The sequence below is a fragment of the Pseudomonas sp. 8_5_2 genome, from assembly GCF_059295255.1.
Genome location: NZ_CM181238.1, coordinates 4,102,451 through 4,158,839 on the forward strand (window position 1 = coordinate 4,102,451; position 56,389 = coordinate 4,158,839).

The 56,389-nt window shown below is 63.3% G+C and carries 50 protein-coding genes (2 of these 50 cut by a window edge); 22 read left to right on the forward strand and 28 right to left on the reverse strand.

Annotated elements, in window-relative coordinates; all coding sequences use genetic code 11:
• On the reverse strand, positions 1 to 1,094 hold the 5' portion of the coding sequence (locus tag AC5O5R_RS18875; protein WP_172218494.1) for a glutamine synthetase family protein. Its footprint begins 253 nt before the window's first position; 1,094 of the gene's 1,347 nt are visible here — the first part of the coding sequence; its start codon is at positions 1,092 to 1,094; its stop codon lies off the left edge, out of view.
• Between the two features lie 27 nt (positions 1,095 to 1,121).
• Positions 1,122 to 1,676, reverse strand: coding sequence for a helix-turn-helix domain-containing protein (locus AC5O5R_RS18880; protein ID WP_172218496.1), 555 nt, complete (start codon positions 1,674 to 1,676; stop codon positions 1,122 to 1,124).
• A gap of 458 nt (positions 1,677 to 2,134) precedes the next feature.
• Between AC5O5R_RS18880 and dusA the strand changes: the two genes are divergently transcribed.
• The 3 genes from dusA (at position 2,135) to AC5O5R_RS18895 (ending at position 6,269) form a co-directional block, all read left to right on the forward strand.
• The gene (dusA, locus tag AC5O5R_RS18885; protein WP_172218498.1) at positions 2,135 to 3,136 is read left to right on the forward strand and encodes a tRNA dihydrouridine(20/20a) synthase DusA; all 1,002 of its coding nucleotides are present in this window, start codon (positions 2,135 to 2,137) and stop codon (positions 3,134 to 3,136) included.
• 170 nt (positions 3,137 to 3,306) lie between these two features.
• Complete coding sequence (tal, locus tag AC5O5R_RS18890) at positions 3,307 to 4,233, forward strand: transaldolase (RefSeq protein ID WP_172218500.1); 927 nt, start codon at positions 3,307 to 3,309, stop codon at positions 4,231 to 4,233.
• 185 nt (positions 4,234 to 4,418) lie between these two features.
• Positions 4,419 to 6,269, forward strand: coding sequence for an alkaline phosphatase D family protein (locus AC5O5R_RS18895; RefSeq protein WP_172218501.1), 1,851 nt, complete (start codon positions 4,419 to 4,421; stop codon positions 6,267 to 6,269).
• Between the two features lie 57 nt (positions 6,270 to 6,326).
• Here the strand turns inward: AC5O5R_RS18895 and rssC are convergent, their stop codons facing one another.
• Positions 6,327 to 6,809, reverse strand: coding sequence for an anti-sigma factor antagonist RssC (rssC, locus tag AC5O5R_RS18900; protein WP_009686305.1), 483 nt, complete (start codon positions 6,807 to 6,809; stop codon positions 6,327 to 6,329).
• Positions 6,806 to 7,987 (reverse strand): two-component system response regulator RssB, encoded by a 1,182-nt coding sequence (gene rssB, locus AC5O5R_RS18905; protein WP_172218540.1) that lies wholly within the window; start codon positions 7,985 to 7,987, stop codon positions 6,806 to 6,808. Before rssB ends, rssC begins: the two co-directional genes overlap by 4 nt.
• 270 nt (positions 7,988 to 8,257) lie before the next feature.
• Between rssB and AC5O5R_RS18910 the strand changes: the two genes are divergently transcribed.
• Positions 8,258 to 8,557 carry a PilZ domain-containing protein gene (locus AC5O5R_RS18910; RefSeq protein WP_172218503.1) on the forward strand — a complete coding sequence of 100 codons (300 nt, stop codon included), beginning with the start codon at positions 8,258 to 8,260 and terminating at the stop codon, positions 8,555 to 8,557.
• Between the two features lie 29 nt (positions 8,558 to 8,586).
• On the opposite strand, the gene AC5O5R_RS18915 is transcribed toward AC5O5R_RS18910, so the two are convergent.
• Complete coding sequence (locus AC5O5R_RS18915) at positions 8,587 to 9,294, reverse strand: MlaA family lipoprotein (protein ID WP_172218504.1); 708 nt, start codon at positions 9,292 to 9,294, stop codon at positions 8,587 to 8,589.
• 201 nt (positions 9,295 to 9,495) lie between these two features.
• Between AC5O5R_RS18915 and pcrP the strand changes: the two genes are divergently transcribed.
• Both pcrP and AC5O5R_RS18925 read left to right on the forward strand, forming a co-directional pair.
• Positions 9,496 to 10,059, forward strand: coding sequence for an HAD superfamily inactivated hydrolase PcrP (pcrP, locus tag AC5O5R_RS18920; protein WP_172218506.1), 564 nt, complete (start codon positions 9,496 to 9,498; stop codon positions 10,057 to 10,059).
• Positions 10,060 to 10,181: 122 nt separating this feature from the next.
• Positions 10,182 to 10,445 (forward strand): DUF4404 family protein, encoded by a 264-nt coding sequence (locus AC5O5R_RS18925; RefSeq protein WP_172218508.1) that lies wholly within the window; start codon positions 10,182 to 10,184, stop codon positions 10,443 to 10,445.
• Between the two features lie 103 nt (positions 10,446 to 10,548).
• On the opposite strand, the gene queF is transcribed toward AC5O5R_RS18925, so the two are convergent.
• The gene (gene queF, locus AC5O5R_RS18930) at positions 10,549 to 11,379 is read right to left on the reverse strand and encodes an NADPH-dependent 7-cyano-7-deazaguanine reductase QueF (protein WP_172218510.1); all 831 of its coding nucleotides are present in this window, start codon (positions 11,377 to 11,379) and stop codon (positions 10,549 to 10,551) included.
• 68 nt (positions 11,380 to 11,447) lie between these two features.
• Positions 11,448 to 11,954 carry a cupredoxin domain-containing protein gene (locus AC5O5R_RS18935; protein ID WP_172218512.1) on the reverse strand — a complete coding sequence of 169 codons (507 nt, stop codon included), beginning with the start codon at positions 11,952 to 11,954 and terminating at the stop codon, positions 11,448 to 11,450.
• A gap of 174 nt (positions 11,955 to 12,128) precedes the next feature.
• Here AC5O5R_RS18935 and cinR point away from each other — a divergent pair, with 174 nt between their 5' ends.
• The gene (cinR, locus tag AC5O5R_RS18940) at positions 12,129 to 12,809 is read left to right on the forward strand and encodes a two-component system response regulator CinR (RefSeq protein WP_172218514.1); all 681 of its coding nucleotides are present in this window, start codon (positions 12,129 to 12,131) and stop codon (positions 12,807 to 12,809) included.
• Positions 12,806 to 14,155, forward strand: a complete 1,350-nt coding sequence (locus AC5O5R_RS18945; RefSeq protein ID WP_172218516.1) for a heavy metal sensor histidine kinase — start codon at positions 12,806 to 12,808, stop codon at positions 14,153 to 14,155. Before cinR ends, AC5O5R_RS18945 begins: the two co-directional genes overlap by 4 nt.
• 140 nt (positions 14,156 to 14,295) lie before the next feature.
• Here AC5O5R_RS18945 and AC5O5R_RS18950 read toward each other — a convergent pair whose 3' ends face one another.
• From AC5O5R_RS18950 to AC5O5R_RS18960, 3 genes are read right to left on the reverse strand one after another with little or no spacing between them, the layout of a single operon-like run.
• Entirely contained in the window at positions 14,296 to 15,537 is a 1,242-nt protein-coding gene (locus tag AC5O5R_RS18950) for a lipoprotein-releasing ABC transporter permease subunit (RefSeq protein ID WP_172218518.1), read from the reverse strand.
• A 60-nt stretch (positions 15,538 to 15,597) separates the two neighbouring features.
• Complete coding sequence (lolD, locus tag AC5O5R_RS18955) at positions 15,598 to 16,281, reverse strand: lipoprotein-releasing ABC transporter ATP-binding protein LolD (protein WP_172218520.1); 684 nt, start codon at positions 16,279 to 16,281, stop codon at positions 15,598 to 15,600.
• 7 nt (positions 16,282 to 16,288) lie between these two features.
• A complete protein-coding gene (locus AC5O5R_RS18960; RefSeq protein ID WP_172218522.1) occupies positions 16,289 to 17,539 on the reverse strand; it encodes a lipoprotein-releasing ABC transporter permease subunit in 1,251 nt (416 codons plus the stop codon).
• Between the two features lie 93 nt (positions 17,540 to 17,632).
• Here AC5O5R_RS18960 and AC5O5R_RS18965 point away from each other — a divergent pair, with 93 nt between their 5' ends.
• Positions 17,633 to 18,217 carry a PilZ domain-containing protein gene (locus AC5O5R_RS18965; protein WP_172218524.1) on the forward strand — a complete coding sequence of 195 codons (585 nt, stop codon included), beginning with the start codon at positions 17,633 to 17,635 and terminating at the stop codon, positions 18,215 to 18,217.
• Positions 18,218 to 18,248: 31 nt separating this feature from the next.
• Positions 18,249 to 18,965, forward strand: a complete 717-nt coding sequence (locus AC5O5R_RS18970) for a glycerophosphodiester phosphodiesterase (protein ID WP_172218526.1) — start codon at positions 18,249 to 18,251, stop codon at positions 18,963 to 18,965.
• Positions 18,966 to 19,013: 48 nt separating this feature from the next.
• On the opposite strand, the gene sthA is transcribed toward AC5O5R_RS18970, so the two are convergent.
• The 3 genes from sthA to AC5O5R_RS18985 all read right to left on the reverse strand — a co-directional run bounded on the left by sthA (position 19,014) and on the right by AC5O5R_RS18985 (position 23,284).
• The gene (gene sthA, locus AC5O5R_RS18975; RefSeq protein ID WP_172218528.1) at positions 19,014 to 20,408 is read right to left on the reverse strand and encodes a Si-specific NAD(P)(+) transhydrogenase; all 1,395 of its coding nucleotides are present in this window, start codon (positions 20,406 to 20,408) and stop codon (positions 19,014 to 19,016) included.
• A 204-nt stretch (positions 20,409 to 20,612) separates the two neighbouring features.
• Complete coding sequence (locus tag AC5O5R_RS18980) at positions 20,613 to 21,611, reverse strand: FAD:protein FMN transferase (RefSeq protein WP_172218530.1); 999 nt, start codon at positions 21,609 to 21,611, stop codon at positions 20,613 to 20,615.
• 209 nt (positions 21,612 to 21,820) lie between these two features.
• Entirely contained in the window at positions 21,821 to 23,284 is a 1,464-nt protein-coding gene (locus tag AC5O5R_RS18985) for a glyceraldehyde-3-phosphate dehydrogenase (RefSeq protein ID WP_172218532.1), read from the reverse strand.
• A gap of 167 nt (positions 23,285 to 23,451) precedes the next feature.
• On the opposite strand from AC5O5R_RS18985, the gene mfd reads away from it, so the two are divergent.
• From mfd to AC5O5R_RS19000, 3 genes are read left to right on the forward strand one after another with little or no spacing between them, the layout of a single operon-like run.
• The gene (gene mfd, locus AC5O5R_RS18990; RefSeq protein WP_172218534.1) at positions 23,452 to 26,901 is read left to right on the forward strand and encodes a transcription-repair coupling factor; all 3,450 of its coding nucleotides are present in this window, start codon (positions 23,452 to 23,454) and stop codon (positions 26,899 to 26,901) included.
• Between the two features lie 9 nt (positions 26,902 to 26,910).
• Positions 26,911 to 27,483 carry a peptidoglycan binding protein CsiV gene (locus AC5O5R_RS18995; RefSeq protein ID WP_172285878.1) on the forward strand — a complete coding sequence of 191 codons (573 nt, stop codon included), beginning with the start codon at positions 26,911 to 26,913 and terminating at the stop codon, positions 27,481 to 27,483.
• Positions 27,484 to 27,487: 4 nt separating this feature from the next.
• Positions 27,488 to 30,805, forward strand: coding sequence for a DEAD/DEAH box helicase (locus tag AC5O5R_RS19000; protein ID WP_172225611.1), 3,318 nt, complete (start codon positions 27,488 to 27,490; stop codon positions 30,803 to 30,805).
• Between the two features lie 134 nt (positions 30,806 to 30,939).
• Here AC5O5R_RS19000 and nagZ read toward each other — a convergent pair whose 3' ends face one another.
• Both nagZ and AC5O5R_RS19010 read right to left on the reverse strand, forming a co-directional pair.
• Positions 30,940 to 31,938: a beta-N-acetylhexosaminidase gene (gene nagZ, locus AC5O5R_RS19005; protein WP_172225642.1), complete on the reverse strand. Its 999-nt coding sequence runs from the start codon at positions 31,936 to 31,938 to the stop codon at positions 30,940 to 30,942.
• A gap of 83 nt (positions 31,939 to 32,021) precedes the next feature.
• Positions 32,022 to 32,729: a TetR/AcrR family transcriptional regulator gene (locus tag AC5O5R_RS19010; RefSeq protein WP_172225614.1), complete on the reverse strand. Its 708-nt coding sequence runs from the start codon at positions 32,727 to 32,729 to the stop codon at positions 32,022 to 32,024.
• Positions 32,730 to 32,944: 215 nt separating this feature from the next.
• Between AC5O5R_RS19010 and lexA the strand changes: the two genes are divergently transcribed.
• Positions 32,945 to 33,553 carry a transcriptional repressor LexA gene (gene lexA / locus AC5O5R_RS19015; protein WP_172225617.1) on the forward strand — a complete coding sequence of 203 codons (609 nt, stop codon included), beginning with the start codon at positions 32,945 to 32,947 and terminating at the stop codon, positions 33,551 to 33,553.
• Between the two features lie 13 nt (positions 33,554 to 33,566).
• The gene (gene sulA, locus AC5O5R_RS19020) at positions 33,567 to 34,043 is read left to right on the forward strand and encodes an SOS-induced cell division inhibitor SulA (RefSeq protein WP_172225620.1); all 477 of its coding nucleotides are present in this window, start codon (positions 33,567 to 33,569) and stop codon (positions 34,041 to 34,043) included.
• Between the two features lie 50 nt (positions 34,044 to 34,093).
• Here sulA and AC5O5R_RS19025 read toward each other — a convergent pair whose 3' ends face one another.
• From AC5O5R_RS19025 to AC5O5R_RS19055, 7 genes are all read right to left on the reverse strand, one after another.
• A complete protein-coding gene (locus AC5O5R_RS19025) occupies positions 34,094 to 34,327 on the reverse strand; it encodes a hypothetical protein (protein ID WP_003248777.1) in 234 nt (77 codons plus the stop codon).
• A gap of 50 nt (positions 34,328 to 34,377) precedes the next feature.
• Positions 34,378 to 34,893, reverse strand: a complete 516-nt coding sequence (locus AC5O5R_RS19030; protein WP_172225623.1) for a DUF6586 family protein — start codon at positions 34,891 to 34,893, stop codon at positions 34,378 to 34,380.
• Between the two features lie 286 nt (positions 34,894 to 35,179).
• Positions 35,180 to 37,789 carry a type I DNA topoisomerase gene (gene topA, locus AC5O5R_RS19035; protein WP_172225626.1) on the reverse strand — a complete coding sequence of 870 codons (2,610 nt, stop codon included), beginning with the start codon at positions 37,787 to 37,789 and terminating at the stop codon, positions 35,180 to 35,182.
• Between the two features lie 100 nt (positions 37,790 to 37,889).
• A complete protein-coding gene (locus AC5O5R_RS19040) occupies positions 37,890 to 38,141 on the reverse strand; it encodes a DUF1653 domain-containing protein (RefSeq protein WP_172225629.1) in 252 nt (83 codons plus the stop codon).
• Between the two features lie 76 nt (positions 38,142 to 38,217).
• The gene (gene fadA, locus AC5O5R_RS19045) at positions 38,218 to 39,393 is read right to left on the reverse strand and encodes an acetyl-CoA C-acyltransferase FadA (protein WP_172225632.1); all 1,176 of its coding nucleotides are present in this window, start codon (positions 39,391 to 39,393) and stop codon (positions 38,218 to 38,220) included.
• 31 nt (positions 39,394 to 39,424) lie between these two features.
• Positions 39,425 to 41,572, reverse strand: a complete 2,148-nt coding sequence (gene fadB, locus AC5O5R_RS19050) for a fatty acid oxidation complex subunit alpha FadB (RefSeq protein WP_172225634.1) — start codon at positions 41,570 to 41,572, stop codon at positions 39,425 to 39,427.
• 487 nt (positions 41,573 to 42,059) lie between these two features.
• Positions 42,060 to 42,497: a hypothetical protein gene (locus AC5O5R_RS19055; RefSeq protein WP_172225636.1), complete on the reverse strand. Its 438-nt coding sequence runs from the start codon at positions 42,495 to 42,497 to the stop codon at positions 42,060 to 42,062.
• A gap of 110 nt (positions 42,498 to 42,607) precedes the next feature.
• On the opposite strand from AC5O5R_RS19055, the gene AC5O5R_RS19060 reads away from it, so the two are divergent.
• Positions 42,608 to 43,048: a universal stress protein gene (locus AC5O5R_RS19060; RefSeq protein WP_172225638.1), complete on the forward strand. Its 441-nt coding sequence runs from the start codon at positions 42,608 to 42,610 to the stop codon at positions 43,046 to 43,048.
• A 124-nt stretch (positions 43,049 to 43,172) separates the two neighbouring features.
• Here the strand turns inward: AC5O5R_RS19060 and AC5O5R_RS19065 are convergent, their stop codons facing one another.
• A complete protein-coding gene (locus tag AC5O5R_RS19065) occupies positions 43,173 to 45,101 on the reverse strand; it encodes an ATP-binding cassette domain-containing protein (RefSeq protein WP_172285874.1) in 1,929 nt (642 codons plus the stop codon).
• Between the two features lie 221 nt (positions 45,102 to 45,322).
• On the opposite strand from AC5O5R_RS19065, the gene AC5O5R_RS19070 reads away from it, so the two are divergent.
• A complete protein-coding gene (locus AC5O5R_RS19070; protein WP_172224938.1) occupies positions 45,323 to 47,248 on the forward strand; it encodes a transglycosylase SLT domain-containing protein in 1,926 nt (641 codons plus the stop codon).
• Positions 47,249 to 47,377: 129 nt separating this feature from the next.
• Here the strand turns inward: AC5O5R_RS19070 and AC5O5R_RS19075 are convergent, their stop codons facing one another.
• Entirely contained in the window at positions 47,378 to 48,181 is an 804-nt protein-coding gene (locus AC5O5R_RS19075; protein WP_172224935.1) for an MOSC domain-containing protein, read from the reverse strand.
• A 55-nt stretch (positions 48,182 to 48,236) separates the two neighbouring features.
• On the reverse strand, positions 48,237 to 49,172 hold the full coding sequence (locus AC5O5R_RS19080) for a chemotaxis protein CheV (protein ID WP_172224933.1): 936 nt from the start codon (positions 49,170 to 49,172) through the stop codon (positions 48,237 to 48,239).
• Between the two features lie 351 nt (positions 49,173 to 49,523).
• Between AC5O5R_RS19080 and AC5O5R_RS19085 the strand changes: the two genes are divergently transcribed.
• The 3 genes from AC5O5R_RS19085 (at position 49,524) to AC5O5R_RS19095 (ending at position 51,955) form a co-directional block, all read left to right on the forward strand.
• Positions 49,524 to 50,033 (forward strand): histidine kinase, encoded by a 510-nt coding sequence (locus AC5O5R_RS19085; RefSeq protein WP_172224930.1) that lies wholly within the window; start codon positions 49,524 to 49,526, stop codon positions 50,031 to 50,033.
• A gap of 376 nt (positions 50,034 to 50,409) precedes the next feature.
• Complete coding sequence (locus AC5O5R_RS19090; protein ID WP_172224960.1) at positions 50,410 to 51,306, forward strand: sensor histidine kinase; 897 nt, start codon at positions 50,410 to 50,412, stop codon at positions 51,304 to 51,306.
• Positions 51,296 to 51,955 carry a response regulator gene (locus AC5O5R_RS19095; protein ID WP_172224927.1) on the forward strand — a complete coding sequence of 220 codons (660 nt, stop codon included), beginning with the start codon at positions 51,296 to 51,298 and terminating at the stop codon, positions 51,953 to 51,955. Before AC5O5R_RS19090 ends, AC5O5R_RS19095 begins: the two co-directional genes overlap by 11 nt.
• Here AC5O5R_RS19095 and yegS read toward each other — a convergent pair.
• Complete coding sequence (gene yegS / locus AC5O5R_RS19100; RefSeq protein WP_172224924.1) at positions 51,939 to 52,826, reverse strand: lipid kinase YegS; 888 nt, start codon at positions 52,824 to 52,826, stop codon at positions 51,939 to 51,941. The two genes, AC5O5R_RS19095 and yegS, sit on opposite strands and share 17 nt — an antisense overlap.
• A 360-nt stretch (positions 52,827 to 53,186) precedes the next feature.
• Between yegS and AC5O5R_RS19105 the strand changes: the two genes are divergently transcribed.
• Entirely contained in the window at positions 53,187 to 54,434 is a 1,248-nt protein-coding gene (locus AC5O5R_RS19105) for a glycosyltransferase family 4 protein (RefSeq protein WP_172224921.1), read from the forward strand.
• Here the strand turns inward: AC5O5R_RS19105 and AC5O5R_RS19110 are convergent.
• Positions 54,423 to 55,649 (reverse strand): molybdopterin molybdotransferase MoeA, encoded by a 1,227-nt coding sequence (locus tag AC5O5R_RS19110; protein ID WP_172224918.1) that lies wholly within the window; start codon positions 55,647 to 55,649, stop codon positions 54,423 to 54,425. The genes AC5O5R_RS19105 and AC5O5R_RS19110 overlap by 12 nt on opposite strands.
• Positions 55,633 to 56,172 (reverse strand): molybdenum cofactor biosynthesis protein B, encoded by a 540-nt coding sequence (gene moaB / locus AC5O5R_RS19115; protein ID WP_172224915.1) that lies wholly within the window; start codon positions 56,170 to 56,172, stop codon positions 55,633 to 55,635. Before moaB ends, AC5O5R_RS19110 begins: the two co-directional genes overlap by 17 nt.
• A gap of 185 nt (positions 56,173 to 56,357) precedes the next feature.
• Here moaB and AC5O5R_RS19120 point away from each other — a divergent pair, with 185 nt between their 5' ends.
• On the forward strand, positions 56,358 to 56,389 hold the beginning of the coding sequence (locus tag AC5O5R_RS19120; RefSeq protein WP_172224912.1) for a YgdI/YgdR family lipoprotein. It continues 190 nt past the right edge of the window; the window shows 32 of its 222 coding nt (coding positions 1-32); the start codon lies at positions 56,358 to 56,360; its stop codon lies beyond the right edge, outside the window.

The following is a 56,389-nucleotide window of genomic DNA, read 5'->3' on the forward strand; positions in this document are numbered from 1 at the left end:
GCCAGCACCAGGTACGGGTTGGCATCGGCGCCAGCGAGGCGGTGCTCGATGCGCAGGTTGCGCGGGTCGGACTCGGGTATGCGAATGCACGCATCGCGGTCTTCGAAGCCCCAGCTGGCCTTGCTCGCCGCGTTGACCATGGCGCCATAACGGCGGTAGGCGTTGTGGTTGGGGGCGAAGATCGGCATGCAGTGGGGCAGCAGTTCCAGGCACCCGGCCACCGCATGGCGCAGCTTGCGCTGTTCGGCGCCGGCCAGAATGTTGTTGCCGGCGTCGTCGTACAGGCTTACGTGTACATGCATGCCGCTGCCCGGTGCGTGCAGGTACGGCTTGCTCATGAAGCTGGCACGGTAGCCGTGCTTCAGGGCGATGCCACGGGTACTGCGGCAGAACAGCGCCGACCAGTCCGCCGCACTGAGGGCATCGTCGCTGTGGGAGAAATTGATCTCGAACTGGCCTGGGCCCAGCTCCGCCGTGATGACGTTGGCCGGCACGCCCTGCTCGTTGGCGCCATCGACCATTTCGTGCAGCACCGACGAGAACCGCGACAAGCGCTCGATGTGCATGTTCGGCTGGTCGTCCGGGTCTTCGCTCGCGGTGTCGCGTGGGTATTGCGGCTGGCCGTTGGCGAGCTTGCGGTCGAACAGGTAGAACTCCAGCTCGAAAGCCACTACCGGGCGGATACCACGCCTGGCCAGGCGCTGGATGACGCGGGCCAGCACTTCACGGGGCTCGAACTCGATAGGTTTGGCGGTGCCGTCGGAGGTGATAAGCATCTGGGCGATCATTTCCTGCTCCCAGCGCACCGGCTTCAGGGTACCCGGCACCAGGCGCCGTGTAGCATCCGGGTCGCCGTCGGCGAAGCAGTAGTCACCAATCGGGTACAGGCCACCCTGGGTACCCAGCAGCACACAGTTCTGCGGCAACTTCAGTGGCGTGCCGGCGGCGACTTTTTCCAGCATGTCCATGGGGTAGCGCTTGCCGTAGAAGTGCCCGGGGATATCCAGCGCAATCAGGTCGACATAACGTATGGCCGGGTACTGCGCCCGGAACGAGCGCACTTCAGTCAGCAGATCCGGAAAGATGACACTCATCTTCTTGTCCTTGTGAGGTGAACGAATTCAGTTGAAGACCCAGAGCACACGGGTGGGTTTGTCCGTCAGGTTGGCGTAGCGAAACTGCGCATGCGGGTGCAGCTGGAAGCAGTCGTTGGCTTGCAGGGTCACGGCATCGCCCTGGTCCAGCCACACCGTGAGCTCGCCTTCAAGCACGAAACAGCCCTGCTCGGAACGGTCACTGAGGTACGGCTCGCCACTGCTGGCGCCTGGCTCGAGATGGCTGTCGAGCATGGAGAAGGCGCCGGCGATGGTGGGCGACGCCAGCACATCGGTGATGCCCGATTCCAGATACAGCGTGCGCCGCTCGTGGGGGCGCGTGACCCAGCTGACGCTGCGGGGCTTGCTGAGGTTGTAGAAGTACGCGGTGGACACACCGAGCGCTTCGCTGATGGCGGTGAGGTCTGCAACCGTAGGGCGCGAGACACCGCGTTCAACCTGGGAGAGAAAGCCGACCGAGCGGTTGATCCGCTCGGCCAGCTCGCCCAGGGTCAGGTTCTTGAATTTGCGCAGGTCGTGAACAAGGATTGCGAGGGCTTCAAGCTCTTCGTGCATCTTCATGATTCGGACTGCCGTGAAATTTTTAGAGTTATTTTTCATGAAAAAATACACTAAAATTTTCACGAGTCAAGTGAGGGGGGACTGATTACCCAAGTACCAGTCAGTCAAGCACGTTGGGCTGATAGGTGATCGACATGGCAGTTTCAGCGCCTGTGAGATCGAGCGCCGCCCGCGCGGCGCTTCGCGGGTGAATCGGATCGCCGCACCGCCGCTCCCACATTTGTTGCAACGTACCAAACCTGTCAGGCCATGGTTGTCAGCCTTGTTGGCTTGACTGGATTTCTCGGTTGGCCACTCTGCAGCATCACCTGTCTCAAGCCATACACTGAACGATCAGGTATGGCACAGCCAGCCATCACCGGCCCAGACGCATGGCAGGCCAAGTTGGTAGACTATGCGCATTCCCCAAATCCACCCGGCTGCGCAGTACCCGGCCGGGTATCAGATATGTGCCCCAGATGCCCCAAGAATCCGCTGTAATTCAAGGCGCGGAACCGTCCCGCCGGTTTTCCGTTGCACCGATGATGGACTGGACAGACCGCCATTGCCGGTTCTTCCTGCGCCTGCTCTCCAAACACACCCTGCTCTACACCGAAATGGTCACCACCGGTGCCCTGCTGCACAACGACGCCCACCGTTTCCTGCGCCACGATATATCCGAGCACCCGCTGGCCCTGCAGCTGGGCGGTAGCGTCCCGGCCGACCTGGCCGCTTGTGCGCGCCTTGCGCAAGAAGCCGGCTACGACGAGGTCAACCTTAATGTCGGCTGCCCGAGTGACCGGGTGCAGAACAACATGATCGGCGCTTGCCTGATGGCTCACCCAGGCCTCGTTGCCGATTGCGTGAAAGCCATGCGGGATGCGGTGTCGACGCCGGTCACGGTCAAGCATCGCATCGGCATCAATGGCCGCGACAGCTATGCCGAGCTGTGCGACTTCGTTGGCCAGGTACGCGAGGCCGGTTGCCGGAGCTTTACCGTGCATGCGCGCATCGCGATCCTGGAGGGGCTGTCGCCAAAGGAGAACCGCGAGGTGCCGCCACTGCGTTATGACGTGGCGGCGCAGCTGAAAGCTGACTTTCCGGACCTGGAGCTGGTGCTCAACGGCGGTATCAAGACCTTGGCCGAATGCCAGGCGCACCTTGAAACCTTCGACGGCGTGATGCTGGGGCGCGAGGCATACCACAACCCTTACCTGCTGGCCGAAGTGGACCAGCAGCTGTTCGGCAGCGGGGCGGCGGTGGTCAGCCGCAGCGAGGTGCTGGCGCAGTTGCGGCCTTACATCGTTGCGCACATGGAAAGCGGTGGCGCGATGCATCACGTTACCCGGCATATCCTCGGGCTGGCCCAGGGGTTCAAGGGCGCGCGGCGGTTCCGCCAGCTGCTGTCGGCGGACATCCACAAGGCGGCGCAGCCGCTGGCGGTGTTTGACGAGGCGGTGGAGTTGTTGCAGGGGCGGTAATCACGCTTGCCAGGCGACGCGGTGGATGGACGGCGGAACCTCGTGGCAGCTTGTGACTCGAATGTTCACCTCTCGCAACGGCCGTCGCCGGCCAGCCCTGTTCCGCAGGCCCTTGAGCGGCCGTCGGGGCTCGGGTAATGTCGAGTAAATGCACAGGACAGAGCACGCCCATGACTTCCAAGCTGGAACAACTGAAGCAGTTCACCACCGTGGTCGCCGACACCGGGGACCTGGATGCCATCACCCGGCTGAAGCCGGTGGATGCCACCACCAACCCGTCGCTGCTGCTGAAGGCCGCCGCCATCCCCGGCTACGCCGACCTGCTCAAGCAGGTGAAAAGCGATGCCAAGGGTGATGTCGACCTGGCCTGCGACAAGTTTGCGGTAGCCGTGGGCTCGGGCATTCTCAAGGTCATCCCGGGGCGTATTTCCACCGAGGTGGATGCCCGCCTGTCGTTCGATGAGCCTGCCCTGCTGGCCAAGGCGCGCAAGCTGATCGAGCTGTACGAAGCGGCCGGCGTTGGCCGCGACCGCGTACTGATCAAGCTGGCGTCCACCTGGGAAGGCATCCGCGCCGCCGAGAAACTGGAAAAGGAAGGCATCCAGACCAACCTCACGCTGCTGTTCTCCTTCGCCCAGGCGCAGGCCTGCGCGGATGCCGGGGTATTCCTGATTTCGCCCTTCGTCGGCCGTATCTACGACTGGTACAAGAAAAGCACCGGCAAGGAATACGTGGGCGCCGAGGACCCAGGCGTGCAGTCGGTCACGCGTATCTACAACTACTACAAGGCCAATGGCTACGACACCGTGGTCATGGGCGCCAGCTTCCGCAATATTGGCCAGATCGAGCAACTGGCAGGCTGTGATCGCCTGACCATCAGCCCCGAGCTGCTGCAGCAACTGAGCGATGACCAGGGTGAATTGCCACGGGTGCTCAAGCCGGGCAATGCCGGCGAGGCGAGACAGCAGCTGAACGAAAGCCAGTTCCGCTGGGCGATGAACGAAGATGCCATGGGCACCGACAAGCTGGCCGAGGGTATCCGCCAGTTTGCGCGGGACCAGGAGAAGCTGGAGAAGTTGATGGCTGAAAAAACCTGATACATTTCGGGTTTGCCTGGCGGGCGGGAAATGTTCAGCATTTTCCGCCCGTTTTGTTTCGCCGGCCTTAGTCGTGTTTTGAATCCCGGGCCTCTTCGCGGGCGAACCCGCTCCCACAGGCCTGAGAAAGCCCCTGCAGGGCGTATCTACCCGCGAAGAGGCCCGATAAGCCACCCGAGCTTTCGATGACTCCCTCTGCCCCACTCCCCCTTGTACTCGCCGGCCCGGTCTTGCGCCGCCTGGAACCCCAACGCCTGGCCATCTGGCTGGTCGCCAGCCAGCCGCTGCAACCGGCATTCACCTGCTCGGCAGGCGAGGCCCGGGTCGATTGCCAGATCGTCCCGGTCGGCCGGCACGCCTTCATCCACCTGCTGGATATCCACTTCGCGCGGCCGCTGCCCTGCAACCAGCTGCTCGATTATGACCTGTTGCTCAACGGCCAAGGCATCGCCAGCTGGGCGCCGCACATGCTCTACCCCGGCACTCAGCGCCCCAGCCTGGTGCTGCGCGAGCGACTTGACCAGCTGCTGCACGGCTCTTGCCGCAAGCCGCACCACCCCGCCACCGACGGCCTGCTGTGCGCCGATCGCCTGCTGCAGACTTGTGCAAAACCCGAAGACCGCCCGGCCGTGCTGCTGATGACCGGCGACCAGGTATACGCCGACGATGTCGCCGGCCCCATGCTGCGCGCCATCCACAGCCTGATCGGGCGCCTGGGCCTGTTCGACGAAGCACTGGAGGGGGCAGTGGTGCCCGACAGCCAGGCGCTGTACCAGCACCCCGCCAGCTACTATCACCGCGCCGACCTGCTGCCGGCGCAGGCCGTCAACGACAACCTGCGCGAGCGCTTTTTTGGTGGCAAGCGCAAGCCGATCTTCTCGTCCAGCAACGCCGACAACCACCTGGTGACCTTCGCCGAAGTGATGGCCATGTACCTGCTGGTGTGGTCGCCTGTGCCTTGGCAGCTGGTGGACCTGCAGATGCCCATCGGCCTCAACGACCAGCGCCAGGCCCGATATCAGCAGGAACTGCCGCTGATCCAGGGCTTTGCCGACAACCTCGACCAGGTGGCACGGGTGATGGCTCACCTGCCCAGCCTGATGATCTTCGACGACCATGACATCACCGACGACTGGAACCTCTCGGCACAGTGGGAGGAAACCGCCTACGGCCACCCGTTCTCTCGGCGGATCATCGGCAATGCCCTGCTCGGCTACCTGCTTTGTCAGGCCTGGGGCAATGACCCCGACGGCTGCAAGCCACTAGTCGAACAGTGCCAGACGCTGAACAGCCAGTCTCAGGACGCACTGATCGGCGAGCTGCTCCGTTTTCAGGGCTGGCAGTTCAGCCTGCCCACTGAGCCGCCGCTGCTGGTGCTGGACACCCGCACCCGCCGCTGGCGCAGCGAAAGCAGCCTGGCCAAGCCGTCCGGGCTGTTGGACTGGGAGGCGCTGAGCGAGCTGCAGCAAGCGCTGCTGGACCATCCGTCGGCGATCATCGTGTCGCCCGCACCGATTTTTGGGGTAAAACTCATCGAAACGGTGCAGAAAGCGTTCAGCTGGCTGGGCTACCCGCTGCTGGTGGATGCCGAAAACTGGATGGCGCACCGGGGAGCGGCGCAGGTAATCCTCAATATCTTCCGCCACTCTCGTACGCCAGGGCACTACGTGGTGTTGTCCGGGGATGTGCACTATTCGTTCGTCTACGAGGTGCTGATCCGTCATCGCCAGCGCAGCCCGCACTTGTGGCAGGTGACCAGTAGCGGGATCAAGAACGAATTCCCGCGCCGGCTGCTGGATGTACTGGATCGGCTCAACCGCTGGCTCTATTCACCGCGCTCGCCGCTGAACTGGTTTACCAAGCGGCGCGAAATGCAGGTGCTGCCGCGTACGCCCAGCCACAGCAAGGCCGGGGAGCGGTTGTGGAATGGTGCGGGGTTGGGGCAGGTGTTCTTCGACGAACAGGGGCGACCGGCACGGGTTTACCAGCTGGACGCGGGGGGACGTGAGGCGACCGAGTTTGTTGCTCGGGACTAGCCAGGCGCGGAAAATCAGATTGCCTGTGCCCGCAACAATGCAGGCACAGGCTAGCGATCAGCTCCGTTCCAGCGCATTGACCAGGTCATGGAAGGCTTCACGGTTGGAATCGTTCAGGCCCATGAGAATCTTGTGCGCTTCGAGCACCTTGGACCGCACGACATCTTCGTTCTGGTCCTGAGACGGCAGATCGGTCAGGCATTCCGGGCACGGTATCGGGCGATCAACGATATTGAACACCTGGTCGAAGCCCATCGACTGCAGCAACCGGGAAATGTCCGGGTTGGTGGTGACAACCGTAGGCAGCAGCCCTACCTTCTGCCGCGACAGGATCGACAGCTTGGCCAGCAGGCCCAAAGTAGTGCTATCGATACTCTCGGTTTCGGTCAGGTCGATGACAATCGCCGAGAAATTCAGCGCAGTGAATATCTTCTCGATCGTCGCATCCAGCGCCGAACACAGGGTCAGGCGCACTTCACCGACAAACTTCAGTACGAAGGTACCACTCTGTTCGGCGAACTGGATTCTACCGGTACTCATTGAAGGTTCCTGCTCAACACCAATAGGGCGATATCATCCGGCATCTCCCCAAGCGTAGCCAATCCGAATCGTTGACGCAGCCCATCCAGGCTGCCACCTGCTGCCCTGACGATTTCCGGCAAGGCGGCTTCTTTATCTTTGAGCGTGGCACCCGGCAAAAGGTCCAGAATGCCATCGGACATCAGGCTGAGGCTGAACTGCGGCGGCAGCTCCACCACCAGGTCCTGGTAGGTGGCCTCATCGAACAACCCTACCGGCAGGCCGCGGCCTTCAAGGTAGCGGGTGTGCTCGGGGGTGTGCAGCACCGGCAACGGCAGGTGGCCGCCAACGGCGTAGGTCAATAGACCAGACTCTTCGTCGATCACCCCGCCGACCATGGTGACGTGCTTGCCCAGCTTGCTGTTGATCAGGCCGCGGTTGATGTGGCTGAGCACTTCCGACGGCTTGAACTCGCGCATCTTGCTGCGCTTGAGATCAAACATGAGGCGCGTGGTCATGAATTTCAACAGCACGGTGACAAAGGCCGACGACGCGCCATGCCCGGAAACATCGGCGAGATAGAAAGCAATGCGCCGCTCGTCCACGCGGAAGTAATCGACAAAATCACCGGATAGATACAACGACGGGATGATCTGGTGCTCGAAGGCGAAATCACCTGCCATCCAGGGGCTTTCGGGCAGCATGTTGATCTGCACCTGGCGACCGGCGGTCTGGTCCTCCTGCAACAGGTGCAGGCTGGCTTCCAGTTCACGGTTGGCAGTTTCGAGCTTGTCGCGGTAGCGCTGGTTTTCCAGCACCAGGCGCGAACGGTCGAGGGCGCGGCGTACCGAATGCTCGAGCACGGCCAGGTCTTCCAGCGGCTTGATCAGGTAATCGGCGGCGCCCAGGCGCAACGCTTCCACCGCATCACTCATGACGCCGGCACCAGACACCACGATCACCGGCAACTGCGGCGCACGCTCGCTGACCTGGCGGATCAGTTCGAGGCCGCCCATCTGCGGCATGCGCAGATCGCAGATCACGAGGTCAGGCTGGTGTTCGTCGAAGACCTGAAGGCCCTGCTGGCCGTTACCGGCCTGGAGGACGCTGAAGCCACTGTCTTCAAGATACGCGGCGAGGCTCGCACGGACCACGTCGTCGTCATCGATGATCAGCAGCGTTGCACTGGTTTTCTGCATGTGGGCGAACGGCGCCGATTTGGGTTGGTGCAGCGGTGTCGGCAAGGCAGACGGCCAGCTACGGGAATTCTCTAGGGTCACACTCTACTTGAGTTGTAGGACAAGAACACCTGCCCGGCAACTGTGAGAGCGACCTTGTAAGGCGCAGACGGTACTCCCATCCGCCAGGCGTTTCAAGCATGCAAGGGTCGACCTCGCCGCTCTTTACAGGGCAAATCACCGGGAGTTATAAGAAAGTCGACCAGCGCAACCCGATGAGAAGGATGCAGCATGCCCAACACGCCCTCCCGCCATAGCGAGAAACGCGATTTCATCCGCATGCGCATCGACACCGAGGTCAGCCTGTTGCACGAAGGCCAGGTGATCGCAGCGGTGTGCCTGGACCTGTCCAGCGGTGGCATGCAGGTGCAGGCGCCGCTGCGTTTTCAGATAGGGGATCAGGTAGAGGTGCGGATCGATTCCGACCACCCGGCACTCAAGGGGCTGCATGCCAGCACCGAGGTGGTGTGGATTGCCGACCAGCCGGGCGGGCAGCAGAAATTCGGCTTGCGCATCCTGGCGATGCATTAAGCCTGGGGCCGCAGCCCCCAGGCGCATGATCAGAAGTCGTCTTCGACCTCGCCATCCTTGACCTTGAACTCGCGGTTCTGCAGGTAGGCATTGCGAATGAAGATGTACTTGTCACCCTGAATCAGCTTCTCGGCCGACAACAGGCTGGCGCGGGTGTCGATCACGTCCAGTGCAAAGATCGAGTTGCGGGTCGGCACATGGTCGATGTAGCGGTAAGGTCTGGTGTAGCTGTCCGGGTACTTCGCCACGCCGTCACGCACCGTACTTGGGCCCAGCAGCGGGATGACCACGTACGGGCCGCTTGGCACACCCCAGTAGCCCAAGGTCTGTCCAAAGTCTTCGTCACTACGCTGCAGGCCCATCTTGGTGCCCACATCGAAGAAGCCGCCCAGGCCGAACGTGGTGTTGACGATCAGCCGCGCAGTGTCAACGCCCGCCGCATGGGGTTTGAGCTGCAGCACGTTGTTGGCCAGGTTGGTGACGTCACCGAGGTTGCGGAAGATGTTGTGGATGCCATCTTCGAGGAACTGCGGGGTAACCGCCTGGTAGCCCTTGGCCAATGGCTTGAGGGCATACGTGTCGACGGTGTCGTTGAAGCGGAAGATCGGGCGGTTGACCGCTTCCCAGGGATCTTCCTCGGTGGCTGCCTGGGTGGCTGCCACGGGCGCCAGCAGCATGCTGGCGCAGACACAGGCCTGGGTGACTCGTTCGATCACACTGGCACCGATCCTACGCATAGGTGTTTCTCCATCGAATTTCTAGGCCGCAAGCGCAACGGGTCGCGCTGCTGGTAAGGCCGCAGTATAGAGGCTTGCGGGCTGATAAACAGCTTTACACAACTTTGCTCAATATTTTGTGAACAACTGTTGCACCCGGCCCGCTGTCACAGAGCGGTAACAATCACCGAATAGCCTGCGGACTATTTGGGGGACGTTGCCATGGACGCTGCACCCGCCTTCACCGCTGTGCTGTTCGGCTTGCGCGGCTGCCTGGTGCAGGCCGCCAATGGCAACCCCTCGCCTGCCCCCGGCGCCCTGGCCGCCCTCGCCGGCCTGCGTCAGCGCCAGGTACCGTGCATCTGGCTGGATGACCTCACTACCAGCCAGAGCAAGCGGCTGGCCCACGTACTGCCCGACTGGCTGCCTGGGCACTCGGTCAACGGCGTGCGCTGGCCCGCGCCGAACGCCTGCTGGCAGGCCCTTATGAGCCTGGACAGCGAACGCCTCGACGGCTGCGTACTGGTCAGCGGCGACCCGCAGCTGCTGCAGTCGGGCCTTAACGCAGGGTTGTGGACAGTGGGCCTGGCCGCCTGCAGCCCATTCTGTGACCGCAGCTCGCAGCAATGGCGAACCATGACCACACAGGAACAAGACCTGGCCCGCGGCAAGGCGACGCTACAGCTGTTCGGCCTGGGCGTGCACTCGGTGATCGACCACCTGGAAGCCCTGGACACCTGCCTGCAGGACATCGCCCTGCGCCGGCGCAAAGGTGAAAAACCCTGATACAGCACTGTTGACGCGGATCATGCAAAGCAGCGGCAGGTGGATTACGCTGAAGACAAGCCAGAACCTTTGCCGCTTCGCTGAGGTCCATGGCTAGCCAAGCCATTGATGGAGAACAGCCAATGCCTGCCCGCGAATTGCAAGAGCGCCTGAACAGCTTGCGCGAGCAACTGGACCGCAACGTACCGCTTTCGGAAGAAGAGCTGGCCGCGCTGCACGAAGAAGCGCGCCAGATCGAAGCGCAACTGAAACTTGAAAAAGCCACCCCGGACAACAACCTGGTAGACGGGGTGAACCTGGCGGTGGAACGCTTCGAAGCCGATCACCCCGACCTCACCGCCACCCTGCGCAGCATTGCCAACTCGCTGCACAGCATGGGCATTTAAAGCAGCCCAACTTACTCTGTGGGAGCGGGTTCACCCGCGAATGCCGCGGTGGTGCCACCGACGAATTCGCGGGTGAACCCGCTCCCACAGGGTCTACTGAACGTTACTGGCGAACCAGGCGTTTGTTTTGCGGGCTGATCGCACCTGTGCTGCGATACGGGTTGATATCCAGCCCGCCACGGCGCACATAACGCGCGTACACGGTCAGGTGCTCCGGCTGCAGCAGGTTCTTCAAGTCCAGGTAGATCCGCTCCACGCACTGCTCATGGAAATCGGCATGCTGACGGAAGCTGATCAGGTAGGTCAGCAGGCTGGCGTGGTCCAGCGCCCTGCCCTTGTACTCGACCACCACGCTCCCCCAGTCCGGCTGGCCGGTAACCGGGCAGTTGGATTTCAACAGATGGCTGTGTAACACCTCTTCCACCACCCGCTCCGGGTCGCAGCGCAGCAACTCAGGCTGCGGCTGTTCGTAGTTGCTGATGGCAACGTCCAGTTCATCGATGCTCAGCCCCGGCAATGCCTCGACCCCCTGGGCCTCGACCTCGGCCAACGTGCGCACCTTCACACCCACCGGCTTGCCAGCGGCGGCAGACAGGTCTTTCTCCAGGCAGGCCTGCAACTCGCCCAGCGAGGCGAACACCGTCTGGTTCAGCGAATTGAGGTACAGCTTGAACGACTTGGACTCGATGATGTTCGGCGAGTCGGCCGGGATGGCGAACTCGCCGATCGCTACCACCGGCTTGCCCGACGGCAGCAGCCAGCTCAGTTCGAAGCAGTTCCAGTAATCCACACCCTGCCAGGGCAAGGTCTGGGCACTGACGCCCAGTTCGGCCCACTTGGCAGCACGCGGTATAGGGAACAGCTGCTCCGGGGAGTAGGTGGCAATGTATTCGCTGGATTTGCCCAGCGGGGAGTGTTCGGCAGCGGGATGCATGGAAACTGACCTGAAGGTTCGAAATTGCCCTTAGTCTACCGGTTTTGCCCGCTGCCTTGCAGGGCAAGTCACTCGATGGTCATGGCCCCGACCATGCCGGCCTGGTAATGCCCCGGCACGTTGCAGGCAAACTCGATGGGCGCTGACTTGCGGAAGGTCCAGGTCAGCTCGGCGCGCTGGCCAGGCATCACCAGCACGGTGTTGCCGCCCGCGTGGGCATGGCCACCGCCGTGGTTCATCTGGCCGTGATCCATGCCGTCGTTGTTCATGCCGGCAGTGAACAGCTTGCCTTGCATGGCAATCATTTCCTTCTGGTGCTCGGCGTGCATGGCCTTGTCGCCCAGGTTGAATTCGTGGGGCAGCTTGCCCTCGTTGATCAGCACGAAACGCACCGTTTCACCGGCTTTTACCTGCAAGTTGCCGGGCTCGAAGGCAATGTCCTTGAGCAGCACTTCGACAGTGCGGGTGGCCTTGGCCGCCGGGGCCGGCTCGCCAAAGGCGAAGGTTTGCGCCTCGCTGGCAACAGTCGGCAGGCTGGCCAGGGCCAGGGTGGCGGCGATGAACAGGCGTTTCATGATGACTCCGGGAATAGACAACGGGATGAGGCCACCTTAGTCACGGGCGACTGGCAGCTACCTGACAGGCAGATTACAACTTTGTCAGCTTGGGCGAGGCGCGGGATAGTCACGTATCATTTCAAGCATCAAATCGCCCCCTGTGGGAGCAAACCCTCGGATAGTGGACAGCGCATGAAACTGCTGATCGTCGAAGACCAGGCCCGCACCGGGCAGTACCTGAGCCAGGGCCTGAGCGAAGCTGGCTTTGCCACCGAACTGGCCGCCGATGGCGAAACCGGTCAGTTCCTGGCCCTGAGCGGCGACCACGACCTGCTGATTCTCGACGTGATGCTGCCCGGCCGTGACGGCTGGCAGATCCTCCAGGCCGTGCGCCAGGCCGGCCTGGACACACCCGTGTTGTTCCTAACTGCCCGCGACGCCGTCCAGGATCGGGTGCATGGCCTGGAGCTGGGCGCCGACGATTACCTGGTCAAACCGTTCGCCTTCTCCGAATTGCTGGCGCGGGTACGCAGCCTGCTGCGCCGCGGCGCCAGCCCCAGCCAGGACACCCTCCTGGGCCTGGCCGACCTGCGCCTGGACCTGATCCGGCGCCGCGCAGAGCGTGCCGGGCAGCGCATCGACCTGACCGCCAAGGAATTCGCCCTGCTCGAATTGCTGCTCCGCCGCCAGGGCGAGGTGCTGCCGAAATCGTTGATCGCTTCGCAGGTGTGGGACATGAACTTCGACAGCGACACCAATGTGATCGAGGTTGCCATCCGCCGCCTGCGCCTGAAGATCGACGACCCACACCCCGACAAGCTGATCCACACCGTGCGCGGCATGGGCTACGTGCTCGAAGAGCGCACCGAATGATACGCCGGGTGTCCCTCGGCAGCCGCCTGGCGCTGCTGTTCGCCGCCTGCACCGCCGCCGTCTCGCTGGGCGCCGGTCTGTTGTTCAACCGGGCCAGCGAGCAGCACTTCGTCGAACTGGACCAGCAACTGCTGGACTCGCGTCTGTCGCTGTTTCGCACTCAATTGGCCGGCCTTGCCGCCGTCACCGAGCTGCAGGCCCGCTTGCCTGCCCTGCGCAATGAGCTCAGCCACCAGGCCGACCTGGCGCTGCGCATCAGTGGCAGCGACGGCGCCACCTGGTTCGAAAGCCGCAGCGGTCTGCCGCCGGCGCCAGCCGCCGGGCTTGCCACCTTGCACACCCCTGGTACCGACTACCGCAGCCTGGCCGTACGCCTGGCACAGGATAGCCCGCAGTCACCGCAGCTGACCCTGTACCTCGATATCACCCACCATCAGCACTTCCTGCAAGGCATGCAGCGCCTGATCTGGCTGACCGTCGGCCTGTCGGCGCTGGCCACGGCGCTGCTCGGGGCCTGGGCCGTGCGCAGCGGGCTGCGCCCTTTGCGACAGATGGGCCAGGTGGCTGCCAGCGTGTCGGCCCGCTCGCTCACTACCCGCCTGCCGGTGGCGCAGATGCCCGAAGAGCTTGCCGAGCTGGCGACCAGCATGAATGCCATGCTGCAGCGTCTGGACGACGCCTTCCAGCGGCTTTCGGCATTCTCGGCCGACATCGCCCACGAACTGCGCACGCCGCTGTCCAACCTGCTGACCCACACCCAGGTCACCCTCACCCGCCCGCGCAGCCTCGAGGAATACCGCGAGGCACTGCATGGCAACCTCGAAGAGCTGCAGTGGATGGCACAGATGATCAACGACATGCTGTTCCTGGCCAAGGCCGACCATGGCCTGCTGGTGCCTGGTCAAGCGCCACTGGCATTGCATGAAGAGGTGGATGCACTGCTTGAATATTACGCGCCGCTGGCCGAGGACAGCGATGTGCAGATGCTCCGCGAGGGTGAGGCCCTGCTGCAGGGCGACCGGCATATGCTGCGCCGTGCGCTGTCCAATCTGCTCGACAATGCCTTGCGGTTCACACCGGCCGGTGGGCAGATACGGGTGACGCTGGAGGCGGGGCCGAAGATCAGCGTGGCCAATACCGGGGGGTCCATTGAAGCGGCGGCGTTACCGCGATTGTTCGACCGCTTCTACCGGGTCGACCCTGCGCGACGGGAAGGTAGCAGCGAGCATGCGGGGCTGGGGCTGGCGATCACCCGGTCGATCGTGCAGGCGCATGGCGGGAGCATTCGGGCGGAGTGTGAGGGTGGCTGGACGCGGTTTGTGATCGGGTTCAGCCAGGATCGGTGAATCGGGGCTGCTTCGCAGCCCATCGCGACACAAGGCCGCTCCTACAAGGGGCCGCGTATTTGCAGACTTGCGCGATTCCTGTAGGAGCGGCCTTGTGTCGCGAAAGGGGCGCAAAGCGCCCCCAAAATCTCAGGTAAACATCAGACCGCCAGGCCAATCGCCGGCTGCACCTGCGACGCCCGGTAGGCCGGGTAAATGGTCGCCAGGAAACTCATCACCAGGCCAGCACTGCAGATAATTGCCACATCGCCCCACTGCAACTGCGACGGCAGGCTGCTGATGAAGTACACATCCGAAGTGAAGATGTGCTGCCCGCTCACCCGCTCCAGCCAACCGACGATCTGGCTGACGTTGAACGCCGCAATCACCCCCAGCACCCCGCCAATCAGCGTGCCGACAACACCGATCAGGCTGCCCTGGACCATGAACGTGCCCATGATCTGCGCCGGTGTGGCGCCCAGGGTACGCAGAATGGCAATGTCCGGCCCCTTGTCGTTCACCACCATCACCAGGGTGGCGATGATGTTGAACGCCGCCACCGCGATGATCATCATCAGCAGCAGGCCGATCATGGTCTTTTCCATTTTCATCGCGCTGAACAGGCTGCCCTGGGTGTGCGACCAGTCGTCAGCGCGGTAGGCGTCACCCAACCCGGCGACAATCGCTTTGGACACCTGCGGCGCGGCGTAAAGGTCGTGCAGCTTCAGGCGCACGCCCTGCACCTGGCCCGGCGCCCAGCGCTGCATCTCACCGGCATCGGCCATGTGGATGTAGGCTTGCGAGCCATCCAGCTCGGCCCCCACCTTGAAAATGCCGACCACGGTCAGGCGCTGCATGCGCGGGGTAATGCCGCCCGGCTCCTTGCTGATTTCGGGCACGATAAGGGTCAGCTTGTCGCCGGTGTTGAGGCGGAAGCGCCGTGCCGTCAGCTCGCCGATGACCACGCCGAACTCACCCGGCTGCAGGGCCTGCAGGCGACCCTGGACAATGTGCTGGCCGACGATCGAGACCTTGCCCTCCTCGTCCGGGTCGATACCGCTCACCTGAATCGGCTGCATCGCACCTTTGTAAGACAGCATGCCTTCCATTTCGGTAATCGGCGCTGCCGCCATCACCGCCGGGTTGCGCATGGCCTGCTCGGCCACTTTGCGCCAGTCGTCCAGCGGCTGCGCGCCAAGGATGGCGGCATGCGGCACCAGGCCGAGAATGCGCGAGCTCATTTCACGCTGGAAGCCGTTCATTACCGACAGCACCACGATCATCGCCAGCACGCCCAGCGACAGGCCGATCATCGAGGTCATCGAGATGAACGAGATGAAGTGGTTGCGGCGCTTGGCTCGGGTGTAGCGCGCGCCGATGAAGATGGGCAAGGGTCTGAACATGTACGAAACACCCAATGAAAACAGGAAAACGGGGCGGCAACTGCTGCCCCGTGCAGTCGATCAGATGGCGACCAGGTGGCCGTCGTCGAGCTTCAGCACACGGTCCATCTTGCGCGCCAGGACAAGGTCGTGGGTGACCACCAGGAACGCCGTGCGCGAGGCACTGGACAGCTCCTGCATCAGCTCCTGGATGCCTTGGGCGGTATGGTGGTCGAGGTTGCCGGTCGGCTCGTCGAGCATTACCAGGCCGGGCCGGTTGACCAGCGCCCGGGCAATCGCCACACGCTGGCGCTCACCGCCGGACAACTCGGCCGGTTTGTGGTTGAGGCGGTGGCCCAGGCCCACACGCTTGAGCAGCGCCTCGGCACGTTCACGGGCCTCGGGGATGGGTGTGCGGCCGATCAGCAGCGGCATGCACACGTTCTCGATGGCGGTGAATTCCGGCAACAGGTGGTGGAACTGGTAGACAAAGCCCAGCTCGCGGTTGCGCAGCAGGCCACGGGCGCGCTCGCCCAGCGCCGACAGCTCTTCGCCAGCCAGCCACACACTGCCCTGGCTCGGCCGGTCGAGGCCGCCCAGCAGGTTGAGCAGGGTACTCTTGCCCGAGCCGGAGCTGCCGACGATGGCAATGCGCTCACCGGCGTGCAGCTCGAGGTTGAGCCCGGACAATACCTTTACCGACTCCGGGCCCTCGTCGTAGGACTTGCCCAGGTTGCGGCAGCTCAGGACGGCTTTATCACTCATGCGCGACTCACTCATAACGTAGCGCCTCTGCAGGCTGGGTGCGCGCCGCACGCCAGGCCGGGTACAGGGTGGCGAAGAAACTCAGGACCAACGCCGCAGCGCAGACCATGTACACATCCTGGGCCTGGATCTGCGACGGCAGGTAATCGATGAAATAGACGTCGGCGTTGAGGAACTTGTGCCCGATCAGTTTCTCGATGCCGGCGATTGCGGCACTGACGTTCAGCGCAGCCAGAATGCCGACCACGGCGCCGATCAAGGTGCCGATCACGCCGATCACCGTGCCCTGGACCATGAAGATGAGCATGATCTGCCCAGGCGTGGCGCCCAGCGTACGCAGGATGGCAATATCACCGCGCTTGTCGTTCACCACCATCACCAGGGTGGAAATGATGTTGAACGCCGCCACTGCCACGATCAGCAGCAACAGCAGGCCGATCATGGCCTTTTCCATGCGGATCGCCTGGTACAGGTTGCCGTGGGTACGGGTCCAGTCGCGACTGTAGTACTCCTGCTCGCCCAGCTGCTGTGCGATGCTCCAGGCCACCCGCGGCGCCTGGAACAGATCGTCGAACTTCAGGCGCAGGCCCTGCACCTGGTCGGGTTTCCAGCGGTGCAGGCGGGACAGGTCGCTGATATTGGTCAGGCCCAGATAGCCGTCGATCTCGCCCGCGCCCACGTGGAATGTGCCGACCACGGTGAAGCGTTTCATGCGCGGGAACATGCCGGCCGGGGTCACGCTGACCTCCGGGGCGACGAAGGTGAGCTTGTCACCCACGGCGACACCCAGCTTGGCCGCTGCCTTGTCGCCGATCATGATGCCCCACTCGCCTGGCGCCAGCTGGTCGAGATGGCCCTGCAGGATGAAGTTGTCGATGATCGACACCTCGCGCTCGCGGGCCGGGTCGATGCCGTTGAGCAGCACCTTCTGCACCTTGCCATCATGGGTCAGCAGGCCCTGCATCTGGGTGAACGGCGCTACCGCCAGCACCTGCGGATTCTGCTTTACTTGTTGGGCAAGGGCAGGCCAGTCGGCAATGGGCTGGCCGCTCTCCAGCGTGGCATGGGGAATCATGCCAAGCACACGGGTGCGCATCTCGTGGTCGAAACCGTTCATCACTGACAGCACCACGATCATCACCACCACGCCCAGGGCGAGGCCGATCATCGAGGTCAGGGAAATGAACGAGACGAAGTGATTGCGACGTTTGGCACGGGTATAACGGGTGCCGATAAATGCGAAAAGAGGTCTGAACATGTCGGGGCTTGTTCGGATGAAAGGGAACGTCCTTGTGGCGAGGCGCCTACGGCGGCTTTACACTCGGACCACCGCCGCTACCTTGGGTTCGCCATGACGACATTAGACGAAGAAGATCGCCGCGAATACTACCGCATCGAAGATCGGATCGCACTTCAAATCAGCCCCCTCAGCGCGGCCGAAGCCCTTGACCCAGATGTGTTGCAAGATGATTCCCCGCTGTTCAACCTGCTCAGCGAGCTGCACCTGTCCGACTTCGAGTCGCAACACCTGCTGCGCCAGCTGAGCGACAAGGACCGCACCCTCGCCGCCTTCCTGCGTGCGCAGAACAAGCGCCTCGACCTGCTGAGCGCGGTGGTTGCCCATACCTTGCTTGGCGAAGTGGGCCAGCCCCTGCCTGTGGTCATCTCCGAAGGTGGCATCGAGTGCGCCCAAGCTACGCAGATTGCTCCCGGCACCCGGGTCAAAGTGAAAATGGTGCTGATGCCGCGCGCCCATGGCCTGCTGCTGCGCGGCAAGATCACCCATTGCGACCCCCGCCCGGACGGCGGCTTCGAAGTGGGCACCGAATTCATCGACATGACCGACGCCCAGCGTCAACTGCTGGCCCGCTACATACTGCAGCGTCAGCAACAACAACGGCGTCAGCAGCTGGACCAGAACGATCCCGCCTCCTGAGCCCATTTTTCCCTGATTTGAAGGAACGAACGTGACCCTGATCTACGGCCATCGCGGCGCCAAGGGCGAAGCGCCCGAGAACACCCTGACCAGCTTCCGCCAGTGCCTGTCCCACGGCGTCAGCCGCTGCGAACTGGACCTGCACCTGTCGGCCGACAACGAGCTGATGGTCATCCACGACCCCACCCTGAAACGCACTACCGGCCGGCGCGGCAAAGTGATCGAGCACCCGGCCGCCGACCTGGTAAAGATCGACGCGCGCAAAGGCGGCCCGGGCCACGTACAGCCCTGCCCGATCCCGAAACTGGAAGAACTGTTCGAAAAATGCCCGTTCGAGCACTGGCAGCTGGAAGTGAAAAGCGCCTCGCGCACCCGTGCCGCCACCACCGTGCTGGCGATCCGCGAACTGGCCCAGCAATATGGCCTGCTGGACAAGGTCACCATCACCTCCAGCTCACGCGAAGTGCTGGGTGCGGCGCTGGAGCTGGTACCCGACGTGAAACGCGGGCTGGTGGCCGAATACGCCTGGCTCGACCCATTGAAGGTGGCGCAGAACTACGGCTGCGAGATGCTGGCATTGAACTGGACGCTGTGCACCCCCGAGCGCCTGCTCAAAGCGCAGGGCCAGGGTTTGCACGTGTCGGTGTGGACGGTCAACGAACCGGCATTGATGCGCCGGCTCGCTGACTTTGGCGTGGACAGCCTGATTACAGACTTTCCCGGTTTGGCCAAGACCACCCTCGGGTAGGGTTGAAATCGGTCTCTCCGACCGGCTCAGGCCACCGGTCGGAGCCGCTCAAAAAAGCCGGTTCAGGCCATCGTACGCCGCTACCCGATAGGCTTCGGCCATGGTCGGGTAGTTGAACGTGGTGTTGACGAAGTACTTCAGATTGTTCTGCTCGCCCGGCTGGTTCATCACGGCCTGGCCGATATGGACGATTTCCGAAGCCTGGTAGCCGAAGCAGTGCACACCCAGCACTTCCAGGGTCTCGCGGTGGAACAGGATCTTCAGCATGCCCTGCGGCTCGCCGGCAATCTGCGCACGCGCCATGCTCTTGAAGAAGGCCTTGCCCACTTCGTACGGCACCTTGGCCTGGGTCAGCTCCTGCTCGTTCTTGCCGATCGAGCTGATCTCCGGAATGGTGTAGATGCCGGTCGGCACGTCATTGACGAAGCGCCAGCTGCCATTGTCGACGATGCTGCCAGCAGCCGAGCGGCCCTGGTCGTGGGCAGCACTGGCCAGGCTCGGCCAGCCAATCACATCGCCGGCGCCGTAGATGTTCGGCACCGAGGTGCGGTAGGCCTCGTCGACCTCGATCTGGCCGCGGCTGTTGACCTTGATACCGATGTTTTCCAGGCCCAGCTTGTCGGTGTTGCCGGTACGGCCGTTGCACCACAGCAAGGCGTCGGCCTTGATCTTCTTGCCCGACTTCAGGTGCAGGATCACCCCGTTGTCCAGGCCTTCGACACGCTCGTACTCTTCGTTGTGGCGCACGGTGATGTTGTTGTTGCTGAAGTGGTAGCTGAGTGCCTGGGAGATTTCCGAGTCCAGGAAGCTCAACAGCTGGCCACGGTTGTCGACCAGCTCCACCAGCACACCCAGGCCGCTGAAGATCGAGGCATATTCGCAACCGATCACGCCTGCGCCGTACACGATCAGCTTGCGCGGGGTGTGGCTGAGGCTGAGGATGGTGTCGCTGTCGTAGACGCGCGGGTGATGGAAATCGATGTCGGCCGGGCGGTACGGGCGCGAGCCTGTGGCAATGATGATGTGCTTGGCGTTGAGTTTTTCGACCACACCGTTCGGGCACACCACCTCGACGGTTTGCTCGTCGGCGAAGCTGCCGGTGCCGAAGAACAGGTCGACGCGGTTGCGGGCGTAGTAGCCGGTGCGCGAGGCCACCTGTTTGGAAATCACCCGCTCGGCGCTTTTCAGCACGTCCGGGAAAGAGAACCAGCGCGGCTCACCGATGGCACGGAACATCGGGTTGGTGTTGAACTGCATGATCTGCCGCACCGAGTGACGCAGTGCCTTGGACGGGATGGTGCCCAGGTGGGTGCAGTTGCCCCCGACCTGACGACGGCTGTCGACCATCGCCACCTTGCGCCCTGCTTTGGCGGCGTTCATTGCCGCACCTTCTCCGGCCGGGCCGGAACCCAGCACCACTACGTCGTAGTTGTAGACAGCCATGCGTACTCCTTCAGAACTGGCCCGCAAGCCACGGTCGCTTGCGGGGCGCGATCATGCCGCCGGGGCGTCATGAGAAAATTCGTGTGCAGTCTAATAAAGCGTGAACGCCGCGCACATTAACCCTTGGTCGCGTCGTAGGCCAATTTAGCCCGCACTACATATGGTTCACCCATTCCCTGGCGGCAATCATCCCTGCTTGCGCTTTCACTCGCCTTTCACCGCCCGTTCGAACGCGGGCGTAGCTCGGGAGACGAAGCCACCCTCCGCCCGAGTCACCAATACCGCGGCCAAGCCATGCGCCAGGGCGAAATCCCAGCCGCGCTGCGGGCCCAGGATCAGCAGCAGTGTCGAGTAGCCGTCGGCCAGCAGCGCCGAGCTGTCGAGCACTGTGACAGCGGCCAGGTCATGCTCGACCGGGCGCCCGAGGCGGGCGTCGAAGGTGTGCGAATAGCGCCGGCCATTCTGCTCGAAATAGTGCCGATAGTCACCCGAAGTGGACACTGAAAGGCCGTTGACCGGGATGATCTGCCGGGCGATCTGGCGGTCTTCACGGGGTAGCTCCAGGGCAATACGCCACTGACTGCCATCGGGCTTGCGGCCGACCGCCTTGAGTTCGCCAGTGGCCTCGGCGACAAAGCTGGTTATGCCCATGCCGCGCAGGCGTGCGGCAATCAGGTCGACGGCATGCCCGGCCGCGATACTGTTGAGATCGAGCTGTACCGGGGCGTCCTTGCACAGGGCCTGGCCTTTGATGTGCAGATGCTGGTAGCCCACGCGCTGGCGGGCCTGGGCCAAGGCGTGCGGGTCGGGCACCTGCTCGTGGCGGGCCTGCGGGCCGAAGCCCCACAGGTCGAGCAGCGGCTCGACGGTGAGGTCGAAGGCGCCTTCACTCTGTTCTGCCAGGTACTGGCCCAGAGTGACCAGCGCGAGCATGTCGGCCGGCAGCACCAGGCACTGGTCGGCGGGCAGCTGGTTGAAGCGGCTGACGGTGGAGTCGCCGCGATAGGTCGAATAGTGCTGATCGATGTCATGAAGGATGGTTTCTACAGCCGCCTGCACTTGAGCCGGCGCCGGGCCGCCGGGTTCGCGGACATACTGGATGCTGTAGCTGCTGCCCATGGTCGGGCCGCCCAGGCGCTCCAGGGTGGGGCCTTGGTTGCAGGCGGTGAGCAGCAGGAAGATGAACAGTAAGGCTGTGCGCAAGGTTCAGGTTCTCGGTTGCCTGCACGGCCTCATCGCCGGCAAGCCAGCTCCCACAGGTACAGCGCTGAGGCTGAAGCCTGCGCAGTACCTGTGGGAGCTGGCTTGCCGGCGATGAGGCCAGTACAGACACAGTAGATGCCCGATCAGTTCATCAGGCATAAAAAACGGGAACCCGAAGGTTCCCGTTTTTTCATTGCCTTACAAGCGTATCAGCGTGGAAACGCTGGCGGGTTCACACCGGCCATGTCTTCCATCACGCGAACCACCTGGCAGCTGTAACCGAATTCGTTGTCGTACCACACGTACAGGACAACGCGGTTATCGTTGGCGATGGTCGCCTCGGCGTCCACCACACCGGCGTGGCGCGAACCGACGAAGTCGGTCGAAACCACTTCCTGCGAGGCCACGTAGTCGATCTGCTTGTGCAGTTCCGAGTGCATGGCGGTCTGGCGCAGGTACTCGTTGATTTCCTCGCGGTTGGTGGCCTTTTCCAGGTTCAGGTTCAGGATGGCCATCGACACGTTCGGCGTCGGCACGCGAATGGCGTTGCCGGTCAGCTTGCCTTTCAGCACTGGGAGTGCCTTGGCAGCAGCGGTGGCGGCGCCGGTTTCGGTGATTACCATGTTCAGCGGCGCGGCACGACCACGGCGGCTGCCCTTGTGGAAGTTGTCGATCAGGTTCTGGTCGTTGGTGAACGAGTGAACGGTTTCGACGTGGCCGTTGACGATGCCGTACTTGTCGTTGACAGCCTTGAGCACCGGCACAATGGCGTTGGTGGTGCAGGAGGCGGCCGAGATGATCTTGTCATCGGCAGCGATATCGCCGTGGTTGATGCCGTGCACGATGTTCTTCAGCGCGCCCTTGCCAGGTGCGGTGAGGATCACGCGGGCAGCGCCCGGGCAGGCCAGGTGCTGGCCCAGGCCGTCGGCATCACGCCATACGCCGGTGTTGTCAACGATCAGCGCGTTGTCGATGCCGTACTGGGTGTAGTCGACTTCGCTCGGGTTCTTGGCGTAGATAACCTGGATCAGGTTACCGTTGGCGGTGATGGTGTTGTTGGCTTCGTCGATGGTGATGGTGCCATCGAACGGGCCGTGCACCGAGTCACGACGCAGCAGGCTGGCACGCTTGACCAGGTCGTTTTCGGCGCCTTTGCGCACGACGATGGCGCGCAGGCGCAGGCCGTCGCCACCACCGGTCTTCTCGATCAGGATGCGCGCCAGCAGGCGGCCGATACGGCCAAAGCCGTACAGCACGACGTCGGTGCCTTTGCGCGCCGAGGCGTTCTGCTGGCCAACCACTTCGGCCAGCTCTTCACGGACGAACTGCTCGGCAGTGCGGCCATTGCCTTCCTGCTTGAACTTGTTGGCCAGCTTGCCCAGGTCGACCGAAGCGGCGCCCAGTTTCAGCTCGCTCATGGCCTTGAGCAGGGGGAATGTCTCGTGGACGGACAGTTCGGTTTCATCGGTTTGACGGTGACGCGCAAAGCGATGCGCCTTGAGGATCGAGATAACCGAACGGTTGATCAGGCTGCGGCCATAAATCGAGCTCACCACATTGTTGTTGCGGTAGAGCTGACCGATAAGCGGGATCATCGCTTCAGCCAGGGCTTCACGATCGATCCACTCACCAAGACACTGGTCGGGCTTCTGAGTCACGGGAACCTTCCACATGTAGGGACAGAAAAAAGGGGCTACATTATGACGCCCCAACGCGGAACCGGCAATGAGCGCCTGTCGCGGTCACGCAAGCCAGCGTTCATGCCCTTTCGAGCCTGACAGCCGGCACCGTCACCGGTACAATCGGTGTCTTTGCCGCAACGCTTGGAGTGCAATCTCCCGTGTCAGTTCTGCGCCTACCGAAACTGTCGGCCACGGCCGGCAAACAAACCTGGGGCAACCTGCCCGGTGCCGCCCTCAGCCTGGCCATTGCCGAGGCCGCCAGCAGTGCTGGCCGCTTCACCTTGCTGCTGACCGCCGACAGCCAGGCCGCCGACCGCCTGGAACAGGAGCTGCGCTTCTTCGCGCCAGACCTGCCGGTGCTGCCGTTTCCCGATTGGGAAACCCTGCCCTACGACCTGTTCTCGCCGCACCAGGACATCATTTCCCAGCGCATCGCCAGCCTGTACCGCCTGCCGGAACTGACCCACGGCATCCTGGTAGTGCCGGTCACCACCGCCCTGCACCGCCTGGCGCCCACCCGGTTCCTGCTGGGCAGCAGCCTGGTGCTGGACGTGGGCCAGACCATCGACGTGGAGCAGATGCGCACGCGCCTGGAGGCCAGTGGCTATCGTTGCGTCGATACTGTCTATGAGCATGGTGAATTCGCCGTGCGCGGCGCGCTGATCGACCTGTTCCCGATGGGCAGCAAGCTGCCCTACCGCATCGACCTGTTCGATGACGAAATCGAGACGCTGCGCACCTTCGACCCCGAGACCCAGCGCTCGATCGACAAGGTCGACTCGATCCGCCTGCTGCCGGCACGCGAGTTCCCGATGCAGAAAGAGGAAGTGACCCGCTTCAAGGCGCGCTTTCGCGAACGCTTCGACGTCGACTTCCGCCGCAGCGCGATCTTCCAGGACCTGGCCAGCGGCATCATCCCCGCCGGCATCGAGTACTACCTGCCGCTGTTCTTCGAAGAAACCTCGACCCTGTTCGACTACCTGCCGGCCGACACCCAGGTGTTCTCGCTGCCCGGCGTCGAGCAGGCCGCCGAACACTTCTGGAACGACGTGCGCGGGCGTTATGAAGACCGCCGCGGCGACCTGAGCCGGCCACTGCTGCCGCCAGCCGAGCTGTTCCTGCCCGTGGAAGACTGCTTCGCCCGGCTCAAGCAATGGCCACGGGTGGTGGTCAGCAGCGAAGACCTCGACCCTGGCGCGGGCCGCGAACGCTTCCCCGCGCGCGCCCTGCCCAACCTGGCGATCGAGGCCAAGGCCAATCAGCCGCTGGCCGAACTGGCCCATTTCCTCGACCAGTTCCCCGGCCGCGTGCTGTTCACTGCCGAGTCGGCGGGCCGCCGTGAAGTGCTGCTGGAACTGCTGGAGCGGCTGAAGTTGCGGCCGCACACGGTCGAAGGCTGGACCGACTTCATCACCGGCAGCGAGCGCCTGGCGATCACCATCGCCCCGCTGGACGACGGTCTGGTGCTGGATGACCCGGCCATCGCCCTGGTGGCCGAGAGCCCCCTGTTCGGCCAGCGGGTGATGCAGCGTCGGCGCCGCGACAAGCGCGGCGAAACCGCCAATGATGCGGTCATCAAGAACCTGACCGAACTGCGGGAAGGCGCACCGGTAGTGCATATCGACCATGGCGTGGGCCGCTACCTGGGCCTGGCAACGCTGGAAATCGACGGCCAGGCTGCCGAGTTCCTGACCCTGGAATACGCCGAGAACGCCAAGCTGTACGTGCCGGTGGCCAACCTGCACCTGATCGCCCGCTACACCGGCAGCGACGACGCCCTGGCACCGTTGCACCGGCTGGGCTCGGAAGCCTGGCAGAAGGCCAAGCGCAAAGCCGCCGAACAGGTGCGCGACGTGGCCGCCGAGCTGCTCGACATCTATGCCCGCCGCGCCGCGCGCAAGGGCTATGCGTTTGCCGACCCGTCCGCCGACTACGCCACCTTCAGCGCCGGCTTCCCGTTCGAGGAAACCCCGGACCAGCAGGCTGCCATCGAAGCCGTGCGCGCCGACATGCTGGCGCCCAAGCCGATGGACCGCCTGGTGTGCGGCGACGTGGGCTTCGGCAAGACCGAAGTGGCCATGCGTGCTGCGTTCATCGCCGTGCACAGCGGCCGCCAGGTCGCCGTACTGGTGCCCACCACCTTGCTCGCCCAGCAGCACTACAACAGCTTCCGCGACCGCTTCGCCGACTGGCCGGTGACCGTGGAAGTGATGAGCCGCTTCAAGTCGGCCAAGGAAGTCGCCGCCGCTGCCGCCGACCTGGCCGAAGGCAAGATCGACATCCTCATCGGCACCCACAAGCTGCTGCAGGACGATGTGCGCTTCAAGGACCTGGGCCTGGCCATCATCGACGAAGAGCACCGTTTTGGCGTGCGCCAGAAAGAGCAGCTCAAGGCCCTGCGCAGCGAGGTCGACATCCTCACCCTGACCGCCACGCCGATCCCGCGCACATTGAACATGGCCGTGGCCGGCATGCGCGACCTGTCGATCATCGCCACGCCGCCGGCGCGCCGGCTGTCGGTGCGCACCTTCGTCATGGAGCAGAACAAGAGCACGGTCAAAGAGGCGCTGCTGCGTGAACTGCTGCGCGGCGGCCAGGTGTACTACCTGCACAACGATGTGAAAACCATCGAGAAATGCGCCGCCGACCTCGCCGAGCTGGTGCCCGAGGCGCGTATCGGCATCGGCCACGGGCAGATGCGCGAGCGCGAGCTGGAACAGGTGATGAGCGACTTCTATCACAAGCGCTTCAACGTGCTGGTGGCCTCGACCATCATCGAAACCGGCATCGACGTGCCCAGCGCCAACACCATCGTCATCGAGCGCGCCGACAAGTTCGGCCTGGCCCAGCTGCACCAGCTGCGCGGCCGGGTTGGCCGCAGTCACCACCAGGCCTACGCCTACCTGCTCACGCCCACCCGACAGAAAGTCACCGGCGATGCAGAAAAGCGCCTGGAGGCGATCGCCAATACCCAGGACCTGGGCGCCGGCTTTGTGCTGGCCACCAACGACCTGGAAATCCGTGGCGCCGGCGAGTTGCTGGGCGAAGGCCAGAGCGGGCAGATCCAGGCCGTGGGCTTCACCCTGTACATGGAAATGCTCGAGCGCGCGGTCAAGGCGATCCGCAAGGGCACTCAGCCGAACCTGGAGCAGCCGCTGGGCGGCGGCCCGGAAGTCAACCTGCGGCTGCCGGCACTGATCCCCGAGAACTACCTGCCCGACGTGCACGCGCGGCTGATCCTGTACAAGCGCATTGCCTCGGCAGCCGACGAAGAAGGCCTGAAAGACCTGCAGGTGGAAATGATCGACCGCTTCGGCCTGCTGCCCGAGCCGACCAAGAACCTGATGCGCCTGACCTCGCTGAAGCTGCACGCGGAAAAGCTCGGCATCAAGAAAGTCGACGCCGGCCCCAATGGCGGCAAGCTCGAGTTCGAGGCCGAAACGCCGGTCGACCCGCTGACCCTGATCAAGCTGATCCAGAGCCAGCCCAAACGCTACAAGTTCGAAGGCGCTACCCAGTTCCGCTTCCTGGTCCCGATGGAACGCCCCGACGAGCGCTTCAATACCCTGGAGGCGCTGTTCGAGCGCCTGACCCCACAGCCTGCCTAAGGAAGATTCATGCGTGCCATCCGTTGCCTGACCCTGCTGCTGGTGCTGTTTGCGCCAGCCGCCTTCGCCGAAGGCTTGTATCAGGTAGAAATGCTCCTGGTGCGGCAGAACAGTGTGCCCGCCATCACCAGCCAGTTCGCCCCGGAAGACTGGAGCGCCGGTGCTCCGCGCCTGGAAAAGGACGCCGAACGCCGCCTGGCGCTGGAAGATGAAGCCACCCGCCTGGAAGCCACCGCCGACTACACCGTGCTGATGCACAAGGCCTGGCAACAGCAGGTGGGCAGCGAACCCAGCCGTATCGCCCTGGGTGAAGGCGCCGAGCAGTTCGGCCACTTCCCCATCGAAGGCAACCTGAGCATCGCCGAGGGCCGCTTCATCGCCGTCGAGGCCAACTTCTGGGTCAACCAGCTGGACGGCAACGGCAACGTGCTGCAAAGCGAGCAGTTCAAGCAGAGCAACAGTAACGTCAAAGGCGGCCAGCTGACCTTCCTCGACGGTGGCCACCTGGCGGTGCTGCTGAAGGTCACGGCGCCGGGCACACCGAAAATGCCGGTGATGGACCCGGAGATGATGGAGCAGTAAAGCCATGAAACACGACGCCGCCGAGCTGGCGAACGCCTATCCGAACTGGACTCAATCGTTCAGCGCGGCGGCCCTGCAGCGAGGAGAACGCTATGCCGAGGAAGGCAGGGTCGAACTGGAGGGCATTTATGGGCCGACAGTGGTCGCCAATTGCCAGGGCAGCGGCGACAACCACTACCGGCAAACCATCGAACTGCGCGTGGCGGGTGGCCGCTGCCATGTGCACGGCGAGTGCGATTGCCCGGTAAGAAAGAATTGCAAGCATTGTGCGGCTGCACTGTTCTCCATCACCCCTCACTCCCACGGCAGTGCAACCACGCCAGTCAGCCAGGCCAGCTTGCCTGCCGAACTGCAACACTGGCTGAACGGCCTGGAGCAGGCCCCGCCCAAAGCCGCCTCGACCGAGGACAAACGCGGGCGCATGGTTTGCTATGAGCTGCAGCTGGCCGATGATGCCGGCTGCGCCTTGCAGGTGCGCAAGGGCACGCGGACCGAAGAAGGCATCCGCTTCAGCCGCGTGCAGTCGCTCTACGACTTTCTCTATGAGCCCCCGCGCTTCGTGACGGAAGAAGACACCCGCATTCTGCGCCTGCTCTCGGCCCTGAATCAGGGCGGCGGCCAGGATCGCGGCTACAAGCTGAAGGGCCATGAAGGTGGCGAGTTGTTCCAGCGCGCCCTTGAAACCGGGCGCATGTTCTTCGACCCCACACGTGAGCTGCTGCATGAAGGCCCCGTGCGCCGTGGCGAGTTTCGCTGGGTGCGCCAGAACAACGGAAACTACCGAGGCCTCTGGTACAACGGCGAGGACATGCTGCGCTGCGTCATCCCCCTGTTGCCGCTCTACTATTTCGATGTCATGACAAAAGAGGTAGGCAAGGTCGAGCACAGCCTTGATCCGCACGTTGCCGTGCAGCTGACCATTGCGCCCGATGTACCCGAGCACTTGGTAGTACCGCTCAGCCACAAGCTCAATGCCCTTAGCCACAACGTGCCAACCCCGACGCAAGTGCAGGAACAGTTGCTGGACGATATCCCGCCGACGCCCCTGCTGGCCCTCGGCAGCCTCGAATACACCGCCTACATGCCGAAAACCGGTCGCATGCAGCGGCAAATGCAACATCGGGCCGCATTGGCGTTCAACTACGACGGCCTGCACGCCAGCGGCAGCGACGACAAGCCGCTGACCCGCCTGGCGGGCAGTACCAGCCAGCGCATCCGCCGCCAGCCCCAGGCCGAGCAGGCGCTGCGCAAGCTGCTGCGCGATTTCGGTTTCAAGGCCGCCACCCGGCAGAGCAAGGCTCTGCCCGACAGCGCCGGCGAAATGTACCAGCTAGCCGACGACGAAGCGTGGCTGCACTTTGCCCGCGAAGGCCTGCCACGCCTGCGCGACGCGGGCTGGGCCATCGACATCCACCGCGACTTCGCTTTCAACTTGCAGGAGGTGGACGACTGGTACGCCACCATCGACGAAGCGCCCGGCCATGAATGGTTCGACCTGGAACTCGGCATCGTGGTCGATGGCCAGCGCCACAGCCTGCTGCCGATCGTGCTGCAACTGCTGCGCAGCAGCCCGGAACTGCTGCGCCCCAGCGAACTGGCCCGACGCAGCGACGACGAACACCTGCTGCTCGACCTCAACCGCGGCCGCGTCGACACCCCGGCCCTGCGTGTTGCCCTGCCCTACGGCCGGGTCAAGGCCGTGATGGCCACGCTGGGTGAGCTCTACCTGCACGAACACACCCCAGGCCCGTCGCTGCGCATGGAGCGTGCCGACGCCGCGCGCCTGAACGAAATCGACGGCCTGGCCCTGCGCTGGGAAGGGGGCGAGCACGTGCGCGACCTGGGCCGCCGCCTGCGCGATGCCCGCGACCTTCAGATGGCGCCACCCACCGGGCTTCACGCCAGTTTGCGCCCCTACCAGCAGCAGGGCCTGAACTGGCTTCAGGCGCTGCGGGAGATGGACACCGGCGGCATCCTCGGTGACGACATGGGCCTGGGCAAGACCTTGCAGGCCTTGGCCCACCTGCTGCTGGAAAAGGAGTCCGGGCGCCTGAGCGCACCGGCCCTGGCAGTCATGCCCACCAGCCTGATACCGAACTGGCTCGACGAAGCCCAACGCTTCGCACCCGGCTTGCGGGTGCTGGCGTTGCACGGGCCGGGGCGCAGCAAGCACTTCGCCAACCTGCACGAATACGACCTGGTGCTGACCACCTACGCCCTGGTGCCGCGCGACCTCGAGCAGCTTCGCGCACAGCCGTGGCATGTGCTGGTGCTCGACGAAGCGCAGAACATCAAGAGCAGTACCAGCAAGGCCGCCCTCGCCGTCTGCGAACTGCAGGCTAGCCAGCGCCTGTGCCTGACCGGCACGCCGATGGAAAACAACCTCGGCGAGCTGTGGTCGATCTTCCACTTCCTGATGCCCGGCTGGCTTGGCGACCTGAAGCGCTTCAACCAGGATTACCGCAACCCGATCGAACGCCATGGCGATGCCGAGCGCCTGGCCCACCTGGTCATGCGCATCCGCCCGTTCCTGCTGCGTCGCACCAAGGAACAGGTGGCCACCGAACTGCCCGCCAAGACCGAGATGGTGCACTGGGTCGAGCTCAGCGATGCCCAACGCGACACCTACGAAGCGGTGCGGGTGGCGATGGACAAGAAAGTCCGCGACGAGATCGCCCGCAATGGCGCTGCGCGCAGCCAGATCGTGATCCTCGATGCGCTGCTCAAGCTGCGCCAGGTGTGTTGCGACCTGCGCCTGGTCAAGGGCGTGGAAAGCAAAGGCAACCAGGCCGACAAGGGCAAGCTGGGCGCGTTGCTGGAAATGCTCGAGGAGCTGCTCAGCGAAGGCCGCCGGGTTCTGCTGTTCTCGCAGTTCACCTCCATGCTCGCGCTGATCCAGCAAGAGCTGGAGAAACGCGACATTCGCTACAGCCTGCTGACCGGCGATACCCGCGACCGGCGCACACCGGTGCAGCAGTTCCAGCAGGGCGACAGCGAAGTGTTTCTGATCAGCCTCAAGGCAGGCGGCGTGGGCTTGAACCTGACAGCTGCGGACACGGTGATCCACTACGACCCGTGGTGGAACCCGGCCAGCGAAAACCAGGCCACCGACCGCGCCTACCGCATCGGCCAGGACAAGCCGGTGTTCGTGTTCAAGCTGATCACCCGGGGGACGGTGGAAGAGAAGATCCAGGCGTTGCAGCAGGAGAAAGCTGCACTGGCGGCCAGCCTGCTGGATGGCGGGCAGGCCGGGCAGTGGCGGATGGGGGATGAGGAAATCGAGGCACTGTTTGCGCCGCTGCCTGGGAAGCGCGGGCGGTAGAGCCTGAGTCTTCAGTTGCCTGTACCAGCCTCTTCGCGGCTGAACCCGCGAAGAGGCTGGTACAAGCCTGCATCAACCTCGAATGCGCTGCCACACCTGTGGGAGCTGGCTTGCCGGCGATGAGGCCGGGAAGGTCAATCGACCAGCTGCGCTTCCTTCAACGCCCCCAACGCCTCCAGCCATCGCGGCTGCTGGCGATAATCGGTGCGCGCAAAGCCCTGCCCGCGCATCCGCGCAATCCGCGGCGACGGCTTGACCTTCATGCGCTGAGCCGCACTCAGCGCCAGCTCTGCTGCCGCCCGGTCATTGCAGACCAGGCCCATGTCACAACCCGCGCTCAACGCCGCTTCGATACGGCTGGCCGCATCGCCAACCACATGGGCACCCGCCATCGACAGGTCATCGCTGAAGATCACCCCGTCAAAGCCCAGCTCACCGCGCAGGATGTCCTGCAGCCAACGCCGCGAGAAACCTGCCGGCTGGTTATCGACCTGCGGATAAATGACGTGCGCCGGCATCACCGCTGCCAGCTGCCCACTCAGACGGGCGAATGGCACCAGGTCAGCCTGGCGCAGCTGCGCGAGGCTGCGTTCATCGGTCGGGATGGCGACATGCGAATCGGCCTCGGCCCAGCCGTGCCCTGGGAAGTGCTTGCCACACGCAGCCATGCCGGCGGCGTTCATGCCGCGAATGAATGCACCGGCCAGTTGCGTGGCGCGCTGCGGGTCACCCTCGAAAGCGCGGCTGCCGACCACCGCACTGCGCTGATGGTCAAGGTCCAGCACCGGGGCAAAGCTGAGGTCCAGGCCAACCGCCAGGACCTCGGTTGCCATCAACCAGCCGCATTGCTCGGCGAGGTACTCGGCGTTGGCGTTGTCGGCCAGTGCACGCATGGCCGGCAGCCGCACAAAGCCCTGGCGCAGGCGCTGCACGCGACCACCTTCCTGGTCCACGGCCAGGATCAGCTCAGGGCGGATGGCACGGATCGACGCACACAGTTCGCGTACCTGGCGCGGGCTGTCGATGTTGCGGGCAAAGATGATCAGTCCGGCCACTTCGGGCTGGCGCAGCAGGTGGCGGTCCTCGGCGGTCAGCCATTTACCGGCGACATCCACCATCAGGGAGCCTTGCAGGCTGACGGTCATGGGTAATCCTTCATTGAAGACTCAAGAGAAGCGGCGCTAGCTTAGCCGAAGCGCCCTGCCCCGCCCAGCCTTCAAGCCTTGACGGTGCTGGCGCTGCTTTTGCTGCGGGGGCGCAACTGCGCAGCTGCCATGGCCTGGTCGGTCACGCCGCTCTCGGCGCGCATGCCGGCAGCCAGGAACGGCACCATCAGGCGCATCACCTGTTCGATCGAGGTATTGATGCCGAAATCGGTCTCCGCAATCGCCCGCAATGCCTTGATACCGGACATGCTGAAAGCGGCGGCCCCGAGCATGAAGTGCACACGCCAGAACAGTTCCAGCGGCGGAATCCGTGGCGCGGCCTCGTTGACCAGCAGCATGTAGCGGCGAAACACCTTGCCGTACATGTCTTCGAGGTAGCGCCGCAGGTGGCCCTGGCTCTGGCTGAAGGCCAACCCCAACAGGCGCATGAAGATGGACAGGTCATTGTTGCTGCGTGGCTGCACGACCAGCGCCTGATCGACCAGCATTTCCAGCAGGTCTTCAAGGGTCGGCTTTTGCTCGGGCTTGGCCTGGCGGCGTTCCAGCTCACGCTCGAGGCTGGCGCAGAACGGGCCGAGGAAGCGCGAGAATACCGCCTGGATCAGCGCCTTCTTGGAGCCGAAGTGATAGTTGACCGCCGCCAGGTTGACCCCGGCCTTGCTGGTGATCAGCCGCAGCGAGGTCTCGGCGAACCCCCTTTCCGCGAACAGCTGCTCGGCAGCATCGAGAATGCGTTCAACGGTTTCCGATTGGGCCATGACTACTCCGACTACTCCGCCAGACAAACAGGTGTTTGAAACATACGTTTCAGCCCTGCTTCTGTCAAGGTTCGGTGACCGGGCGGTCGCCATTTAAAATCGCCAGGCGCCAGGCCGCAAGTGCCATGCCCGCTGTTTATTACGCCTTTTGGCTTGCAGCGCATCCAGTACTGTATATAATCCCAGTCACTGTACAAAAAGACAGAGCGCTCACCATGTTGAAACTGACGCCACGCCAAGCCGAAATTCTCGCGTTCATCAAGCGCTGCCTGGAAGACAACGGCTTTCCGCCTACCCGCGCCGAGATCGCTCAGAAGCTGGGCTTCAAGTCGCCCAACGCCGCCGAGGAACACCTCAAGGCCTTGGCCCGCAAGGGTGCAATCGAGATGACCCCGGGCGCTTCCCGTGGCATCCGTATCCCGGGCTTCGAAGCCAAGGCCGAAGAAAGCGGCCTGCCAATCATTGGCCGGGTTGCGGCCGGTGCGCCGATCCTTGCCGAGCAGCACATCGAGCAATCCTGCAATATCAACCCCGCCTTCTTCCACCCCCAGGCCGACTATTTGCTGCGCGTCCACGGCATGAGCATGAAGGACGTCGGCATCTTCGACGGCGACCTGCTGGCGGTACACACCTGCCGCGAAGCCCGCAACGGCCAGATCGTCGTGGCCCGTATCGGCGACGAAGTTACCGTCAAGCGCTTCAAGCGTGAAGGCAGCAAAGTCTGGCTGCTTGCCGAAAACCCCGAATTCGCCCCCATCGAAGTTGACCTGAAAGAGCAGGAACTGGTGATCGAGGGCTTGAGCGTCGGCGTCATACGCCGCTGATCCAGGAGGCGTCATGCAGCAGTTCATTCACGCACCCGAACAGGCCCAGTTGCCACTGTTCGAAGCATTTCTCGCACAGCCCGTGCTACCCGGCCTGAAAGCCAGCGAGCTGGCACGCAAGAACATTCAGCCCGAGCTGTTCAGCGAATTGACACTGCGCGGCGCCCCCGGCCACTGCCACAGCCTGCTGGCACCCGTGCTGCGCGAGCTGAGCGAAGAAGACCAGGCCCGCTGGCTAACCCTGATCGCCCCGCCGTCGAGCCTGACCCAGGCCTGGCTGCGCGATGCCGGACTCAACCGTGAACGCATTCTGCTGCTGCAACCTCGCGGCAATCAGAGCCCGCTGCAACTGGCCTGCGAAGCCTTGCGCCTGGGCCGCAGCCACACCGTCGTCAGCTGGTTAGGCAGCGTCAACGCGACTGCACGCCAGCAATTGCTGCGCGCTGCCAGCGCCGGAAACGCACAAAGCCTGAACATCCGCCTCGGCTGATGTTCAGGCTTTGCCTGTTATTTCGAAAAGCCTGATACCGAGCTGCATGATCAATGCAGCACACGTGGGCCTTCATCACGCTCAAGCTCGCCATCCATCAGGCGACCGGCCATCTGCACACCGACACTGAGCATGGCCTTGGCCACTTCCACGTGCTGACCCTGCAGGAATACCTTGGCGTCTTCAGAGAAATCCAGGGTTACCAGGGAGCCCTCATCCTCAGCGCGACGCAGTTCGATGCGGCCATCAGGCAACTCGACAATTTCCAGAAAAGACGTAGACATAAATGGCAGTTCTCCGCGAAAGGCGAATATTGTACCAGCCGCAGCGCCTGTCAGCACTCACTCAACGCGTCGCGGAATCGTCTCACCAAGCCTTTGAGGTTGTTGCGCCAGCTTTCCAGCTCGGCACGTGATAGGGCGGGGTGTTCGCGCTCATCGAGATTTACGGCCTGGATCAGTGGCTGGGTGACGTCGGTTTTCGGTGCCTTCCTGGCGACCGGTGGTCGGAACAAATCGGCATAAGCACCGAGCATTTGCGCCAGCCAGGTTTCGCGCTGACGGGCCAGTTCCAGCAGTTCGGCCACTTCAGGGATGGCGATGCCATTCAACGCGTCGTCAGCCAGCGCTTGCTCGACCGTTGCGGCCACCGGCAGGCGGTAGTAACCACCGATTTCATGGCACAGCCCCAACAACGCGCCGTTCAGGTGGAACAGCGCCGACTCGCGCTCGGCCTGGACCAGGCCCTGGGCGTTCATGGCCTGGCTTTGCTCGGCCTTGGCCATGGACTCCAGGGCCAGGCCAGCGAAGAACAGTTTCTGGTTGGTGCGGGTGTAGAGTTCCTGGGCCATTTCTATGCCCTCCCATAGGGCTGCAAGGCGAATACACGCATCATAAATGATTGGGGCCGCTTTGCGCCCCACCCCCGGCAAGCCAGCTCCCACAGTGAGGGCATCAGGCCCGAGACCTGCGCTGTACCTGTTAGAGCCGGCTTAAATGATTGGGGCCGCTTTGCGCCCCACCCCCGGCAAGCCAGCCCCACAGAGTTTGCATCAGGCCCGAGACCTGCGCTGTACCTGTGGGAGCTGGCTTGCCGGCGATGGGGCGCGAAGCGGCCCCAATTACAACGCCGTCAGATCAGCGCTTGTCTTCAACCTTCCACGCTTTACCGTCGTAAAACGCCTTCCACCCGGTCGGTTTGCCATCGACCTCGGACTGCACATACTGCTCCTTGGTCTTGCGGCTGTAGCGGATCACCGTCGGGCGGCCGTCGGGGTCTTTCTGCGGCGCATCGCACAGGAAGTGATACTTCGGATCGATCTCATGCTTGTGCGGCACGATCTCCAGCACCAGCGGCGCGCGGGTCTCGCGGTTCTTGGGGAACTGGCTGGCAGCCAGGAACAACCCCGAAGCACCGTCACGCAACACGTAAGTGTCGTCGACCTTTTCGCACTTGAGTTCCGGCATGTCCACCTTGTCCATCTTCGGTGGCGCCGCCTCGCCACTCTTGAGCAGCTTGCGGGTGTTCTTGCACGCCGGGTTGGTGCAACCGAAGAACTTGCCAAAACGGCCGGTCTTCAACTGCATCTCGCTGCCGCACTTGTCGCACTCCAGGCTCGGCCCCTCGTAACCCTTGATGCGATAGCTGCCTTCCTCGATCTCATAGCCGACACAATCAGGGTTGTTACCGCAGATGTGCAGTTTATGTTTCTCGTCCAGCAGGTAGGCATCCATCGCTGTGGCACAGATCGGGCAGCGATGCTTGCCCAGCAGTACCCGGGATTCCGACTCGCCTTCGTCATCAGCGGCGATCTCGTCGCCCGGCACCAGGTTGACGGTGGCCTTGCAGCGCTCTTTCGGCGGCAGGCTGTAACCGGAGCAACCGAGGAATACACCGGTGGAAGCGGTGCGGATCATCATCGGCCGGCCACACTCCTTGCACGGAATGTTGGTCATGGTCGGCTGGTTGGCACGCATGCCGTTTTCGCTGGACTCAGCCGTCTGCAGCTTCTTGCTGAAGTCGCCGTAGAACTCGTCGAGCACGTTCTTCCAGTCACGCTCGCCCTGGGCCACGTCGTCAAGGTTCTCCTCCATGCCGGCGGTGAAGCCGTAGTCCATGAGGTTGGAGAAGCTTTCCGACAGGCGCTCGGTGACGATGTCACCCATTTTCTCGGAGTAGAACCGGCGGTTGTGCAGGGTCACATAGCCACGGTCCTGAATGGTCGAGATGATCGCGGCGTAGGTCGAGGGACGGCCAATGCCGCGCTTTTCCATTTCCTTGACCAGGCTGGCTTCGGTGAAGCGCGCCGGCGGCTTGGTGAAGTGCTGGCTAGGGTCGATCTGCATAAGCTTCAGCACTTCGCCCTGAACCATTTCTGGCAGCACGTCATCTTCGCCAGGCTTGCTCTGCTGCGGAAGCACGCGGGTATAACCGTCGAACTTGAGGATACGGCCCTTGGCACGCAGCTCGAAGTCGCCGGCGGCCACGGTGACGCTGGTGGACAGGTACTGCGCCGGCGGCATCTGGCAGGCCAGGAACTGGCGCCAGATCAGCTCGTACAGGCGCTCGGCGTCACGCTCCATGCCAGTCAGCTTGGTCGGGTGGGTATTCACGTCGGAAGGACGAATTGCTTCGTGCGCCTCCTGGGCGCCTTCCTTGCTGCCATAGACCAGCGGCGCTTCCGGCAGGTATTGCTTGCCGAACTCACGCTCGATGTAGCTGCGAGCCATGTCCAGTGCGTCGGCCGACAGGTTGGTGGAGTCGGTACGCATGTAGGTGATGTAACCGGCCTCATACAAGCGCTGGGCCATCATCATGGTCTTCTTCACCCCGTAGCCCAGGCGGTTACTGGCTGCCTGCTGCAAGGTGGAGGTAATGAACGGTGCCGACGGCTTGCTGCTGGTCGGGCGGTCTTCGCGCTTGACCACGCTGTAGCTGGAAGCCTTGAGCTTTGCCAGCGCGGCCATGGCCTGGGCTTCGTTCAGCGGTTTGAACGCCTCGCCCTTCTCGCGCGCCACCTCGAACCGCACCTTGGCGTCTTTCGCGGTGCCGAGGTCGGCGTGGATTTCCCAGTATTCTTCAGGGATGAACGCGCGGATTTCCCGCTCACGCTCGACCACCAGCTTCACCGCCACCGACTGCACACGGCCAGCGGACAGCCCACGGGCGATCTTCGACCACAGCAACGGCGAAACCATGTAGCCGACTACGCGGTCAAGGAAACGCCGCGCCTGCTGGGCGTTGACCCGGTCGATGTCCAGCTCGCCAGGCTGCGAGAACGCCTCCTGGATGGCCTTCTTGGTAATTTCGTTGAACACCACGCGCTTGTAGCGGGTGTCGTCGCCGCCGATGGCTTCGCGCAGGTGCCAGGCAATGGCTTCCCCTTCGCGGTCCAAGTCGGTTGCGAGATAGATGGTGTCGGCATCCTTGGCCAGGCGGCGCAGTTCTTCGATCACCTTTTCCTTGCCGGGCAGGATCTCGTACTTGGCCTTCCAGCCGTGATCGGGGTCCACGCCCATGCGTGCCACCAGCTGGCGACGAGCCTTTTCTTTCGGCGAAAGCGCCGGAGCCTCACCCGCAGCCTTGCCACGCTTGGCGGCCGGCTCTTTGCTCGCGCTGGCCGAACCGCTGGTGGGGAGGTCTCGGATATGGCCGATACTCGACTTCACCACGTACTGGTTGCCCAGGTACTTGTTGATGGTCTTGGCCTTGGCCGGGGATTCCACAATGACCAGCGATTTGCCCATGGATCGGAGTATTCCTGAATCTGAAGATGAAAAACGCGTCAGGTGCCAGACGCGGCACCGCTATATATAGTGGCAAAAGAGTGAGGTCAAGCGCGGAAGTTCACTCGTGCGACTTGCCCAGCAGCCCAGGCAGCCCTTCTTCGGCCTTGACCAAAGCAAAGCGTGGCACCTGCTCGCCGTCAACCTCGACGGACTCCTGGAACATCGAAAGGGGGCGCACCCAGAAGCTGTAATCACCATACAGGCATTGGTAGAACACCATCCACTCTTCGTTTTCGGAGTGCCGCGCAACACTGAAGACACGGTACTCAGGCCCTTTGTAATGCCGGTAAACGCCTGGTTGTATCTGCATGTTGCCCACCCTCTTGATTAAAACCTGAAAAAACAAAACCGGGGCACAAGGCCCCGGTTGCTGTCCCGCTACGCGATCAGACGCGTTCGAAGACAGTGGTGATACCTTGGCCGAGGCCGACGCACATGGTCGCCACCCCCAGGGAACCGCCATTCTGCTTCATGACGTTGAGCAGGGTGCCGGAAATTCGCGCACCGGAGCAACCGAACGGGTGGCCCAAAGCAATGGCGCCGCCGTGCAGGTTAACCTTCTCATCCATCTTGTCGAGCACTTTCAAGTCTTTCAGCACTGGCAGGGCCTGTGCAGCGAAGGCTTCGTTGAGCTCGATGAAGTCGATATCGGCCATGGTCAGGCCGGCACGCTTGAGGGCTTTCTGGGTGGATGGCACCGGGCCGTAGCCCATGATCGCCGGGTCGACACCGGCCACCGCCATCGAGCGGATCACCGCCAATGGCTGGATCCCGAGGTCCATGGCACGCTGGCCGGACATGACGATCATGCACGAAGCACCGTCGGTGATCTGCGACGAGGTACCGGCAGTGACGGTGCCGCCTTTCGGGTTGAACGCCGGCTTCAGCGACGCCAGGCCTTCGAGGGTGGTTTCCGGGCGGATGGTTTCGTCGAAATCGAACACCTTCAGGAAGCCGTTCTCGTCATAGCCCTGCATCGGGATGATCTCGTCCTTGAACTTGCCTTCGACCGTGGCCTTGTGGGCCAGCTGGTGCGAACGGACGCCGAACAGGTCCTGCTGCTCACGGGTGATGCCGTGCATCTTGCCGAGCATTTCCGCAGTCAGGCCCATCATCCCGGATGCCTTGGCAGCATGCAAGGACAGGTGCGGGTTGGGGTCGACGCCATGCATCATGCTGACGTGGCCCATGTGCTCCACGCCACCGATCACGAACACATCGCCATTACCGGTCATGATCGCCTGGGCAGCGGTGTGCAGCGCGCTCATCGACGAGCCGCACAGGCGGCTGACGGTCTGCGCCGCCGAGGTGTGCGGGATCTGGGTCATCAGCGAGGCCATGCGGGCGATGTTCCAGCCCTGCTCCAGGGTCTGGTTGACGCAGCCCCAGATCACGTCCTCGACCTCTTTCGGGTCGACCTTGTCGTTGCGCTCCAGCAGCTTGCTGATCAGGTGGGCCGACATGTCCTCGGCGCGGGTATTGCGGTGCATGCCACCCTTGGAGCGGCCCATGGGCGTGCGACCGAAGTCGACAATCACCACGTCTCTTGGATTCAGGCTCATATCAAATCTCTCGCTCTAGCTCGTTGACCGCTCAGTTGAAGAAGCGCTGGCCGTTCTTGGCCATTTCACGCAGCTTGGCGGTCGGGTGGTACAGCGGCCCCAGGTCGGCGTATTGATCGGCCAGGGCGACGAATTCGGCCACACCGATCGAGTCGATGTAACGCAGCGCACCACCGCGGAATGGAGGGAAGCCAATACCGTAGACCAGGCCCATGTCGGCTTCGGCGGCCGTCTCCACGATGCCGTCTTCCAGGCAGCGCACGGTTTCCAGGCAAAGCGGCACCATCATCCAGTTGATGATGTCTTCGTCGGTGACTTCGCGCTGCTCGAAGACGATCGGCTTGAGCACGTCCAGCACGGTAGCGTCGAAGACCTTCTTCGGCTTGCCGCGCTTGTCGGTCTCGTAGGCATAGAAGCCCTTGCCGTTCTTCTGGCCCAGGCGGTTGGCCTCGTACAGCGCGTCGACGGCCGAACGGCGCTCATCCTTCATGCGGTCCGGGAAGCCCTCGGCCATCACGTCGCGACCGTGGTGGCCGGTGTCGATGCCGACCACGTCCATCAGGTACGCCGGGCCCATCGGCCAGCCGAACTTTTCCATGACTTTGTCGATACGTACAAAGTCGACACCGGCACTGACCAACTTGGCAAAACCGCCGAAGTACGGGAACAGCACGCGGTTGACCAGGAAGCCCGGGCAGTCGTTGACCACGATCGGGTTCTTGCCCATTTTCTTGGCGTAGGCCACGGTGGTGGCGACCGCCACTTCACTGGACTTCTCGCCACGGATCACTTCCACCAGCGGCATCATGTGCACCGGGTTGAAGAAGTGCATGCCGACGAAGTTTTCCGGACGCTTGAGCGCCTTGGCCAGCAGGTTGATGGAGATGGTCGAGGTGTTGGAGGCAAGGATCGCATCGTCCTTCACCTGACCTTCCACTTCAGCCAGCACGGCCTGCTTGACCTTGGGGTTCTCGACCACGGCTTCGACGACGATGTCGACATTGGCGAAGTCGCCATAGGACAGGGTCGGGCGAATGGCATTGAGCGCCTCGGCCATCTTGGCCGGGGTCAGGCGGCCCTTGTCGACGCGGTTGCCGAGCAGCTTGGAAGCCTCGTTCAGGCCCAGCTGGATGGCTTCCTCGCGGATGTCCTTCATCAGGATCGGAGTGCCCTTGACCGCCGACTGGTAGGCGATGCCGCCCCCCATGATGCCAGCGCCCAGCACGGCGGCCTGTCTCACGTCATGGGCGATCTCGTCATGGGCCTTGGCTTTGCGTTTGAGCTCCTGATCGTTCAGGAACAGGCCGATCAGGCTTTCGGCAACCGAGGTCTTGGCCAGCTTGGCAAAGCCTGCGGCTTCGACTTCCAGGGCCTTGTCACGGCCAAAGTTGGCGGCCTTCTGGATGGTTTTGATGGCTTCGACCGGGGCCGGGTAGTTCGGGCCAGCCTGGCCGGCGACGAAGCCCTTGGCGGTCTCGAAGGCCATCATCTGCTCGATGGCATTGAGCTTGAGCTTTTCCAGCTTCGGCTGGCGCTTGGCCTTGTAGTCCAGCTCGCCACTGATGGCGCGCTTGATCAGGTCGAGGGCACCGGCCATCAGCAGCTCAGGGGCGACCACGGCATCGACGGCACCCACTTTCAGCGCGTCTTCGGCACGGTTTTCCTTGCCGGCGGCAATCCACTCGATGGCGTTGTCCGAACCGATCAGGCGCGGCAGGCGCACGGTACCGCCGAAGCCCGGATAGATCCCCAGCTTGACTTCCGGCAGGCCGATCTTGGCGCTGCTGGACATGACCCGGTAGTCGGCCGCCAGGCACATTTCCAGGCCACCGCCCAGAGCGATACCGTTGATGGCGGCGACGGTCGGCACTTCGAGGTCTTCGAAGGCGCTGAAGATACGGTTGGCTTCCAGGTTGCCGGCGACCAGCTCGGCCTCGGGCAGCTTGAAGTTGTCGACGAACTCGGTGATGTCGGCGCCGACGATGAACACGTCCTTGCCACTGCTGACGATCACGCCCTTGACCGAGGCGTCGGCCTGGATGGCATCGACGGCCTGGCGAAGCTCGTTCAGGGTCAGGCGGTTGAACTTGTTGACGGACTCACCCTTGAGGTCGAACTTGAGCTCGACGATGCCACTTTCAAGAGCCTTAACCGTGATGGCTTTACCTTCGTAAATCATCAACTGATCTCCACGATATGGAAGCTGAACAGTACACGCCGATCGCTGCAGCAGAAGCAGGCCTAGCTGCCCTGCCCCAGGCACACCCGTCAGCGCGCTAGTCGGGAGTATGGCTTGGCGAGATGACATACAAACGCTCAATTCATACGCCCGTTTGATTTGGGTGTGCACACATTCTCCGAAAAGACCGGCGTTGTCAAATGCTCGCGAGCACGGCGAAAACGCGACTTTCCGGTCATTTTGTATCGTCCTGGTACAAAACATGATGACAGTGATCGCCGAGCATTCATGTCAGCGATTGACCACGCGCAGCAGAACACGTTGCAACCATCAGCTTGCGCGACAAGCGTTGGCGGCTACACTGCCACTTGCTTGAATGAATACCCGGCCTGCCTGGCCTTTTCTGCGCAGCAGAACGCAAAGCGGCGACTTGGCACCCCACCCCTTCAGGGGCTCAGCCAAGCCGCCGCTTTGTCGTTATGGAATGTCAGGACAAGGTTTCAAGGACGTAGGCAACATCCTGCAATACAGCCGTATCCCCACGCTCGGTCCAATACAGGGCGATCATCCGCGCATCGGCCTCGACCTTGTAGACGCTCGCGGGCAAGCGCCCCAAGGCCTCCATGAAGCGAGGGTCTTCGCAGGGTTCGCGCCACTGGTTCCACCACACACCCGGGCTGATCTGCCAGAAGCTGAAGCTGTCCTCATGCCCGCGGCGGCGTGCCCGGTGGTACTGCGGGCAAGGGCTTGGCGGCTCCTTTTCCAGCCAGTGCGGCCACTGCTGCGGCGCCAGCTGCATGGCCAGGCCCATGCGCCGTGCTTCCAGGCGCAGCTTCATCTGCTCGCTCTGCTTGCGCGAACTGCGCAACCAGGAAAGCGGGCTGAGAATCAGCGCAAGGATTGACACCACCAGCAATACCGTCATATCAGTAGTTCCCATAAAGCGTTGCAAATGAGCTGGTTAGCCATTTTTCACGGAAGACCCGCCCGAAAGCGACCATACTTCTTCTATCGCGATTGCCAGGAGTACCGCTCATGCAATACGAACATTTGTTGGTCGCCGTCGACCTGACCGAAGAATGCGACCCGGTGATCAAGCGCGCCATGGCGCTGGCCAAACCTTCGAATGCCAAGGTTTCGCTGGTACATATCGTCGAGCCGATGGCCATGGCATTCGGTGGCGACGTGCCCATGGACCTGTCGCAGCTGCAACAGCAACAGTTCGACCAGGCCAAGGAGCGCATGGACCGCCTGTTCAACAAATACCCGGACATACAGCGCGGCGATTCGCACCTGACCTACGGCCAACCGCGCCAGGAAATCCACCAGCTGGCCAAGGACCAGAAGTGCGACCTGATCGTGGTCGGCAGCCATGGCCGCCATGGCCTGGCATTGCTGCTGGGCTCCACCGCCAATGACGTGCTGCATGGTGCGCCGTGCGATGTCTTGGCGGTGCGGTTGCTGAAGAAGGAATGACTTGACCTGGCCCGGCCCTATCGCCGGCAAGCCAGCTCCCACAGGGATACCACACGGCTTGAAACCTGTGGTGTACCTGTGGGAGCTGGCTTGCCGGCGAAGGGCCAGCTCCGGCTGACGACTATCAGCCTTCCAGCTCGGCCCAGCGCTCTACCAGGGCATCCAGCTCGCCCTGCAGTTTCTCGATCTTCGCCAGCACCGCCGAGGTTTCTGCGATCGGCCGCTGGTAGAAGCCCGCCGCATTCACTTCTTCCTGGGCCTCTGCCATGCGCTTCTCGACCTGGTCGATCTGCCCCGGCAGCATCTCCAGCTCACGCTGCAGCTTGTAGCTGAGCTTTTTCTTCGAAGCGTCTTCCGCCACCGCTGCAGCAACTGGCGCGGGCTTGTCCTCGACTTTCTCGACCACTGCGCTGTTGAGCTCGGACTTGCCACCCTTGCTCTCGGTCACGCCCAGCAGTTTCGGCGAGCCGCCCTGGCGAATCCAGTCCTCGTAGCCGCCCACGTACTCACGCACCTTGCCCTCGCCTTCAAACACCAGCGTGCTGGTGACGACGTTGTCGAGGAAGGCCCGGTCGTGGCTAACCATCAGCACGGTGCCTTTGTAGTTGGCCAGCACTTCTTCAAGCAGCTCAAGGGTTTCCACGTCCAGGTCGTTGGTCGGTTCGTCGAGCACCAACAGGTTGGCCGGTTTGCTGAACAGCTTGGCCAGCAGCAGGCGCGCACGTTCGCCACCCGACAATGCCTTGACTGGCGTGCGGGCACGCTGAGGGCTGAACAGGAAGTCGCCCAGGTAGCTCAGCACGTGCCGGTTCTGGCCGTCGATCTCGATGAAGTCACGGCCTTCGGCCAGGTTGTCGATCACGGTCTTTTCCAGCTCGAGCTGGTGGCGCATCTGGTCGAAGTAGGCCACCTCCAGCTTGGTGCCGCGCTCGACCTTGCCCGAAGTAGGCTCCAGGCCGCCGAGCATCAGCTTGAGCAAGGTGGTCTTTCCGGTACCGTTGGCGCCCAGCAGGCCGATACGGTCCTGACGCTGCAGGACCATGGAAAAGTCCTTGACCAGCATCGGCCCTTCGGCGTGATGGAAGCTGACGTTTTCCAGCACCATGACCTGTTTGCCGGACTTTTCCGCCGACTCGATCTGGATGTTGGCCTTGCCCTGGCGCTCGCGGCGCTCGCCACGCTCCACACGCAAGGCCTTCAGCGCACGCACGCGGCCTTCGTTACGGGTGCGGCGCGCCTTGATGCCTTGGCGAATCCACACTTCTTCCTGGGCCAGGCGCTTGTCGAACAGCGCATTGGCGGTTTCTTCGGCGGCCAGTGCGGCCTCCTTGTGCACCAGGAAGCTGGCGTAGTCACCGTTCCAGTCAATCAGGCCGCCACGGTCCAGTTCAAGGATGCGGGTAGCCAGGTTCTGCAGGAAGGACCGGTCGTGCGTGATGAACAGCACCGCGCCGTTGAAGCTGCGCAGGGCCTCTTCGAGCCAGGCAATGGCACCGATGTCCAGGTGGTTGGTCGGCTCGTCGAGCAGCAGCAGGTCGGGCTCGGACACCAGCGCCTGGGCCAGCAGCACACGGCGGCGCCAGCCACCGGACAGCTCGGCCAGGGTTTTGTCGGCCGGCAACTGCAGGCGGCTCAAGGTGCTCTCCACCACTTGCTGCAAGCGCCAGCCATCACGGGCTTCCAGCTCGTGCTGGACGTGCATGAGCTTTTCCAGGTCTTCGTCGTTCTGGATATTCATGCTCAGGTGATGGAACTGCGCCAGCAGCTCGCCAACGCCGTCCAGGCCTGCAGCCACGACATCGAACACTGTGCGCTCGTCGGCCACCGGCAGTTCCTGCGGCAGTTCGCCGATCTTCAGGCCCGGGGCACGCCAGACTTCACCGTCGTCGCCCTTCTGCTCGCCCTTGACCAGGCGCAGCATGCTTGATTTGCCGGTGCCGTTGCGGCCGATGATGCACACCCGCTCACCACGAGCGATCTGCCAGGACACTTTGTCCAGCAGCGGCATGGCGCCGAATGCGAGGGACACATCGCTGAATTTGAGCAGGGTCATGTTGGTCTCCATAAATCGGGCGCGCATTCTACCTGACTTGGCCCCCGACGGCATCCGCCAGGGCAACCGGCCAGCGCCTGGCGACATTTGGTCGAACTTAATATCCCGATACAAGCACAGTGCTTTCACCCGCTGCCGGCAAACGGCTAAGCTAAGGCAATCGCTTCCAACAGTGCTGGCTCCGCCGTCACTTCCCCATGGTTCAACTGCCCGGACGTATCATGCGCAGCCGCCTGTTACATATTGCATCCTGCCTGCTGCTTACCGCTGCCACCTGCGCGGCGCAGGCCACCGACCTTGCCTCGCAACGCCAGTACTATGACGAGGCCAAGCGTGCGCTGGCCAAGGGCGACAAAGGCCCGTACCTGCGTTACGCCCAAGCCCTCAGCGACTACCCGCTGACGCCGTATCTGGCCTACGACGAGCTTACCGCACGCCTTAAAAGCGCCAGCAACCAGGAGATCGAAGGCTTCCTGGCCAAGCATGGCGACCTGCCCCAGGCCAACTGGATGAAACTGCGCTGGTTGCGCTGGCTGGCCGAGCGCGGCGAGTGGGATACCTTCGTCAAGTACTACGACCCCAAGCTCAACTTCACTGAACTGGACTGCCTCAACGGCCAGTACCAGCTCAGCCACGGCCTGCGGGCCGAGGGTTACGCCACCGCCAACAAGCTGTGGAGCGTCGGCAAGTCGCAACCTGCCGCGTGTGACACGCTGTTCGGCATGTGGGCAGCCGAAGGCCAGCTGACCGAGGCCAAGCGCTGGGAACGCACCAAGCTGGCCGCCCAGGCGCGCAACTACGCCTTGGCCAACAACCTGGTCAAGACCTTGACCACCCTCGGCCCGCAGGGGCGCCTGCTGGTCGACGTGGCGCAGAAGCCCGAACTGCTCAACCAGCCGTCGCGCTTTACCCCGGTCAACGAAGCGATGTCCGACGTGGTCAGCCTCGGCCTGCGTCGCCTGGCTCGGCAGGACCCGGAGCGGGCCATGGCGCTGCTCGACGACTACGCCCAGCGCATGCACTTCTCCCGTGACGAAAAGGTCGCCATCGCCCGTGAAATCGGCCTTACCCTGGCACGCCGCTACGACCCGCGCGCGCTCGACCTGATGACCCGCTACGACCCGGAACTGCGTGACAACACCGTCAGCGAATGGCGCCTGCGCCTGCTGCTGCGCCTGGCCCGCTGGGAAGACGCCTACGAACTGACCAGGCGCCTGCCTCAGGACCTGGCCAGCAGCAGCCGCTGGAAATACTGGCAGGCCCGCAGCCTGGAGCTGGCCCAGCCGAACAACCCGCAGATCCCGCTGCTGTACAAGACCGTCGCGCGCGAGCGCGACTTTTATGGCTTCCTCGCTGCCGACCGGGCGCAAACGCCGTACCAGCTGAACAACAAGCCGCTGGTGTTGAGCCCGCAACTGGTCAAGAAGGTACGCAACACGCCGGGCATCCAGCGTGCACTGGAGTTTCACGCGCGCGGCCAGATCGTCGAAGGCCGCCGCGAGTGGTACCACGTCAGCCGCCACTTCAGCCGTGACGAAATGGTTGCCCAGGCACGCCTTGGCTATGACCTGCGCTGGTACTTCCCGGCCATCCGTACTATTAGCCAGGCGCAATACTGGGACGACCTGGACATCCGCTTCCCAATGGCCCACCGCGACACCCTGGTGCGCGAAGCCAAGGTCCGCGGCCTGCATTCGAGCTGGGTATTCGCCATCACTCGCCAGGAAAGTGCCTTCATGGAGGACGCACGCTCCCCGGTGGGCGCCAGCGGCCTGATGCAGCTGATGCCGGCCACGGCCAAGGAAACCGCGCGCAAGTTCAGCATTCCGCTGGCGTCACCGGCACAGGTGCTCAACCCGGACAAGAACATCCAGCTGGGCGCGGCCTACCTAAGCCAGGTGCACAGCCAGTTCAACGGCAACCGGGTGCTCGCCTCGGCGGCGTACAATGCCGGGCCCGGCCGCGTGCGGCAGTGGCTCAAAGGCGCCAAGCACCTGAGCTTCGATGTGTGGGTAGAGTCGATTCCGTTCGACGAAACGCGCCAGTATGTGCAGAACGTGCTGTCGTATTCGGTGATCTACGGGCAGAAGCTCAACTCACCGCAGCCGCTGGTGGACTGGCATGAGCGGTATTTCGATGACATGTAAGGCTTCCTGAGTCTGTACCGGCCCTGTCGCCGGCAAACCAGTTCCCACAGGTAAGGCACATGTGTTCGAACCTGTGATGAATCTGTGGGAGCTGGCTTGCCGGCGACAGGGCCAGTACAGGCAACACATTCACTCCAGAACTTCCACCTGCATGCCTACTTCAAGCCAGCCACTGCCATCCACCGCCAGGTTCTGCCCGAAAAGCACATCGCCCTCTTTCTCGCGGAAGGTCTTCAGCGTCGCCATTGGTTCACGGTCAGCGCTGCGCTCCCCGGTTGTTGGGTCGATTGTGGTGAACACACAACGCACGCTGGGCTTGAGCACTCGGAACTCCAGGCTGCCGATGCGGATGCGCTTCCAGCCATCTTCGGCGAACGCTTCAGCGCCCTGCACCACCATGTTCGGCCGGAAACGCAGCATCTCCATCGGTCGGCCAATGCGCTGGTTGAGCGCCTCCAGCGAACCCTGGCCAATCAGCAGCAACGGGAAGCCATCCGGAAACGCCGCCCGGTCACTGTTGAAGCCATAGCCATTTGGCAAGTAACGCGCCCGCTGCTCCGGGCAATGCACCAGCCGCACGGCCTTGCCCAGCAACTCGCTCAGCCAGGCCGCCGCGGCATCGCCAGCGTCCGGCACGCGCAGGGTGTCGCGCCAGAGCGTGACCCCGCGCAGGGCCTCATCGGCAGCAGGTACAGGCACCCTCAATGGGTCCAGCCCGGGCGCCTGTAGCAGTAACTGGCCGTTTTCGTCATCGCGCGCCTGCAGCTGGCCAAGTTGCGGCCAGGCCCGCTGGGTCAGGAAGCGTCCGTTATCTTCCTCCACCACCATCCAGCGCCGGTCGCCCTGCAAACCCAGCACACCCACCGGTGAGGTTTGCAGGCTTTGCGCCTGGCCAGACTTCACCGGGTATCGATACAGCTCACTGAGAAACATCCCTGCCGCCTCGCTTCATGCCAAAAACCCAGCTTATACCCGGCAGAGGCAAGGATCACGCAGTGGCGGCATCCAGCAGCAGGCGTTGCTTGACCACATCGACCAGGCGATCGGGCTGGAACTTGGACAGGAAGTTGTCGCAGCCCACCTTCTTCACCATCGACTCGTTGAAGCTGCCCGAGAGCGAGGTGTGCAGCACCACGTAAAGCTGACGCAGGCGGGCATCGCTGCGGATTTCGGTGGTAAGCCGGTAACCGTCCATTTCCGGCATTTCAGCGTCGGTAAACACCATCAGCAGCTTCTGGCACACGTCCTCGCCGGCATCGGCCCAGGCCTTGAGCATGCGCAGCGCCTTCAGGCCATCACTGGCCACGTGCAGCTTCATGCCCAGCTGGGACAAGGTGTCGCGCAACTGCGCCAGGGCCACGCTGGAGTCGTCCACAAGCAGGACCTCGCGGCCGCGGGCGCGGGCCAGCACCGGGTCGGCGAGCTTTTCGCCAGACACCCGGGCGTTGTACGGTACGATCTCGGCCAGCACTTTCTCCACGTCGATCACCTCCACCAGCTGCTCATCGACCTTGGTGATGGCGGTCAGGTAGTGCTGGCGCCCGGCACTGGAAGGCGGCGGCATGATCGATTCCCAGTTCATGTTGACGATGCGGTCGACCCCCCCCACCAGAAACGCCTGCACCGAGCGGTTGTATTCGGTGACGATGATGGTGCTGTCCGGCGTCGGCTGCAGCGGGCGCATGCCGATCGCCTGGGACAGGTCGATCACCGGCAAGGTCTGCCCCCGCAGGTTGACCACACCACAGACGAAGGCATGACGCTGAGGCATCAGGGTCAGCTTGGGCAGCTGCAGCACTTCCTGGACCTTGAACACGTTGATCGCGAACAACTGACGGCCTGCCAGGCGGAACATCAGAATTTCCAGGCGGTTCTCACCCACCAATTGTGTACGTTGGTCTACCGTGTCGAGAATGCCGGCCATTGGAAAACCCCCAGGCTTCAGTCGAAAAAAGTGAAATCATTCAAGCGTTATCGGCGGCTTCGCGCACACCTTGACCCTTGTCGGAAAATGCGCCGAAGACAATTGATATCACTTTACCATCATGCTTTACTGCGGGCGTCCCAGGGTAAATCGAAGGGGTCGCAAAAGTTCCCCGCCTTAGCCCCGCATCAGGGAAACCCTTAGCGGCAATCGGGCGTAACCTGATGTTCGCGATATCCTTTAGCCATTAATGTGACGCCATTCTCATTGCATGAATGGAGTCAGGCTTTTGCTAGCTATCGTTTTGGCGTGCCCACCCCCTGCGCCTACCTCACGCGCGGGGACTTGAAGATGGACACTGCCTTATCGTTCGATGAAGCCCTGCAGGGCTTCATGCTGGATGCCCAGCTACTGCTGACCCAGGCACAGGAATGCCTGCAGCATCTGGAACTGATCGACAACGACCCGGACGCTTGCCACGGCCTGGGCAACGCCCTCGACAGCCTTGCCCGAAAGGCCACGCGCCTGGGCCTGCGTGAAGTCGCTCACTACACCACCGCCTTGCAACAATTGCTCGCCCCGGTGTGTCATGGCGGCCACCTGCAACGTGAAGCCCTGCCCGCGACAGCGGCATGCCTGACCTTGCTGGCCTGGCAGCTGGAGCTGGCCGACCGCCGCACCGGGCGTCTCAACCTGGACATCGGCGAGCAGTTGGTGCTGCTGAGCGAATTGGCCAAGGTCGTGCAACAACCCTTCGCACCCGCCTGCGGCTCCTGTGACGAACAAGGCAGCGTGTGCATCCACCCCCATACGGACACGGCGCCTCCCCCATACCAGGGCCGCGCGTCGCGTACACACTAACCCGACGCAAAGTGTAACTAAGCACGCTTATTCAAGCTCCACCCTGGTCGAACTTGGAAAGTTCATCCAAGTTCGGCCGCCTTCGGACGGGCCAAGTTGAAGCCTTGCCGAGCAAGTTACATGGCAAGTGCATGCCAGCCAATCAAGAGATGGCATTTTGCTAGCCGCCAACCCCCGACCAGCAGGCGTTTCAAAGCATTACCCAGCCGCGACCGATGCAATGCGAAGTGGTAATATGCGCCCCTACAGACGCTTGCAACCTGAACAAAGGTTGAAAGATCACATGCTCGAAAAAACGTCGAAAGTACTGCGCCAAAGCCTCTGACCAGCATTGTGCAAGGCCTCCATCAGCACTACTTCAGTGGCTTCCCCAACTATGTTCCCACGCTTGAAAACTTCTTTGCGTTGTTGCTCCCGTGCTGCCCTGCTGCGCTGGACGACGGTCGGGCTGTGCGTGGCCTCGCTGGTCGCCAACGTGGTGCTGTACCTGGCCGACCAGGTCATCCCGACCAGCCTGGTGATACTGCAGCTGGCCGCCACGCTGTGTGCGGCCGTGCATCTGGGCCTGAGCGCGAGATCGATCAGCCTGCGCCCGGCAGAGCTGGCCGAGCGCATGCTGAAGGTGCAGGAAGACGAACGGCAGCACCTGAGCCGGGAACTGCACGACGACATCGGCCAGCTGCTCACCGCCGCCAAGCTGCAATTGCAGTGGCTGCAACGGCGCATGCCGGATGAGCTGCAGGGCCACTGCGACGCACTGCGCAACACCCTGGATGACACCTTGGGCAACGTGCGCGACGTGTCTGCCCTGCTCAACCCGCGGCAACTGGCCAGCCTTGGCCTGGAAGCGGGCCTGCGCGCGCACCTTGTGCGCACCCTGGCCAGCAGCGACGTGCATTGGAGCCTGGCGTGCAATCAGCGCCTGGGCGGTATCGACGAGGACGTGGCCATGGCCGTGTTCCGTATCACCCAGGAAGCCGTGACCAACATGTTGCGCCACGCCCAGGCCCACAATCTGGTCATCCGCTTGCAACGCACTGCCGAGGGGCTGGCGCTGTCGATCCATGATGATGGCCGTGGTTTCGTTCCCGGCCCGCATCCGGACAACGCCGGCCAGCGTGGCCTGGCCGGCATGCAAGATCGGGTCACGGCGCTGCAGGGCCGCCTCGACATCACCAGCCACCTTGGCGCGGGGACGCGGATCGAGGCGGTGTTCCCGTGGGCTGCGCGCACCCAGCAACGCGCCAGGAGTACTGCTGCACATGACCTGTAGATTGCTGCTGGTGGACGACCATTCGCTGATTCGTGCCGGGGTCCGCGCGCTGGTCTGCGACATCCCCGGCTATGACGTGATCGGCGAAGCCGACGACGGCAACCAGCTGCTTGAGCAGGTGCGCACGTTGGCGCCGGACATCGCCTTGCTGGACATCTCCATGCGTTCGACCAGCGGCCTGGACGCACTCACCCAGCTGCGTGCCAGCGGCAGTACCTGCAAGGTACTGATCCTGTCGATGCACACCGATCCAGACCTGATCATGCGTGCGCTGGAAAGCGGCGCGCATGGTTACTTGCTCAAGGACACCAGCGCCGCCGAGCTTGAGCAGGCCCTGGGAGCGGTGCGCAACGGCGAGCGCTACCTCAGCCCGGCCATCGCCCATACCGTCATCAACCAGGCGCTACGGCACACCAAGCCGGGCAAGCAAGGCGGTGGCGAGCGGCACAACCTCACCGCCCGCCAGCTTGAAATCCTGCGCCTGATCGTGCGCGGCAAATCCACCCGGGAAATCGCCGCCGGGCTTGGCCTTTCGATCAAGACGGTGGAAACCCACCGCTCGCAGATCATGAAGCGCCTGCAGATTCATGACGTGGCGGGCCTGGTGCTGTTCGCCGTGCGCGAGAAAATCATCAGCCTGGACGACTGAGCAAGGGCGACCCTGCCGGCAGGTGCAGGCGCAGCGCAGCAGGCCTGGCCTGAAAGCGCAGGTTGTCGGCCTGCAAGGGTTCGCCATCAAGGTTGATGTCCAGGCCCCGCGAGCTCTTGATCTCGACCCAGGGCAACCTGGCCCGCACGAACAGGCCATCACCGACCAGCAAGTCGCGTAGCGCACCCACCACCTCTTGCGGCGCGGGCAGGATGGCGATGTCGAGCAAGCCGTCGTTGACCACAGCCTCCGGGCAGAGCGCCTGCCCGCCTCCCGCCTGGCGGCCATTGCCGATGCCCAGCGCCAGCAAGTCCCCTTGCCAGTGAAAGTCCGGCCCTTGGAGCTCCACCGAAGCTGCCTGCAGCTCGCTGAAGCGCGACAGCCCGGTGAACAGGTAAGCCGCGGCGCCCAGTACCTTTTTCAAGTCTTCGGAAGTATTGGCCGTTACCTGGCTGCCAAAGCCCCCCGTGGCCATGTTGAGGAACAACTGGTCGCCGGCCTGGCCCAGGTCGATTGGCTGTGCCGGAACGTTCAGCAGGGCCAGTGCCGTGGCGGGCTCCAGGGGGATGCCGGCGGCTTTGGCGAAATCGTTCGCGGTACCCAGCGGCAACAGCGCCAGGCTGGCCTCGGTCCCCACCAGCCCCATGGCCTCGGCCACATCACGCAATGTGCCGTCCCCGCCACCGGCGACAATGTGCGTGTAACCCGCCGCCAGCGCTTCAGCGACCAGGCGCTGGGCGTCACCCGCCTCCCAGGTGACCCGCACATCCAGCGCCCAGCCGCTATCGCGCAGGTCGTGCACGGCACTGCGCAGTTCTTCGTTCATTGCCTGTTTGCCGTGCAGGATCAGCATTGCCTTGCGCCCTTGCATGTGCGCGTCTCCGTAAGTTGGCCAACCCTGATCTCGACCACTGCTGCCTATCGATCGTTGCATGCCACCTGAAAAAAACAGGCCAGGCCCTGCTGCCAGTCAGGGGCTAATGGGGCTGCTGCACAGCCCCTCGCCGGCAAGCCATGCGCCGTACTTGTGGGAACCTGGCTTGCCGGCGATGGGCCGCAAAGCGGCACCAATTGCTCGACTGGCTGGCATCAAGCCGCTCCGAGCAAGGCAATTGATCGCGTCGGACGGTCATTTTTCCCACGCTTCGGAATGCCCGTCTATGCTCAGCAAATACCCTCTAGTGCCATGGACGCGCCCCGTATCCGCAGCCTTCAGCGAGGATTTCGCGTCATGCGCATTCTCTGGACCTTGCCATACCTGCCCTGGCCCACTACCAGCGGCAGCAAGACCCGGCAATACCACCTGCTACGTGCATTGGCACAGCACGGCCACCGCATCACCCTGTTGGTGCAGTCGAAAATCCCCCTGAGCGATGCCGCCCGCGATGCCCTGGAGCCGTTGGTCGAACGGTTGATCGTGCTGCCACGCCGTGCGCTGCACAGCCCGCTCAACCTGCTTGCCTCACCCATCATCGACTACCCCATGCGCGCGATCATCAATGGCCTGTCGCCTTGTCTGCGACACCGTTTCGAGCAGTTGCTGGACGAGCCCTGGGATGTGATCCAGATCGAGCACAGCTACAGCTTCCAGCCCTTCGAAAAAGCCCTTCAGGCCCGCGGGCTGCCCTACATGCTCAGCGAGCACACGCTGGAGTCGGTGATGGGCGGTGCCAGCCACGACCGCCTGCCGCTGTGGTTGCGCCCCCTCAATGCCTTTGACCGCTGGCGCTACCGGCGCTGGGAACACCGGGTGCTGCGCCAGCCCACCGAACTGGTGGCGGTCAGCGCCCACGATGCAGAGTTGATAGAGCAAATCAGCGGGCGCCCGGTGAACGTGGTGGTCAATGGCGTGGACTGTGATTTCTACCAGCACGTGCAACCCGCCCTGCACAGCCAGCGCCTGCTGTTTGTCGGCAACTTCGAGTATGGCGCCAATCTGGAGGCCATCGAGTGGGCTCTGGAAGACATCATGCCGCAGGTGTGGATGAGCAACCCGGCGGTGCGCCTGGCGATCGCCGGGCATGCCATGCCGGCAAGCTGGAAACTGCACTGGAACGACCCACGCATCGAATGGCTTGGCTACCGCCCAGACCTGCGTGAACTGCAGCGGCGTTCGGCGCTGTTCTTTGCGCCGCTGCGTTACGCCGGCGGCTCCAAGGTGAAAATCCTCGAAGCGATGGCCGCCGGGCTGCCGGTGATCACTACCGGCAAAGGCGTCTCGGGCCTGTCGGCCAACAACGGCGAGCACTACCTGGGCAGTGATGACAGCGACCAGCTGGCGCTGCTGATCACCCAGTTACTCAATCAGCCCTGGCGCATGAGCCAGTTGAGCGATGCCGGGCGCCTGTTCGCCCGCCAGCGCCACGACTGGAGCGTGGCCGCGCAGCAACTGGAGAACGTGCACATGCGCCTGACCCAGGCGGCATCGGCCCAGACCGCGCCGCTGGCCAGTGCGTGGCTGGAGCGCTCAGCCAAGTAGCTCGCTGAACGGGATGAACGGCACACTGTCGCCCTGCTTCGGCGTGCTGCCTTCGCGCACCTCCACCAGCCCTTCGGCCCACGCCGCGCTGCGCAGCACTCCCGAACTCTGGTTCTTGTAGATGCGCACCTGGCCCTGCTCGATGCGCGCCCGCAAGTACTCGCGACGTGTTCCCGCCTTGGGCCAGTCGAAGCCTGCCGGCATGTCGAAACGCAGCGGCGTGACATCCACCACACCCTGGCGCCGCAGCAGATAGGGACGGGTCAGCAGGCCGAACGTGACCAGGGTCGAGGCCGGATTGCCAGGCAGCCCGATTACCGGCACGCCCCGGAAGTGCCCGAAGGTCAGCGGTTTGCCCGGTTTTATCGCCAGCTTCCACAAGGCCAGCTCGCCGGCTTCGCGCAGGGCCGCACCCAGGTAGTCGGCCTCGCCCACCGAGACCCCGCCGGTAGACAGGATCAGGTCGACCCCGCCCAGCCCGGCCAGGCAGGCACGGGTAAGAGCCAGGTCATCCGGCAGGATGCCGGCATCGACTACCTCACAGCCCAGCCTCTGCAACCAGCTGACCAACAGCCGACGGTTGCTGTTGTAGATTTGCCCAGGCCCCAGCGGCAGGCCGGGTTCGACCAGTTCGTCACCGGTGGAGAGCACCGCCACGCGCACTTTGCGGACCACGTCCAGGCGGCCATGGCCCAAGGTGGCAGCCAGACCAAGCTCGATCGGCCCCAGCCGGGTCCCAGCGCTCATCACCTGCTCGCCTTTACGGGTTTCCTGGCCCTGAGGGCGAATGTTCTGCTGGGCTTGCAACGGCTCCAGAAAGCGCACCCGGCCATCTTCAAGCACCTCGGTGTTTTCCTGCATCTCGACGCAGTCGGCACCTTCCGGTACTGGCGCCCCGGTAAAGATGCGAGCACAGGTGCCCGGTTGCAGAGGCTGCGGTGCATGGCCGGCGAAAATCCGCTGGCTGACCGGCAACGCCTGGCCCTGCCAATCGGCCAGGCGCAGGGCATAACCGTCCATGGCACTGTTCGGCCAGGGCGGCAGATCGAGCGAGGCCACCAGGTCGGTGGCCAGCACACGGCCTTCGGCCTCGGCCAGCGGCAGGTTCTCGGTCTCGCCGATCGGTGCCGCCTCGGCTAACGCCAGCAGCTGCTCCAGGGCCTGTTCCACCGGCATCAGCGGCCGGGCCTGGTTAGCCTCAGCCACGGCTGTCACAGGCCGCTGCCTGCTTCAGGTGCGGCACGAAGTTGCACGGGCGATGACGGGCGTCGAGCTGCTCGGCGAGGATACCGTCCCAGCCGGTGCGCACGGCGTTGGTAGACCCCGGCAGGCAGCACACCAGGGTGCCGTTGGCCAGCCCGGCCAGCGCGCGCGACTGCACGGTGGAGGTGCCAATGTCCGCCACGGAAATCTGCCGGAACAGCTCGCCAAAACCGTCCACCTGCTTGTCCAGCAGGCAGGCCACGGCTTCGGGCGTGCTGTCGCGGCCGGTGAAACCGGTGCCGCCGGTGATCAGCACCACTTGCACGTTGTCATCGGCGATCCAGGTGGCGACCTGGGCGCGGATCTTGTACAGGTCGTCCTTCAGCAGCACGCGCTCGGCCAGGCGATGGCCGGCCGCGCTCAGGCGGTCGACGAACAGCTGGCCGGAGGTGTCGGTGTCGAAGGTGCGGGTGTCACTGACCGTCAGCACGGCGATGTGCAGCGGCACGAAAGGGGTATCTGCCTTGGCTTTCATGGGGTCCGTCACAAGAAGATGGGATGGCCGCAGTTATATCACAGCGCACCTTTCCCAGCGTGGCGACCAGCTGCCTTGCCCTGGATCAACGGGACGGATTTGTCGCTATGCTGCACTGAAAAGGAACTTGCACCAACGTGTTGCGTCATAACTGTCATCTGGCACCATCGCACTGGAGAAACACGATGATCAAACGGACCCTCCCCGCTTTCCTGCT

Bases quoted from the DNA above. Each gene is read 5' to 3' on its own strand.
- AC5O5R_RS18945 (WP_172218516.1), top strand. From the start codon at position 12,806: ATGATACGCCGGGTGTCCCTCGGCAGCCGCCTGGCGCTGCTGTTCGCC.
- moaB (WP_172224915.1), bottom strand. From the start codon at position 56,172: ATGAAAGCCAAGGCAGATACCCCTTTCGTGCCGCTGCACATCGCCGTG.
- AC5O5R_RS19025 (WP_003248777.1), bottom strand. From the start codon at position 34,327: ATGTCTACGTCTTTTCTGGAAATTGTCGAGTTGCCTGATGGCCGCATC.
- AC5O5R_RS19010 (WP_172225614.1), bottom strand. From the start codon at position 32,729: ATGGCCCAATCGGAAACCGTTGAACGCATTCTCGATGCTGCCGAGCAG.
- yegS (WP_172224924.1), bottom strand. From the start codon at position 52,826: ATGCAAGGGCGCAAGGCAATGCTGATCCTGCACGGCAAACAGGCAATG.
- AC5O5R_RS19000 (WP_172225611.1), top strand. From the start codon at position 27,488: ATGAAACACGACGCCGCCGAGCTGGCGAACGCCTATCCGAACTGGACT.
- lolD (WP_172218520.1), bottom strand. From the start codon at position 16,281: ATGAGTGATAAAGCCGTCCTGAGCTGCCGCAACCTGGGCAAGTCCTAC.
- AC5O5R_RS19040 (WP_172225629.1), bottom strand. From the start codon at position 38,141: ATGCAGATACAACCAGGCGTTTACCGGCATTACAAAGGGCCTGAGTAC.
- AC5O5R_RS18985 (WP_172218532.1), bottom strand. From the start codon at position 23,284: ATGTGGAAGGTTCCCGTGACTCAGAAGCCCGACCAGTGTCTTGGTGAG.
- fadA (WP_172225632.1), bottom strand. From the start codon at position 39,393: ATGAGCCTGAATCCAAGAGACGTGGTGATTGTCGACTTCGGTCGCACG.
- AC5O5R_RS19085 (WP_172224930.1), top strand. From the start codon at position 49,524: ATGGACACTGCCTTATCGTTCGATGAAGCCCTGCAGGGCTTCATGCTG.
- queF (WP_172218510.1), bottom strand. From the start codon at position 11,379: ATGCATCCCGCTGCCGAACACTCCCCGCTGGGCAAATCCAGCGAATAC.
- AC5O5R_RS18965 (WP_172218524.1), top strand. From the start codon at position 17,633: ATGACGACATTAGACGAAGAAGATCGCCGCGAATACTACCGCATCGAA.
- AC5O5R_RS18910 (WP_172218503.1), top strand. From the start codon at position 8,258: ATGCCCAACACGCCCTCCCGCCATAGCGAGAAACGCGATTTCATCCGC.
- sthA (WP_172218528.1), bottom strand. From the start codon at position 20,408: ATGGCTGTCTACAACTACGACGTAGTGGTGCTGGGTTCCGGCCCGGCC.
- fadB (WP_172225634.1), bottom strand. From the start codon at position 41,572: ATGATTTACGAAGGTAAAGCCATCACGGTTAAGGCTCTTGAAAGTGGC.
- topA (WP_172225626.1), bottom strand. From the start codon at position 37,789: ATGGGCAAATCGCTGGTCATTGTGGAATCCCCGGCCAAGGCCAAGACC.
- AC5O5R_RS18960 (WP_172218522.1), bottom strand. From the start codon at position 17,539: ATGTTCAGACCTCTTTTCGCATTTATCGGCACCCGTTATACCCGTGCC.
- AC5O5R_RS19075 (WP_172224935.1), bottom strand. From the start codon at position 48,181: ATGTTTCTCAGTGAGCTGTATCGATACCCGGTGAAGTCTGGCCAGGCG.
- dusA (WP_172218498.1), top strand. From the start codon at position 2,135: ATGCCCCAAGAATCCGCTGTAATTCAAGGCGCGGAACCGTCCCGCCGG.
- AC5O5R_RS18895 (WP_172218501.1), top strand. From the start codon at position 4,419: ATGACTCCCTCTGCCCCACTCCCCCTTGTACTCGCCGGCCCGGTCTTG.
- AC5O5R_RS19080 (WP_172224933.1), bottom strand. From the start codon at position 49,172: ATGGCCGGCATTCTCGACACGGTAGACCAACGTACACAATTGGTGGGT.
- AC5O5R_RS19065 (WP_172285874.1), bottom strand. From the start codon at position 45,101: ATGACCCTGCTCAAATTCAGCGATGTGTCCCTCGCATTCGGCGCCATG.
- AC5O5R_RS18880 (WP_172218496.1), bottom strand. From the start codon at position 1,676: ATGAAGATGCACGAAGAGCTTGAAGCCCTCGCAATCCTTGTTCACGAC.
- cinR (WP_172218514.1), top strand. From the start codon at position 12,129: ATGAAACTGCTGATCGTCGAAGACCAGGCCCGCACCGGGCAGTACCTG.
- pcrP (WP_172218506.1), top strand. From the start codon at position 9,496: ATGGACGCTGCACCCGCCTTCACCGCTGTGCTGTTCGGCTTGCGCGGC.
- AC5O5R_RS19095 (WP_172224927.1), top strand. From the start codon at position 51,296: ATGACCTGTAGATTGCTGCTGGTGGACGACCATTCGCTGATTCGTGCC.
- AC5O5R_RS18925 (WP_172218508.1), top strand. From the start codon at position 10,182: ATGCCTGCCCGCGAATTGCAAGAGCGCCTGAACAGCTTGCGCGAGCAA.
- AC5O5R_RS19070 (WP_172224938.1), top strand. From the start codon at position 45,323: ATGCGCAGCCGCCTGTTACATATTGCATCCTGCCTGCTGCTTACCGCT.
- AC5O5R_RS19105 (WP_172224921.1), top strand. From the start codon at position 53,187: ATGCGCATTCTCTGGACCTTGCCATACCTGCCCTGGCCCACTACCAGC.
- tal (WP_172218500.1), top strand. From the start codon at position 3,307: ATGACTTCCAAGCTGGAACAACTGAAGCAGTTCACCACCGTGGTCGCC.
- rssC (WP_009686305.1), bottom strand. From the start codon at position 6,809: ATGAGTACCGGTAGAATCCAGTTCGCCGAACAGAGTGGTACCTTCGTA.
- AC5O5R_RS18950 (WP_172218518.1), bottom strand. From the start codon at position 15,537: ATGTTCAGACCCTTGCCCATCTTCATCGGCGCGCGCTACACCCGAGCC.
- sulA (WP_172225620.1), top strand. From the start codon at position 33,567: ATGCAGCAGTTCATTCACGCACCCGAACAGGCCCAGTTGCCACTGTTC.
- AC5O5R_RS19090 (WP_172224960.1), top strand. From the start codon at position 50,410: ATGTTCCCACGCTTGAAAACTTCTTTGCGTTGTTGCTCCCGTGCTGCC.
- AC5O5R_RS19030 (WP_172225623.1), bottom strand. From the start codon at position 34,893: ATGGCCCAGGAACTCTACACCCGCACCAACCAGAAACTGTTCTTCGCT.
- AC5O5R_RS19060 (WP_172225638.1), top strand. From the start codon at position 42,608: ATGCAATACGAACATTTGTTGGTCGCCGTCGACCTGACCGAAGAATGC.
- AC5O5R_RS18915 (WP_172218504.1), bottom strand. From the start codon at position 9,294: ATGCGTAGGATCGGTGCCAGTGTGATCGAACGAGTCACCCAGGCCTGT.
- AC5O5R_RS18995 (WP_172285878.1), top strand. From the start codon at position 26,911: ATGCGTGCCATCCGTTGCCTGACCCTGCTGCTGGTGCTGTTTGCGCCA.
- rssB (WP_172218540.1), bottom strand. From the start codon at position 7,987: ATGCAGAAAACCAGTGCAACGCTGCTGATCATCGATGACGACGACGTG.
- lexA (WP_172225617.1), top strand. From the start codon at position 32,945: ATGTTGAAACTGACGCCACGCCAAGCCGAAATTCTCGCGTTCATCAAG.
- AC5O5R_RS19055 (WP_172225636.1), bottom strand. From the start codon at position 42,497: ATGACGGTATTGCTGGTGGTGTCAATCCTTGCGCTGATTCTCAGCCCG.
- AC5O5R_RS18935 (WP_172218512.1), bottom strand. From the start codon at position 11,954: ATGAAACGCCTGTTCATCGCCGCCACCCTGGCCCTGGCCAGCCTGCCG.